The sequence below is a fragment of the uncultured Fibrobacter sp. genome (assembly GCF_947166265.1).
Classification (GTDB): Bacteria; Fibrobacterota; Fibrobacteria; order Fibrobacterales; family Fibrobacteraceae; genus Fibrobacter.
In genome coordinates this window covers 1-57,671 of record NZ_CAMVDO010000015.1, presented here as the reverse complement: position 1 = coordinate 57,671, position 57,671 = coordinate 1, and the positions used below count along the sequence as shown (strand labels likewise).

Sequence of the window (57,671 nt, the reverse complement as noted above, 5' to 3'; positions counted from 1 at the left end):
TCATAATCACGTCCGGGTCCTGACGCAAGAGGGCGCGGATGCCCGCCGCAAAGGTAAAGCCTGCGGCGTTGTTAATTTGTCCTTGGTTCACACCGTCAATGTTCAATTCCACAGGGTCTTCCATCGTAGAGATGTTGATCGTGGAGTCCAAAATTTCTCGAATAGAAGCGTAAAGCGTAGTAGACTTACCGGAACCGGTAGGACCGGTCACCAGCACAATTCCGTTAGGTGCGTTAATCGCATCGATAAACTGCTTAAGCACACGCGGGTCGAAACCCATATCCTTCAGCGGGAACTGACCGGAGTTCGGGTTCAAGATACGCATAACGATCTTTTCGCAAACGCCGCGCTTACGGAGTGAAATCGGGAACGAGCTCACACGAAGGTCAACTTCGGACCCCTTGTAACGCACGGTAAAACGGCCATCCAAGGGTTTACGCTTTTCAGCAATGTCCATCTTCGAAAGGAGCTTGATACGCGAAAGAATCTGCGGCATCAGACGTGCCGGAATCGGGGACATCACCTGCAGGTCACCGTCGATACGGTAACGGAGCTTGAGGAAGGTTTCCTGCGGTTCCAGGTGAATATCAGATGCCTTACGGGCAATGGCTTCGTGAATCAGCGTCGTCACGATTTTCACCACCTGGCGACCTTCTTCGTCGGACAGTTCCGGTTCGTCGCTATTGCCCTGACCGCGTTCCACGGTTTCCAGTTCATCGCCTTCCTTGGACTCGCTAATGAGGTCGGCCAAGGATTCTTCGACGGGGCCGTGCCCTGCATAGACGCGTTCGATACATTTCTGCACATCGGCATCGGAGGCCATGACGATTTCTACGTCCATCCTGACCTTGAACTTCACGATGCTGATCGTACGCATATTGGTCGGGTCGGTCATCGCAATCGTCAGCACGGAGCGCACCTGGCGACGGTCGTCTTCGGTCTTCTGAACGAACAGGGGAACCACCCTATACTGCTTACACATGTCTTCGGGCAGGTAGGTATAGGCGTTCGGATCGATATCGAAATTGTCTAGCTTAACGTACGGAACTTCGAACTGTCTCGAAAGAATTTCGATCAAGCGTTCTTCGGGCATGTAGCCCAGATCCACCAGCGTGCGGCCAAGGCGCTTACCCGAGGTCTTTTGCGTTTCGAGAGCCTTATCCAGCTGCTCCTGCGTAATATAGCCCTGCGCAAGGAGCATTTCACCGATACGCATCTTGGTCGACGACTGCATCTGCGAACCAAGGATGTTCGTAAGCGTTTCTTCGCTCACCATTCCTAGGCGCACCAAAATCTTACTCAGCATGAGTCCTGTGCGCTTGTGTTCGGCCATGGCATGAGCAAGCTGGTCTTCGTCAAGCACACCCTGGCGGAGCAACAGCTGCCCCAAGTTCATCTTATTCGAATTAATCATATATGCGACCACGCCCGCGGCGAAACGGGCAAAATCTCTCCATTTTCGCGGAGTATGCACACTTGGGGCGCCACGGAACTTTCCACGGCAAAACCAATTCTACACACCCGACCAATAAACTCGTTTTCTTCAAATATACTTTTTGAGCAAGAATTTGCAAATAGGAGTTCGTATTCTTCGCCCCCATTTAACGCAAATTCAAGTGGATCAAGGTGATAGCGGTCACACAGGCGAAGAACATCCGGGTCAATCGGAAGTTTAGATTCCTCGATTTGCAGGTTCACGCCCGAAGCGGTCGCCAAATGGTTCAGTTCCGACGAAAGTCCGTCGCTAATGTCCATCGCAGCGCCATTTGCCCCCAAGCGGACAAGTTCCGCCCCCGCCGACTCAGAGATTCGCGGATTCAAATGGTATTCGACCAGTGCAGCAAAATCGCCCACCGCTTCCGGATGGTTTATCAAAAGCCAGAGCCCCGCCCCAGACTTTCCGAGAGTCCCGTTTACATACAAGGTATCACCCGGTTTTACGGCAGAGCGCAAAAGCGGTTTTTCGCCGGCAAGTTCGCCCAGGAGCGTCGTCGAAAACATTCCCACATCGCCAGCCACCGTATCGCCACCGATCAGCGCAATGCCGCGTTTTGCAAAGCCTTCCGAAAGGGCCTGCTGCACACGGGTACGGGTTTCTTCGGACCAGTTCCTGTTCAAGCACAGGCCAAGCAGAGCGAGTTTCGGCTTTCCGCCCATCGCCGAAATGTCGGACACGTTCGACACAATATGCTTTTCGACCGCCTGTTCCGGAGTAGACCAGTCGAGCCTGAAATGCGTGTTCTCTACCGAGAGATCCTTTGTCACAAGCCAGCCGTCGAACAGGGCACAATCGTCACCCACGCCGAGCCAGTCGCGTTTTTGCGGAGGTTCGTGCTTGAAGTCGGCAGCACCTTTCAAGAGAGAATCAATAAAGCGGAATTCAGGAACGTCGGGAAACATAGCGAAAAATTAAAAATATGAGAGTCACCCTGGATTCTCCCCTTCGAGGACCATGCGCACTAAGGCAACAAAAGCATATAAGGCGAACGCCGCGACAGAATGTTTACATTCTGGCATGGTTGAGCCGAAATTGCGGACGCCAAAGGCGTCCACTTGCCAAGTGCTGTCCGCCCTCCCTTCGGTCGAGAATGACTTTATTACATACGTCATCCTGGAGGGAGTGCTACGACCGACGGGATCCACAGAAATGAACATGTTTGTCGTATGGGCGCGAGGGGACAACGTTGAGAAAATAAACAAAGTGGCGACAAGATGTTGATAAGTCGAAAACAATCTTTGGATAAAAAATATTTTTTGAAAAACTCGAAAAAATCTATCCACAAAACGAGATAATTACCTATCTTTTAGACCATGGGACACATCTTCTTCATCACCCCATCTTCCCCAGGCAGCCTTGATCGCCTGAGTCAATGGACTTTCCGTTGGCTATTGGAACATGGAGACTTAGCAGAAGATTCCACCATGTACACCTGCAATTCCATCGAAGATGCAACCAACCTTCTGGAATCGGCGCTCATCATCGGTCAGTCCCCCGCCCTCATCATTCTCGATCACGCCGACAGACCCTGCGAGCAGAATATCAAGTTCAGCAAGCTGTTGCACGACGGAATTCCCGAATCGTGGATTGTGGAACTCGTTCCCGACAACATGCCGCTCCCCCAATGCGACGAGAACTACTACTGGGTACGCAAGCCCGTGAGCGAAGAAGAATGGTACAGCACTCTCGAACAGGTGCTGCTCAAGAGCGGTTCGCCCCAGTGGGCTAATAATTAATTCAGATTTCTGAAGTCGGCCCTTCGACAGGCTCAGGGACCTTAATCAGGTTGGTGAGCTTGTCGAGCCAAAGTTCTAAATTCTACATTATTTTGCATGATTAAAGGCGTAAGTTATTTTGGCGTACGTTCGCCTAGGCATGTGCTTGCCGATATGCAAGACATCAAGGCAGCGGGTTTTAACGCGGTGCTCCACACCTGGAGCGAAGAAGACGAACAGTATTACTACGGTACCATGAAGGACATCGTGGACCAATCCGCAGACCTCGGTCTGACTGTCTACGTAAACCCGTGGGGTGTCGGCCGCGTATTCGGCGGCGAGGCTTATTCGGAACTTACCGCCCGGAACCACGACTTATGCCAGGTGGCGCTCGATGGCAAGCCCAAGGTGGCCGCCTGCCCAAATCACCCGGAATTCCGCGCCTACATGCACAAGTGGATTGAATCCGTCTGTGCGACCAAAGTAAGCACCATTTTCTGGGACGAGCCGCATTTCTACTTTGAAAAGGGCGGACTCAGCAACTGGAGCTGCCGCTGCGAAAAATGCCGTGGATTGTTCCGCGACAGGTTCGGCTACGAGATGCCCGCAGAACTCACCGAAGACGTGCTGAAATTCCGCGAAGATCGCCTCATCGATTTTTTAAAGGAAATGACCGAAGACGTTCACGCCCGCGGAAAAAGGAACTGCGTCTGCATGCTTCCACCGTGGTTCCCCGCAGGCCTCGATGACTGGGGCCGCGTGGCAAGCCTCGAAAGCGTCGACGAAGTCGCAAGCGACCCCTACTGGGAACGCGGCGCCACCGAGGAATGGGTCCGCGAAAAATACGCGGAAACCGCCAAGAAACTCGTGGATGTCGCCACCAGGTACGGCAAGGCCGTGCAGATGTGGATCAAGGCATATCAGATTGAAGCGGGACGCGAAAACGACCTCGCCATCGCCGTTTCAGAAAGTCGCGCCGCAGGAATCGACAACATTTTTGCATGGAGTTACCGAGGCACAGAAACACTCAGCTGGCTGAAAAGCGATGACCCGGACAAGGTCGCCGAAACATTCCGAAATTCGCTAAAATGACAAGGGCGGGCTCAGCCCTCCCCTAACCTCTACTTATTCATTCACGAATAAGCAATTCTTGCAGCGGCCGGTTTCACCCGCCGCTATCTTTTTGCGAACCGCCTCGATTTCGGATTCCAGCGTATGGACTCCATCGAAAATGTTTCCCGTATCAAAGCCATCTGCCGGGCAGCCCTTCAAGTGACCGTCGGGCCATAAGTAAAAAGTGTTGTTCGCGAAGCGACACGGTAAACCGCGACGCTTCGCCGTGAGCTTCATCAAAATATCCTTGAAGTAGTACAGCTTGTTCCGCCACAGTTTGCGGTTCATCCAGACGGACTTGAGCTTTTCCGAACTCACGGCCCTCGGATAATCTAGAAGCACGCCACTCCCCTTCAAGATTCCGCGAACTTCATCCAGAACCGACTGCACCTTCGCCGCGACCGCCGGGTCCGACAAGTCAAGCAGTTCATTGCGCAGGTAATCATGGTCCATGGAATTCAGCCACTGGATATTGTAAGCAGAAACCTTGAGCCTTTTCAGCCAGCGCGCAATTTCTGGCAAGCCGTCGAGGGTATCCTTCATCGCAATGGATGTCACAATCAGGTGCGGACGCTTTTTCTGCGCCAAGCGTTCTTGCGCAAAGGCTTCGATATGATCCACCACCTTCTGGAACTGTTCCGCCGAAACGCCGCACCACTTGGTGAAAATTTCGGGAGAAAGACTATCCATCGAAATAAACAGGCGGTCAATCGTCGAATTCAGAATCAGCTTACGATTTTTCTCGTTCAGGAGCAGGGCATTCGACACCATCGAAACATCCGGTGTATGAACCGTCTTCGACAGGAGTTCCATGACCTCGGAGAACTTGGGGTTCACCAGCGGCTCGCCCGCACAGCTCAAGAACAGCGACCAGCAGTTTTTCTCGGCACTCTTGAAAACCGCCTCGAACTGCTCCAGCGGAAACGAAATTTTCGTTGCCGGATCGAGACTTGCATTATCGCAATAATGGCAGCGGAAATTGCACCGTGTATCAAGGTCTAGTCGAAGGTCTTTCTTGCTCATGAACATACAAGTGAAGATAGAAAAAGGAACATCAAACAAAAGAAGCCCCGTCGCATAGACGAGGCTTTTAAAAGTCGCTTTTAAAAACGCCTGGTATTAGCCAGTCCGGTCTTATTCGTGAGCAACAAACGCCTCGTATTAACGAGGCGTGGTTGACGCCTACGGCGTCCGCGGCTTCACTCGGTCATAGAAAAATGCAAGCATTTTTCTGCGACTCTCGTTTTGCACGCTTTTGCGAGAGGACTGGCTCCAGAGTAAGAAACTCGCAGAGCTTAGACAGTCCGGTCTTATTTTGCGCGTTCGAGGTAAGAACCGTCGCGGGTATCCACGCGGATCTTGGTGTTGTTTTCGATGAAGAGCGGGATCATCACCTTGGCGCCGGTTTCGACGGTGCATTCACGCATCACGTTACCGCTGGTGTTGCCCTGGACTGCCGGAGGAGCGTCGATGATCATGAGGTCAACGAAGGTAGGCGGAATCACTTCGATCGGAAGCGTTGCCTGAGTCTTCGGGTCCTTCCACCAGGTGACTTCGACTGTAGCGCCGTCGAGGAGCCAAACTTCGCAACCATTGAGGGCTTCCTTGGAGATTTCTTCAGTTTCCTGAGTTTCGTTGTTCAGGAAGTACCAAGTAGAACCGTCATTGTAGAGGTAAGTCATTTCGGTGAAAGTCACGTCGGCTTCTTCAACCGTATCGCCACTCTTCCAGGTGCGTTCGAGGGTGCGGCCAGTCACCAGGTTCTTGATGCGAACGCGGTTAAAGGCCTGACCCTTACCCGGCTTCACAAACTGGTTTTCGATGATTTCGTACGGCTGACCATCAACCATGATTTTAAGTTTCTTGCGGAATTCGTTGGTGCTTACAGTACCCATATTATCCTCTTGTTGATTTTGATTCTAAATTTAGCAATATAATGGAAAGCCCCGTTACCGTTTTCACGCAAATCCCCGACTTTTTGGACTATTTGGGATCCGATTTGGCGACAACTATCGCCAAAACAAGCGCTCTTGCCGATCTAGACCTAAATCCGAAGTTTCCGTTTCTTTGTTCTAGGCATTATGCCGACCTGATCAAGAAGGCTAGCGATCCCGCCGCCCTGTTGCGCGAAATTTTGCCGACCAAGGACGAACTCAAGAAAGTCGAAGGTTTTGTAGACGACCCCGTGGGCGACTTGCCGGCCGGGAAATCCGACTGCATCATCCAGAAATACGACCAGCGCGCCCTGATTGTCTCGACCGCCACCTGCGGTGCCCGTTGCCGTTTCTGTTTCCGCAAGAACTACCCCTTCCAGAACACCCCCGACGTAGCACTTCAGGTGAGCCACTGGCTCGACACCCACACCGACGTTTGGGAAGTGATTCTTTCGGGCGGCGACCCGCTGACACTCGGTCCCGGAGCCTTCCGCGAACTGATTGAAGCGATTGCGATGCACCCCTCGGTCACCACGCTCCGCATCCACACGCGCCTCCCCGTGATGCGCCCGGACCTGGTGATGCAGCATTTTGAACTTTTGCGCGAACTGCCGGCAAGGTTTAGCTGCGTACTGGTGTCGCACGTGGACCACGCCGATGAACTCGACGAGGAATCGGCAACCGTGTTTGCACAACTGCGCTTTAGCGGTTGGACGCTCTTGAACCAGAGCGTACTGCTACGGGGAATTAGCGATGACGCCACCAAGCTCACCGCCCTGTGCCGCAAGCTTTTTGAACAGGGAGTCCTCCCCTACTACCTGCACCAGCTGGACCATGCGAACGGAGTCGCCCACTTTGAAGTAAATGACGAAGAAGCCCGCAAGCTGATTGCAGAAATCCGCACCAAGCTCCCCGGTTATCTGGTGCCGAAACTTGTACGAGAAATCGCCGGCGAGAAAAGCAAGACTCCGGTTTAGCAATGAGCTCGTGCCAGAGGCACTCTGTGGTATGAGGACGGCACAATGTGCCTTTGAGCTTATATAATCGCAGCTGCGCTGCCAAACTTTGACTCAAAGGGAGCCGGAGGCGACCGACCTCGCAGCTCATAGCTCACACCTAAAATAAAGTTTTTAATCCGAAGCCGATGATGCCGTCGAGGTAATTTTCACCGTTGCGGAGGGCGTAGTACAAATTAACGCTCCAGTTGCCACGGTACTGCGTAAAGGCGACGCCGTAATCCTGCTCCCGTTTCCAGCCACGGTCAGGGCGGCTAAAAGAGCGATAGAGTCCCGGTTGGTAGAACGCCTCGATGCTCAGGTCGTAACCGTCTTGCCAAAGAATCGCAAATTCAGAATACCCATAGGCACGGCTCCGCACAAAACGATAATCCATGCCCCTAAAGTCGTTCATGCCTCCCAACGCAAAATAATCGAAGCGATCTAGGTCTGCATCTGTCGGGAAAATTCCGCCGGCAGCCCCGCTAAAGCGCGTTATCCAATTGCCGAGCAGCGGAATGTAGCGCGAGAACTTGGCCGAGGCCTTTAGGTAATTATCCAAGGAATCGGGGCGGTCCATATTCCATACAAGCGCGCCCTTGAAACGCGTTCCCTTACGCGGCAAGACAAAGCGGTCCAGTGAAACATAATCCAGTTCCAGCGAAGAAGTCTTGCGGGAATTCCCGATGCCCAAGAAAACGCCCACGGTAAAGTCAAAGCCGATGTCGCGCGAAACACCGAGTTCCCCATAAGCGTCGCGCGCCGAGGAATCTTCATCAAAATAGCCGCGTGCAATCAAGTTCCAGTCCGTATCGAAAATCCACGGTTCCTTGTACGAACCCTCTAGGCGACGAGCATCTTCGGCGGTAAAGCCCTGCAAAATCAAGTCGCGGGCAGTTCCCCGAATGTTGTAAAGTGCCACATTCACGTTACCTTCCCACACGTCGGTTTCGCTGGAATAAGTGAGCAACGCATACGCTTCCGAAACCGCAGCCGCCTGCATGTGATACACGGGAACAATACGATTTCGCTTCGGATCACGGAACATTTGCACCGGAGCTGTTCGGTTATAGTAACCTAGGCGCGCAAGTTTCATATCGGAGCGTTCCAAATCAAATGGCGAGACAAGGTCACCAGCGACAATTCCCGTCTGTCTGCGGAATACCTCGGGCTTGCTCCCCGAAGAATCCAAATTTTCAGGCGGAGCCCACACCCACGCAGAGCCTCGATCCAATTGAACCGTCAAGACTCCAGCGGAATCGATTTTTCCTTCAAAAGCAACCGCCAAGAAACCGCTATTTTCGTAATACCTCAAAATACGTTCGCGAGTAAGCGACCATTCTTCGCAGGATTTTCCAACCAAGGCCTGCACCTGGGATTCTTCATAGGATTCATGTACGCTTGCCCACTGCACCGCCGTAACGCGACAATCCGCAGAAAAGGCGTGTACACAGAGCACAAGCAACGTAATAAATACCAGCAGAAGATCCTTCGACTCCGGGCTTTGCCCGGAGTTTACCCTGAGCTTGTCGAATGGGCTCAGGATGACACACTCTCGGCCCTTCGGCAGGCTCAGGGACCTTTGTGAACCACGCTCAGGATGACACAACACTAAAAATACGCCCTCGCTTCGGTGCTCAGCTTCTGAAAGATATTTTCTTCGGCATCGCCAAACCGCAAAATATAATTACACCCCATCGACAAAAAATCATTCAAATCCACCGAGAGCGAAAATTCAAAACGATACGTGCGACCTTCGCTGTAACCGTTCATCACCTGATACGGAATGACTTCTCCACGGCGCTCCACCTGCACCACCGAAAAATTAGCGAAAGAATTCACCTTTTTTTGGCGATTATAGCCTACACGCAAAGCGCCCTCCCAAAGGTCAGCATCAAAAGTGCCGCTTTCGTATTCCGTTCCATCGCTCCCTTCACCGACGCGATACCTCCCCAAAGGCTGCACATAGAACCCCTGCAAAAAATCAAAGCGGTAACGAAGCGAACCCTCGTAAATATCCCAGTTCCAATCCTGCAACGCCGAAAGTTCACATTCCTGCATCAGAAAGGTTCCTCCGACAAAATGATCCAGATTAATTCTATACCCCGCATCGAACTCGTGCGAATAGGTTGTCTCATAATACGAAATCGAAGAAAGTTTCTTGTCAAAGCTCGCGCCGGGCCTATACGCAAGGGACACCCCCGAAGGATGTTGCCAATCCACCAAGCCTTCCACTGCCATGCGTCCCGAAGTCATACGGTGCAGTTGCGATGTCGTTACCGGTGGAAAGTAAATCACCCTCCCCGTCGTATCGCTCCCTTCGCCCTCATAAGAGCCGCCAAAGGTCACATCACGCAAAAAACCTTCGCGTATACCAAATAAAAATCCCGGATTCAATCGGAAATCAATCGCAAAAGAAGCCTCCGAAGAAAGGACCGCTCCCACCGAGTCATTACGCCCCATACCCTCGTAAACAAAGTCACCATTGTCCACCCCCTCAATGTAGCTTCCCGTCAAGCTATCGTAGCGCACATCACCTGTTCCGGGTGCCACCGCCTTATACACGGCCGTATAAATCTGTTCTTCGGTAAGCCCTAGTTTATACAAAACATTCCCCTGAATGCCCAATTCTTCGGCCCCAAAACGGGAATCAAGATCTCCTAGCCAGCTGTGTTCGCTCTCCGAAGAATCCCTGCGCACTTGTTCGTACTGCAACAAATGAGACATCGTAAAATATCGGCTATTGTAATTCGCCTCCTGCACCCAGGTAGATGCCCACAAAGAATCCGCCCATTCATCGCCAAAACTGTCGCCACGGCGCCTAGCCATGCGTCCGCCAACGCTTTCACGAATCTCGCCACGGTCAAAGAAAATTCCAAGTCCGCTCGAAGACTTTCCATACACGACCTCGTCATGGATACTTTCGTGAAAAGGCGTTTCTCCCTCTATTTGCGTATAACGTAAATCGCCACTTCCAAAGGGTCGCAACATGCCCTGCAGGTATTCGGCATCCAACGTTCCCTGATAGCGTTCCATTTCCTGTTCCTGAACACTTGCAATCCGAATCAGGGCGAGGTTTCCCATGACATTACGATTCCGATGTTCCACCCCCAACTGAACACGCGAAGAATTCCAGTCTTCGTCTGCATTACGGCGGTAGCCCCACTGGGCAGATCCAAACCATTCCCTCGCAAAGCGCGTACGCATCGTGAATTCGTCATGCAACAAATCATCTTCTAAAAAAGTAGAATCCGCATACGCCAAATCCCAGCGGTCACGCAAGCCATACAGGTTCCAGTCCAAATCTGTTCCGGGGAAATTCAAGATGTCAAACCCTTCTTGCACCCGGTTTCCGTACACCGACATCGCAAGCGGAAAATGCAACAGGTCTCGGGTCGAATCCGTCGTCACATACCAGCGGAATGCTCGCCCTTCGGGACCATCGACATGCGAAGACACTATATTGGAATCGCGCCTGTTCATCGCCATTTCAAAATCCGCATAGAACTGGCGGTTTTCCTGAATCCGCATTCTTGCAGCAAAACGGTCCGTTCGGTCGGGGCGGTTCAAAGCCGGAAGCGTATCGTCACGAACAAACTCATCGCCACGGTCCGCCTTCAAAAGAGCGTAATCGACATCCGTCCACACGCCACGCTTTAAGCGGTCTACATCATTTTCAAGCCTAAAGCCGGAAACATCCAAGTACAGGTTCGGGTGTCTGTAGCTAGCCGAAGCGCCCTTAAGCATATAGATGTTATCGCTTTCGTAGGCATCGTATTCCACGCGAATTTCGTCATCAAAACCAGGAAGTACCGCCCCCTTAAAATCAAGCATGCCGCCCGCATAGTTCACCTGGTAATCCTTGCCGCGCAAAAGCTTTACGCCGTTCAACCAGACCGTTTCCGACTGCGGGACAATCGCAATAAAGTTTCCATAACCATCCAGGGAATAGCCCAGCTGTTGCCCGCTCACGCCATTAAATATGCGCGTAAAATGCTCGACCTCGTCGGTTCCGATAACGCCACGCACCTGCGCGTATCCACCGCCGAAATTACCGCGAATGCCCCCCATCGCCCCAAGAGAGGCTCGGTTGATTCCGGTAAAGCCCATCGACGAATCCACCCACGTCAGGTCGCCCAGATGCAAAAAGTAATGCGGGGATTCCACCCTAAAATAAATCTGGTCCACTTCGCGGAGTGTCGCTGTTGTCTGGTCCCCCGCACGCCGCCCCACATCGGAAAGGAGTGCGTCAATATAAACGCTATCGGTCAGGCGCCCCGTTATAGACAAGCAAAGTTCCTGGTCCACCTGGGTTCCCCCATCGCCCACGGTAATCTGTACCATTTTATAGCCATGAGTTTCCAGCGAATCCGTACGCTCCGGAGATTCTACATTTGGAACAAACGATTCCCCACGGGCCAACAGCGCGGGGTCCCACTTTGGCAAGGAATCGACATCCATGCCCCACGCAGACAGCGCCAGTAAAAAAAGTCCCAACCAGAAATGCCGGGACATAAACGCTACCTTTCGTTAGGTTCTACGACAAACTGACGGGTTGAAAGCAACTTCCGTCCGGCAACCAGGTCCACGCTCCACTCGCCCGGACTCAAAAGCTTTGGGACAATCGTTGTAAGGCAGACATCCTGCGTCATGTCGCAGGCAAGTTTTTGCACCGTATCGGAGCCGTTAAACCAGATGTGCATCAGGGTGTCGCCCCCAAGCTGCAGGGCCGAAGACACCGTGGAGTAGTAGTAAAGGCGCATTCCTTCTTCGAACACGCTATCGACTCCGAACGGGGAACCGTTTACGATATGGCTACAGACAACGCTCTGCGCAAGCGTCAGTTCCGCCTCGGCATAGTCGCGAACAGAGTAATCGCCCATGTAGGCAACGACTATTCGGTGTATGAGAAATCCCAAGAAAACGACAATCACGAAGATCGTCGTTTTCCGCAAATTTCGAAGCGGTGGGATTTTTGCCACGGGAAAGCCCCTAGATCAACGGTTTAACGGACCAGGCGGCTTGTATTCTGCGTAAAGGCAGGAACGGCATCGACCAGCTTTTCAACCAGCAAGCGATTGAAGTCTTCAATGCGGTTAGGAAGCTTGGATCCCGGAAAGATCTGGACAAGCAGAAGAGCCTGATCCACGGGAGAAATGTAGATCGAACGATTTTCACCCGTAAAAGAAACCGACTGGAAATTTTCGCCCCCAAGCATCAGCCCGACCTGGCGGGCCGAGTCGAAGGATGCCGTACTCAAGACGGCGAGCGGAGTCGCATCGATTCCCAAGGAACCCACTTCGGCAATGGTAGAGCCGTCACGGTGACAAAGTACGATATATTCAGCCTTGACGCTTGCCTGGTAGGCACTCATCAACCGCTGAACCTTTGCAGCATCATCAGAGAAAATGGTAAAATCACTCATAATGCAATCTCGTTATTTCTTCTTGGGAACGTATGGACGCAATTCAATTTCGTCATCGGCATCGGCTTGAGGTTTCGCGACCTCACGGCCAAAAGTCGGCATACGCGGAACCGTCGCTGCGGCACGCGGACGACCGAAGGGCGAAGACGTCGCACCTTTCTGGAACAGACCGGCACCTGCAGTCGGAGGTTGTGCGGGCGAACCAGCTGCGGGAGCCTGAGGCGGCTTTGCAGCAAAAGAAGGCATACGGAACGGAGATGCAGCAGCCGGAGCGGCTGCGGGGGCAGCAGGGGCTGCAGGCTGAGTCGCCTTGACCGAGACGCCTTCCTTGGTAAGGGAAACGTCGTGAACACCGGTATTGCCGACATTCGCGGCCGCCTGGCGTAAAAAGCCCTGCTTCACGTTGAACTTTTCGATCACCAGCATGGCGATGGTCTTAAGGGTCGTCACAACGCCCTTACCGTTATGGGCGGTCGCCGGGAAGAAAGGCACGTTGCGCGGGTTGAGCTCCGCATTCAGTTCGTCGAGCGTGAACACATTGTCCATATCACGCTTGTTGTACTGGAGCACAAACGGCATATCGTCGAGGTCCATGCCGTAATCCTGCAAGTTCTGACGCAGGTTCTGCAAGCTTTCCAGGTTTTCCGCCTGACGGGACCTCTGGGAATCCGCAACGAAAACGATTCCATCTACACCACGAAGCACCAACTTACGCGTACTGTTATAATAAACCTGACCAGGAACCGTATAAAGCTGGAACCTCGTCTTGAAACCCTTAATATCACCAAGGTTCAAGGGCAAAAAGTCAAAAAACAGCGTTCGGTCGCCTTCGGTCGCCAACGACACCATGTCGGTACGCTTGTCTTGCGGCATTTTCTGGTGAATCACCTGCAAATTGGTGGTCTTACCGCTAAGACCCGGGCCATAGTAAACAACCTTACAACTAATCTCTCTTGTAGCAAAATTTATCGAAGACATTATACATCCTTGATATATCTGTTCTAAATCTAACAAAAATGATTTTACAAATATGTCAAAATTGCTTTTTTTTACGTCAAAACGTGGTTTTTAGTCATTTACGACGTGAACGGTACGCTGCGGGAAGGGTATCGTGATGTTTTCTTCGGCAAAACGCTTGCGGATTTCGGCCGTATACTTCCAGCGCAGGTTGAAATAGTCCTGCGTACGCGCCCAGGCGCGGAAAGTCACGTTCACGGCGCTATCTTCGAGGCCGGCCACAAAGAACTGCGGTTCCGGCTTGCGTAAAAAGAGCGGCTCCCCCGCCACCACATCGCGCATAATGTCTAGCGCCTTTTCCGGGGAATCCCCGTAATCGATTCCCACCGTAATTTCGAGCCTACGGAGCGGATTCTTGCTGAAATTCACAATGGGCTGACCCCACAGGGCAGAATTCGGAGCCGAAACAAACAAGCCGTCAACGGTCTTGAAGGTGGTATTGAACAGTCCAATGCCTACGATATTCCCTTTGATGTTTCCACACTCGATATAGTCCCCCGCCTTGAACGGCCTAAGGAACAACAGCAAAAGGCCCGAGGCAATATTCGAGAGCGTATCCTTGAGAGCAAGTCCAATGGCCAAGCTCGCCGCACCGACCATGGCAACGAGCCCCGCCGTATTGACGCCCAGCACATGCAGAATTAGTAACAAACTAACGATATAGATGCAGTAGGCAAACAGCGAGTAGATCAACGGCTTAGCCGCCTTGTCAAAGCCCCTGCTTTCGGCATGATTGATTACCTGCTTCAAGACAATCAACAGAACTTTTGCAACCGCAAGGATCACCAGCGCAAGCAAAAAGCGCTGAAGAAAGGAATGATCCATCAAATGGTTCATCCAGTTTTCTAAAAAATCTTTAATCTTATCCATCGCTAAAAAAGATAGTAAATTAGGGAGGCTTCATTTTTTTGTATTTTGTAGACATGGAATTTGTCGACAAGCTTAGGGCAAAGCCCTCCGTTCAAAAATTAGAGAAGTTTTTTCCGGCAATAGCCTTTCTAGGCGGTTTCACCTGGGACTCCATCACCCTTGGACAAATGGTGTATGGCACAGACATTTTGATTCTACTCGCCTACTATACGGGAGCACTTATCTTGGTTCTGCTCCTTTCTGCACAACTGGAGCACCCCGAAGGTTGGACCAAGGAACGCCTGCAGGCTCTCGCCAAGAGCCAACAGAAACAGGCCCCGAAAGTAAGCGCCCCCGTGGCAGAGCCAGCCAAGAAAGCAGAATCGCTCCCAAAGGTGGAGCCTGTAGCCGCGAAAAAAAACGATGAAAAGCAGGCCTCCACCCCCGAGGAAACCCCTGAAACAAAGACAGCGGAATCTCGTTTCAGACGTGCAGCCAATTTTATAGCCCAAAAGACTCCCGTACGAGCAAAGGAAGCGGCAAACCGCGCCGCAACCGAAGCCATGGAAGCCGCCGCCAAGGCAAAGGCGATCGCCACGGCCAAAGCGAAGGAAACCGCGAACCGAGCTGCGACCGAAGCGAAAGATGCTGCCGTCAAGGCCAAGGGGGCCGCCTCAAAATTCGCAAAGAACGTCGGCTACGAATCGACCGCCATTCCCGAAAACGCCATTGTCGTAAACCACCGCTTTTTGGACCGCGAATGGAGCGAAGCCTGGAAACAACGCTTTACCTGGGCGGTACAGTTCTGTTTCGGAGGTCTGTTCAGCGCCCTTGTCGTCTGCTATTTCAAGAGCAGCGGTTCGCTCGCCTCGTTCCTTCTCGTTATTTTATTAGCAATTCTCCTGGTCGGCAACGAATTTCTGCAAAAGAAGTACGAAAGTTTCGGCGTAAGCCTCGCCTTTTTCTGCCTGCTCGGGACTATGTTCATGAACTTCGCGATTCCGCACCTGGTTCACCGCATCGGATTTATCTGGTTTTTCCTGAGTACGCTGATTTCATTTGGCATGTGCCTTTTTATCTGGAAGATGTCGCACCGTAAAAAGACAATCCTTATCGCGCCAGCTATCATCAGCGTCTTGCTCGTGGTCGCCTATATCATGAACTGGGTGCCCCCCGTGCCGCTGGTACTCAAGCAAAAAATCGCCTGCCAGAATTTTGACAAGGCAAGCTACAGCTGCGATGCAGACGCCCCCACATTCATGCAGTCTCTTGGACTCATGATACCTACCGTCCACCGCGTCGACAGTTCCGAAGTTTACTTTGTAACATCCGTTTACGCCCCTGCCGAACTCAAGGCGGAACTGGAATACCTATGGTACTACCAGAATCCGACAACAGGACGTTACTCGCTTACAGACCGCATTTCGTCAAGCCGCATGACAATCAACGGAGGCCGCGAATCCGGATTCAGGACATTCACCCGCAAAAAGAACACGCCCCCGGGCAAGTACCGTGTCGAAGTCGCCTACAAGAATGGAGCAGTTATCGGCTCGGGAACATTCGAGGTCTTAAGTGACGTTCCCGAAAATGGATTTGTGCGGGATACACTCCGCTAATTTCTATATTTAAAATATGAACGATTTAGAAAATGATCCGATTCTTAACGCGAGTTCTATCAATAGCGAAGATTATTGGTTTCTAAAACTGAACAACAAAGATTTGCAAAATGAACAAAATCAAGACAGCAACACTGCAGGGCAAGTGGACGGGCAACACCGAGACCAATAACCAATGGTACGTGGAGCAGGCGCTTGCGCTCAAGGGCAAGGGAATCGACCTGGTCGTACTCCCCGAGATGTTCCATACGCCGTATTTCCCGTTCGAAGAAAATGCCGACTTTTTTGACATGGCTATCGAAAAGGATAGTCCGCTCGTAAAGCAGTGGCAAGGCATCGCAAAAGAAATCAACGCGGTAATCGTTTTCCCGTTCTTCGAGAAACGCGCCCGCGGCATCTACCACAACAGTGCATTCGTCTTTGAACGCGACGGTTCTATTGCTGGCCTTTACCGCAAGAGCCACATCCCCGACGATCCGGCTTTTTACGAAAAGTACTACTTTATTCCGGGCGACACGGGCTTTGAACCCATCAAGACGAGCGCCGGTACGCTCGGCGTCCTGATTTGCTGGGACCAGTGGTTCCCCGAAGCGGCTCGCATTATGAGCCTCAAGGGAGCAGACCTTCTGATTTACCCCACCGCTATCGGCTGGATGAAATCGGAACCCGCAGAAATCTACCCGCGTCAGCAGGACAGCTGGGTCACGGTGATGCGCGGACACGCGATTGCAAACCGCACCTTCGTTCTTTCGGCAAACCGCATCGGTACCGAAGGCGAACTCACCTTCTGGGGAACCTCTTTCGTTGCCGCCCCCGACGGATACATTCTCCACAAGAACGACGTGGATTTTCTCGGAACAAGCATCGTCGAGATAGACCTGAAGGAAACCGAAGAGAATCGCCGCTGGTGGCCGCATTTCCGCGACCGCCGCGTAGACCTCTACGGGGACATCCTGAAAATCTGGTGCGATAAGTAGAACGGGCTTCGCCCTACAGACGAGAGACGAAAGACGAGAGATATTTTTATGACGAAAACAAATGTACGTTACCCCGCCGAATGGGAAGAACAAGCGGCCACATGGCTCGCCTTTCCGCATAACAAAAAGAACTGGTACGGAAAGCGCGGCGAAATGATCCGCAAGTTCTATATAGAACTTATCCGCACCATCAGCGAATTTCAACCGGTGAACGTCCTTGTTCCGAAAAAGAACTTTCTCACCACCGAAGAAAAATACGCCGTAGCCGACCGTCCCTTCCCCGCGAGTTTCTTCACCATTAAAACAGACGACATCTGGATTCGCGATTACGGTCCGTTTTTTCTGAAAAAGGGCAAAGAAACGATTGTTTCGGAAACCGTCTTTAACGCCTGGGGTGCAAAATTTCCGCCCTGGAAAAACGACAACCAGATTCCTGCACACATCGCTGAAATTTTTGAATACAAGAAAGGCGCTAGCGTTCCCTACATCTTTGAAGGCGGCGCAATCGAAGTCAACGGAGACGGTCTCGGCATTACTACGCTGGACTGCCTGATTGGCAAGAATCGTAACGCAGAAAAGGACTTGAAGAATGTAGTCAAGGCGCTTTGCAAGGCTTTCGGCCTGCGCGACATGCTGGTGCTCCCCCACGGGCTCCACGGCGACCACACCGACGGTCATATCGACAACGTGGCACGCTTTGTTGCAAAAGACCGCATCGTGATGTGCGAAGCGACCGACAAACGTTCCCCGAACAACGTCATTCTGACCGAAGCGAAGTACTTGATTGAAACTTGGCTCAAGAGCCACTACGGCAAGTCCGCGAAAGTCGACACGTTGCCGCTCCCGCCGCAACGTAAGCTCGATGACGGCCAAATTCTCCCGGCCAGTTACATGAACTACATCTATGCAAACGGGGCAATCATTTTCCCGAAGTACAAGTCGCCCAACGACGCCAAGGCCAAGGCCTACTTCGAAAGCGTATACCCCGACCGCAAGGTGATTGGCCTAGACTGCCGCACCGTAATCGAAGAAGGCGGTAGCCTACACTGCATGAGCAAACACGAAAGTTTGTAAGGCTAAAACATAACGCATCGCCCAAAACGCATCACCCTATATAATAAAACCCTGTGTATAAAAGCGCAGGGTTTTATTTTATGGAATGTTGAAGATTTAGTCCTTGAAACAACGAACAGAGAGTCTGTTGTTCTTTCTTAAATTATTGTAGACACGCGCTTCATCTGCCCCTATGTAACCGTAGGAGGCTTCACCACTACTATACTCAGATGCACTCCAGAAGTCGGCATTAGAGTAGAAACAGTTGAAACCACCCGAGCGACAGTAGCCGACTGGGAGCGCGGAGAAACCACTTTCATTCGTTGCATTCTTCCATTCTACATTGCCAAGTGCCTGTTGCGCAGTATAATCAACACTAGAGAGCAACTGGTACCATTCACTGACCGTCGGGATATGCCAGCCATCAGGACAGATTCCCTGATGCGGGGTTTTGATAGTCCCTGCCGGCACTGAGGCCTCCTGCCACTTGGAGTCTATATCCATCGCCGCAGTCCAGGTGTAGTAGCGTCCACCTTTCAGACAGTTTGTAGAATCATTATTGTAACACGAGTTATTTTCAATCAAGTAACTATGCGCCCCTTCATCGGCATAGTTCAAGTTTTCCGCCATCACGGTCATGCCGTTAATCGTCACGGTCCTGTAAATGCGACCGTCACGTTTATCTTTTAGCGTTCCGTATTCAACTTCAGGATTGAAATAATCCTTGACACCGACTTCAAAATCATAAACATAAGCATCCCTAAATCCACTATTTTCGCATATGCGGGTAGAATCTTCGTTAAAGACTCCGTTCATCGCTGCAGTACAGGCCATGCCCTCTTGTTCTTCATTTGTAGTCGCCTCACGCCAGATTCCCGCATCACAAACAAAGTATGTCTTGGTATCGACAATGCCCGTCACCATCTTACCTTCCTTGTCGCAGTCGTAATCGACAGTATTGTAGGCAACCTTGTCGACCATCTGCATCCAGGCGTGATCCGTGGCGCAACTATAGTATCTCTTATCTTTTTTGGAACGGCCCATTTCACCGGTACGGTTCGTAGTGCAGCCTTTCAGCCCTAGATTCACATCGTTGTAACTAGCATCACGCCACTGGTTCTCGGCAAGGTCAAACACATAGTAGGCATCGGTGCTATCACCTTTCTGGACATCGCCGTCACTGCCGGGCACCCAGCCCTGCGTATCCACGATGTAAGCTGTAGTGCGACCCCATTCGCGGTCTTCGCACTTGTACCAATAGCTGTTCACAAATCCCGTATTTTTGTTAATGTTTGCAGCGACACTTTCAATACAGCCGCCTAGAACCTGTTCAACCACAGAGGCGTCGCGCCATTCCTTGGCAACAGCATCGTACAAGTAGTACTTCGTTTCCGTTACGGAGCCGACCTTTACGGCACCGTCCTTACCCGCTTTCCACTGGTACGTATCCTTTTCAAAATCGTTTGCAATTACCCAGCGCATATCGCCAAGGCCATCGACATCCTTGCAAATATAACGCGTCTTGGATCCTTTGCGTTTGCCTGCTGTAGCCGCCTTCACGACACCGCTGTTCTTGGCGTTGCAGCTATCGAGGCCGTATTCCGTTGTCCAGAAATGGCGCACATACTGTTCGAAATTCGGAACCATAGCAGAAAGTCCCCAGGTAGCCACGTTGTGGCGTATCGTTGCGAGACGTCCCGAAGAATCGGCATCGGCGCTCCAGTCCGCAATGTCCATGCGAGTCTTGGCATCGTCCCACGTGCCGTCCTTTTCCATGTCCGTCGAAATCTTCGTCAAAAGTTCGGTAAGTTGAGCCACTGTGCGGTCACCCTGGAACATAATCGAAAACGCGAGAAGCGCACCATCTTCATCGGAACTACCCGCGATGCTCAACCGCTCGGAATTACTGAAGCCCGTCGCATCGATATCCAACAAGCCGAAGATTTCCTTCTGCGCCTGATCCTTCGCCTGTCTAACGGTCATCTTTTCGTGAACCACCAAGTAAATGACGCGCTCGTATTCCAGATGCGTGAGCAAGTTGATGTTCACAACATTGCCAAGCAGCACGTTCGTCACGCCAAACAAAGTTAACGGCGATTTCGATTCTTCGCCGGTCACTTCGTTGCGGTAGTACCCCGAGGCCTCCAGCATCATGTACTGGCTCACCATCATGCGCGAGGGAATCCTGAATTCGCCCTTATCATTCAAAATTTTTCCATCGAAATTGTTACCCGTCTGAGCCAAGGTGCGACCGCTTTCAAGTTCCTTCACCTGCACCTTGGAACCAGAAAGGAACGGTCCCTTCTGCGATACGCCCGAAACGGAATCGAGCGAAACAGAAACTTTTTCAGAGTCGAGTTCAACAGTATCCACAACCGAGCCACTCCCCGAGCCGATATCTATCGTCGTCGATTTTTCACCGCAGGTAATCGTAACCTTAGTCCCCTTCTGGGCTAGCGTGCAACCGGAACCATCTTTTCCATTCGAGCCATTCGTACCATTCTTTCCTGCAGCACCGGAATCACCTTTTTCACCCTGAGCTCCTTGTTCGCCTTTTTCACCTTGAATTCCCTGTTCGCCATCGGCACCATCTTTACCGGCAACACCAGGCTCACCCTGAAGCCCCTGTACGCCTTGCTCTCCCTGTTCGCCCTTTGCGCCGTTCAACACCACGCCAATGCTATCGCCGTTACAGATAATCTTGAGGCCGCTCTTGTCCTTGAGTTCCTTGGTCATGCTGCTAAAATCGGCAGAAGAAGTATCCTTCGCGACTGTCGCAAACCACTTGCCGTCTACGCAGACACGTACCGACGATTCGCCCTTCACAAGCGCCTGTTCGCCCTGATTGCTCTTGGTGCATTTGGGGAGGTCTTTCACCGAAGAAACAATTTCGGTGCCGCCGGTTGCCACTTCCACGATTTTTTCGGTGGTAGTAGATTCACCGCAAGCCGAGAAAAAGACGAGAGACGAAAGACTAGAGACGAGAGAAAATGTTGCAAAGGCGCGAAAATTTTTCATCATTAGAAAATCCTCGGATTATAAAAGCAAGACACCGACTCATCGAAGAGTTACATCAGATTATCTTCTAGCAGCTCCTGCACATGCTGCGCAAAGGCCTGCAAGCTCGGGTCGCGCGCGCCCATCAGCAGGATGGTGTCGCCGGGCTGGGCGTATTCCACCATTTTCTCGGCACATTCGTTGCGGTCTTCGATGTAGATGGCTTCGCAGCCCTTGAGGAGCAGGTCATCGGCGAGGTCACCGGCGCTAATGTCGCGGGTGACGGTGCCGCCGGCGTAGTAAATCTGGCTGAAGAACATCACATCGTTTTCACGATCGTCTGCAAAGTCCTTGGGGCGGAGCGTCTTCGCGATAAATTCCACAAGGTCTTTGCGCAGGAATCGCGTGGGGCCAAAACCGTGCGGCTGGAACCAGGCGATAACGCGGCCTTCGGTAAAGTCCTGCGCGCTCCTGATGCTCGCGGCAATCTTCGCCGGATTGTGGGCAAAGTCATCCACCAGCGTCACGCCATTGAACGTTCCTAAAATCTGATGACGGCGGAACACGCCGGGGAATGTGGCTAGGGCGTCGGCGCACGTATGGAGCGTTACTCCTGCGCGGAGTGCGGCTGCCGTTGCAGCCAGGGCGTTTTCCATATTGTGCTTGCCCGGGAGCGGCACCACGAACTTCACGAGTTCTGCCTGGTGACGCACGCGGAACTGAATCGAGGTTCCGACAGACTTGAAGTCCGTGCCCTGCACACCCACATAATTTTCAAAACCAAAATCGAATTCGCGACCGGCGCTGAACTTCTTGGCCAGCGGATGCGCGTCGTTAACAATCAGAATCTTGCCGTTATCGAGAATGTTGTGGCTGAACTTGAGGAAGATTTCCTGGAGTTCGCTCAATTCCTTATGGTCCTTGTCCACATTCAAAATCAGGCCTATTTCAGGTTCGTAGCGCACGAGCGTTCCGTCGCTTTCGTCTGCTTCGACCACAAGCCACTGCCCCTTGCCACTCACGGCGTTACCGATCTTGCCTTCTTTCTGCAAGTTCACAAGGCCCGCCCCCGTCATGACCGACGGCTGGAGACCAGCGTATTGCAGAATATGATAAATCATGGCGGTCACGGTGGACTTTCCGCTGGTGCCCGAAACGGCGATGGTCTTCGCCTCTTTTGAAATCTTCGCGAGCATTTCGCTACGGTGCATTACCGGGATTCCCAGTTCCTTGGCGCGTTTGAGGTCCGGGTTCGTATCTTCGATGGCGGTACTCACCACCACCGCATTCAGGCCTTCTACGACACCAGAACCATCCTGTGCAAAGCACTTGATTCCACATTCTTCGAGCTGAGTCATGACAAGAGGCTTTTCGCACTTGCCTGCCAAAAACTCACCGAACTGGCGGTCAGAACCGCTAATTGCAACACCCTTGCCAACAAGATACTGGGCGATGGCACTCATGCCTACGCCCGCTACACCGATAAAAAAGTAAGATTCCATATGCAGAAAAGTAGTAAATAGAAAGTCGTTACTCGTTAATAGACTATAGTTCCTAGAGTTATTTACATTAACTTTTTAAAAAAGGTGCAGACTACATTCCATATTTGCAGAAGCCTCGATGCTAAAGACATCCTCCTCACACAGCTCCTCAACCTTTGCAGTAATCTTTCCCCACTCTCCTTCGTACAATTTATCAGCAATCTTTATAAAAATATCCTGATCTTGTATATCAATTGGATTACAACTTACAGTTACATAAGTAGCATAAGCACATTTAACATTCTTTTTCGCAACAAAATTTTTCCCTGTAGGCACAAAAACAGAAACATCATTATCAGAAAATAATATCGTATCTGCAGGTGTTCCCACTCCAGCGGAACAATCCAACAATAAAGAGTCTTCAAAGGTTGCCCCTGGAACAGACAAATTACTTATAACGTGTACCGCAGGAGTCACCAGCTCATTATGCTTGAATTTTTTTATCGCCTTTGAACCTGAGATTTTCACATCAGCGCTATTTTCGCCAAATTTCCATGCATATTTTTCAATTTTAGAATTGTTTTCGTTACAGCCCGAAACTTTCCACGAAATAGAACTATCTTTTGGATTATACTTCGATGCCGTGCAAGAACAACCTGACACTGTTTTATAAGACCACTCAGAGATACAGCGAACATGCTTGGGGGCAGAATAATATGGTGTCACATAAGACCATTGACTACATTTTTCAGTAGACATTTTTTCAATATGCATTTTTACACCAATGGGTTGATCTTCAAAACCATAAAAGAAGAAATCCCCACTATTTTCAAAAAAGCTATCAAAGAGACATTTTCTAGCAACCGAATCATACTCATCGGACTTAGGCAAGCGCCATCCTTCGGGGCAAGCAACAACGGCTTCTTCAATCGAGAACTCTGTCGAACCATTATGGGACAAATCCTCAACCATCCATACCTTTGAATCAAAAACGGCAAGTCTTGGCATTGAATCAATTTTTATGACAGGGTCCTTGACACATCGCACCGAACTATAGGAATAGGTTACATCTTCATCATAAAATACGTCATTTTTATCAAAAGCAAATTTGAATCCACCATTTCCATAACATCCACGATCCTCCATAAGAATATACTTGACAACAAAACGGGCGTCATCCCCCACATGACAACCATTATCCCAGCAAACGCCCGCCGGAAGAGCGGCAAAGCCAAATCGATCCGTTCCTTTTTGGGCTCCGATTCTTAAGGAATCTAAACTTTCTACAAAACCATGATATCCATCTCCTTCAACAAGAACGGAATCCCCCTCCGCATACCAACCGTCCTTGGCCTTTAGGCTCACAGCAATACCTTCACCCTCGTTATGTTTAGACACATAATCAAATAATTCCATCCATTCCAATGAATCCGGAACATGCCAGCCTTCTGGGCAAACACTCCAAATATCCGATTTCTTTTCCGCACCATCAAAAGTGTATAAACGTCCATAAGCATCGCAATTTGCAGCGTCATGCATCGGGCAAATAGACTTCCGATCATCGTAATTTAGGTTTTCGGCAAACCATTCCTGATTGCCAATTTTGACAGTCTTATAAGTATGATTATCGCGCCAATCGGTCACAGAGCTCTTTTGTATTTGCCCCTTATTTTTCTTGCTAGAACTACTTTGTGCAGAATTTTTCTCTGAACTCGACGAACTGGACAATTCATCTATTCCAGAAGACTTACTATCACTTGAGGCTTTTTTATCTCCAGTTTTGCTGCTACTCGAAACATTTTTTTCACTTTCTTTACCTGAACTAGCTTTGGTATTCTTTTCGACTTCGCTAGAAGAGGATTTATTCTTTTTTTGCGAAATAGAACTGGACGAAATAGATTCATCAGAGGAACTTTCAATCTCTTCTTGGAGTTCCTTATCTGTTGAATTGTTACCCGAGTCATCGCCGCAAGCGACAAAACAGGCAAACAAAAACAGGAGACCAATTAAAAACATCGTATTTTTCTTTCCAAGCATAAACAAAACACCTCTGATGAAAGAATTGTGGAGAAATATAATTTTTTCTGAAACCAGTCGCCTGAACCTGATCCCTTTTGAGAAACCTGTTGCCTGAAACCCGACACCTTTTTATATTCATACCATGAACTTCTCGGATTCAAGATTCACGACGATTGCGCACCGCAACTTGTGGGGGCAGTGGACGTTCGTGTTTGAAAAATCCAAGCTGTGTAGCCTGCGCTATACGGGAGAAGGCGTTCCGAGTTCGGTTCAGGCCTGCGCCTATGCCGAGCCGGATATGGTTCAGACATTATCTTCGACGGTGGCTCGCGCCTACCGCAAGGCGGTGCAACAATTGAACCTGTACCTGGCCGGAAAGCTTCACGAATTTTCGCTCCCGCTCAAGGTGTACGGCACCGATTTCCAGCAAAAAGTCTGGGAGGCCATCGCCGAGATTCCTTACGGAGAAACTCGCACCTACCAGCAGGTGGCCGAAGCAGTTGGAGAGCCCCGCGCCACACGTGCCGTGGGCGCCGCCCTCCGCGCGAACCCGCTACAGATTATCCTTCCCTGCCATCGCGTGGTGGGCAAGGGCGGAAGCCTGGTCGGCTACGCCCTGGGGCTCGACCTCAAGCGGCGACTCCTCGTTATCGAAGGCGCTATCCCGCAGGAACTGCTGCTGGAATAGTTTTAATCCTTATCGTCAAAGGCTTGCGCGTCTTCGGGTTCTTCCACAATCCAGTCGCGAATGTGGTCGGCCAAAGCCTTCTGCCCGTCATGCTCAATCGAATCGGCAAGCCCCGTCAGTTCTTCGGCATCGAGAGTCGTCAAGTCCTTCTCAAAACGGGTCACGTAGCCCGATAGCTGTTCATAACGCTTCATCGAAGCGAGCAACTGCATAAATTCCAAGTCAGCGGTATTGCCGTTGCGGAACTGTTCATGTTCCTTGAGAACGCGGTCCGCATCCGCTTCGGGCAAGAACGCCGCCAAGCGTCCGAGGTTAATCACCTTCGGGAAGGTTTCGTACAAGGTACGCGCAATCTTGATGCAGTCAGACTTGCGGCCTTCCTTGTCGGCAATCGCCGCCTGCAAATCGAGGTACGCCTCTTCGTCTTCGGAGCCGGGGTTACGGACATCGCCGAGCCACTGCTTGGCGAGTTCGATATTCCCCGCCATGAACTGCGCATTGGCAATATCAATGAGTGTTGCGTTGCTCTTGTCCGGATCCTTGAGGAGTGCTGCCTTCGCAAAGTTCGCCGCATCCTTGATAGAGTCCGCCATGTCGCAAATGGCATCCAGAATGTCTTCACGGTTTCCCTGATCGACTTCGGTGACCTTGTTGATCAATTCTTCGAGCAAGGCCTGTGCACGTTCCCTGGGCAAAATTTCTTCGACACTCAGGAACACCACCGAACGGCCCTCGCCCCCCACATGGCGCATCGCCAAGTCGTGAACCAAGTCCGCCACATAGTCCTTATCGCTATACTGCGAGGCCAGTTCCACAAAGAACGTTCCCGCATCGTAAAAAAGATTGTCCCAGTATTCCTTTTCTTCGTCGCTGTCCGCCTTGAACGAAATAAAGTCCGCACGGAGCGTCCACGCCAAAAGTTCCAGCTGATCCTTCGGATTCTTGAAATTTTCGATTTCGTCGATGCCGTTCGCAATCGCCTCGTACAAATCATCGGGGCGGTGTAAAAGCCGGCTCTGTCCGCTCACAATCTGCGTAAGCGTTTCACGAAGTTTATCTTCCTTGCTGCGCATGGCCTGAGCCATCGCCGGCGACTTCCAAACTTTTTTCTTCTTTGCCATAAGCTATAAAATAGAAAAGATTTTCACCATAGAAAAAGCCCGCCTTCGCACAGCAAAGTCACGGGCACCATTCAGCATCTAACCTACGACACTGCAGGCATGCCGAGTTACTTTTCTTCGATTTTCACGACGGGTTCGTCCATCATCTTTTCAGCGATGACTTCCGGTGTCTCTTCGGCAATCGCGGCGTTCGATTCTTCAGGCATCCACGGCTTGTCGAGGTTTCTTTCCCAAGACACCGTCGGGGCCTGCTGCTTTTCGTGCGAGGTATCGACAATCGGAAGTCCGAGGAGTTCGCGGGCACGGTTGAGGGCCGCGTCGATGTTACCGAGGGCGTTTTCTTCGCCAAGCTGCTTGAGGACGCCTGCACGGGTAAGCGCCACCACCGGCTGGGCATGCACGCCCGACAGCAAGAGCTGCGTCCCTTCGCGGTTGCAACGGTTCAGCAGGTCCTCGATCATCTGGATACCGGCGGCATCGATGCTAGACACGCTACGCATACGCAGAATAAGGATCTTCGGCTTGTCCGAGATGCGGGCCATGGTGTCCTTGAACTTGTCCACCGCACCAAAGAAAAGGGAACCGGCGAGTTCGTACACCACCACACCCTTTGGCACCTGGCGGCTGAGATCGTTGTGGGCGGCTTCTTCGTCGTCTTCCTTGAGGGCTTCCGTCACCGTTTCCATTTCGGAAACGTCGCTCATGCGCTTAATAAAGAGCACCGCGGCAAGGAGAACGCCGACTTCAATCGCAACCGTAAGGTCGATAATCACCGTGAGGAAGAAGGCCACAAGCATCACGATAACGTCGCTCTTCGGAGCCTTGAACATCTTGATGAAGCTGCGGTAGCCGCACATATTGAAGGCCACCTGGAAAAGCACGGCGGCAAGGGCTGCCATCGGGATCATTTCGGCGTACTTGCCGAGCACGAGCATAATGAGGAGGAGCACCACCGCATGCACCAGGCCCGAAATCGGGCTCACGGCACCGTTACGGATGTTGGTCGCCGTACGGGCAATGGCACCCGTAGCCGGGATACCGCCAAACATCGGAGAAAGGATATTCGCGACACCCTGGCCAAAAAGTTCGGTATTGGAACGGTGCTTGGTCGAGGTCATACCGTCAGCCACCACGGCAGAAAGCAGCGATTCAATGGCACCGAGAATAGCGATCGTCAAAGCAGGCTGGAACACCTTCTGCATCATTTCGAGGCTGATATTCGGCAGGTGCGGCATCGGGAAACCGCTCGGGATGTGGTTTTTCATGCCGATAGTCACCACGCCGTGACCGTTGATCGGGTCATCCCAGCCAAGAACCTTCACCATGACCGTAGCGACAATAATTGCAATCAGGGAACCGGGAACCTTCGTCGTAATCTTCGGCCACAAGATGCAAACGGCGAGCGCCACAAGCCCCACAATTACCGCGTAAATGTTGATGGTATCGAGCGAAGAGGCGTAAAGCTTGATCTTACCCACGGCATCGGCCGGATCCTTCGCCAAAAAACGCAGGCCGAAGAAGTTTGGCACCTGGCCAAGCGCAATGATAATCGCAATACCCGCGGTAAAGCCCACGGTCACCGGGAACGGAATGAACTTGATAATGGCACCGAATTTCGCGAGGCCGAAAATAATCAGGAGGATACCGGCCAGGAGCGTTGCCGAGGCAAGGCCATCGTAACCGTACTGGCTCACGATGCCGTAGACGATCACGATGAAGGCGCCGGTGGGGCCGCCGATCTGGAAACGGGAACCGCCCAGGAAAGAAATGGCGAAACCAGCGATGATGGCCGTGTAGAGGCCCTGTTCCGGACCCACGCCCGAGGCGATAGCGAACGCAATCGCAAGCGGAAGCGCGAGAATGCCCACGATGAGGCCCGACATCAGGTCGCTGATGAAGCTTTTCTTGTTATAGCCTCTGCGTACCGTGCGGAAAAGTTCAGGGGTAATGGTCGTCTTGACGCCAGCGAGGAAACTCTGGAGGGATTCTTTGGCGTGAATATTGGGCATGGGCACTCCGTTCTTAAGACGGCGCCAAATTTAAAAAAATTTACACCCTTTGTGAAGGGTGTAAATGAAAAGAATTTCTTCGAAAAAAGGACTTTCCGAAAAACTACATCCAGCCACGTTCAGAAGTACCCGAAATACCGCGAATCTTAAGGTCGAAGTCATCGGGGTTCGTCGCCGCATTCATAGCCGTTTCAAGGGAAATCTTTTCTTCTTCGTAAAGTTTCAGGAGCGCCTGGTCGAAGGTCTGGCTACGGTACTGCATGTGGCCTTCGGCAATAGCCTGTTCAATCAGGTCGTTCTTGTCCTTGTCTTCGATGTATTCCTTGATGGCCGCCGTATTCACCAGGATTTCGGCAGCAGGCACTCGCCCGTTACCATCCTTGGTCGGCAATAAGCGGAGCGAAATAATGCCCGCAAGCACTTCGGAAAGCAGCAAGCGGATTTCGTCATGCTGGTGCGGCGGATACATCGAAAGCACACGGTGAATCGTTTCGGTCGCATTCGTGGTATGAATCGTCGCAAACACCATGTGGCCCGTATCGGCAGCAGTCATGGCAATCTGCATGGTTTCAAGGTCACGAATTTCGCCCACCAGAAGCACATCCGGGTCCTGACGGAGGGCGGCACGCAGGGCGTTTGCATACGAAAGCGTATCCACGCCAATTTCACGCTGAGAAATAATCGCCTTGTTGTCGCGGTAAAGGTATTCAATCGGGTCTTCGACCGTAATGATGTTCACCGCTTCTTGCTGGTTAATGTAGTCCAGCATGGCAGCAAGCGTTGTCGACTTACCCGAACCCGTCGTACCCGTCACAAGCACGAGTCCGCGCTTGGTTAAGGCCATGTCACGAATCACTTCGGGCAGCTGCAGGTCTTCGAATGCCGGAATCTTCGCCTTAATGTGACGGATCACAACAGCAATCGTTCCACGCTGACGGAAAACGTTCACACGGAAACGGCCCATATCGCGGGCACCCACGGCAAAGTCGCATTCCTTATTCGCTTCAAAGCGCTGTTTCTGGTCGCGGTTCATGATATCATCCAAGAAGGAATCCATCATCAAGGAATCGACACGAATATCGAACGGACGCTGCAAGGCACCGTTAATACGGTATACAGGCGGAACACCTACGCGCAAATGCATATCAGACGCATTGCGGTTCACCATTTCGCGAAGCAGCTTTTCAATACGCAGCTGCGGTTGCTGTTCAGCCATTAGGCATTGCCTCCGAACTTTTCGTTATACAGCTTTTCGACTTCAGCCATACGGGCAGCAATATCTTCGTTTTCAGGTTCTTTCTGTACCAGATCCTTGTAAATTTCAAGAGCCTTGCCATAAAGTCCCTGATCGAAATAAATTTCAGCAAGCGTCCGGGTATTCAGACTTTCATCCAAATCGTGAGCGCCACGGTCAAGGGGAGCATCGGGATTATTGATAAGACCGGCCGAAATTTCATCATCGGAATCTCCGGACATCAAGAAATCGACACCATTGTTCGACGGCTTTTCTTCGGGAAGAGCGTCGTCATCCATATCGAAAAGTCCCTTGAACGCACCGGAAACTTCGGATTCCAGGGAATCCAGATCCTTCGGCTGTTCCGTCGCCATTCCCGTTGCAGCAGGAGTTTCTGCGGCAGGCTTTTCTTCGGCGGGAACTGTAAGGTCTTCTTCCAGACTATCGTCCTTTCCGAACAAGCTATCGAACGAAGCATCCAGATCATCAGAGATTTCGTCTTCGCTAGCCTTTCCAAAAGATTCTTCAATCAAGGCACCGGTCGCTTCCTGACTATTTTCCGCCGGAGCTTCGGCTTCTCCCTTAGAAACAGGCAAATCCAGATCGTCGTCGTCGCCGAACATCGAAGCGAAAGCACCGCCCATTTCCTTTGCAATATCGGACTGTTCTTCCTTGACTTCGGGCATTTCGAGTTCGGATTCAGCCTGATTCACCTGTTCCGCAAGACTAGCCGATTCTTCTGCAGGGGCTTCTTCAACATTTTCAGTCTGCGGTTTTTCTTCGGGAATATCGTCTTCGGTTCCAAACAGCGAATCAAAAGCGCTATCTACACTAAAGCCATCGTCTGCAGGCTTCGTTTCCGCAGGAGCTTCAGTAGAAGCGGCAACTTCCTGTTCAGAAGCCGTTTCCACGGTTTCCGTTTCCGCTGGAATTTCGTCCAAAGTAACAGGAGTGGATTCTTCGGCAGCAGGAGCAACGTTATCCAGTTTAATGTCATCCAACGACAGGGATTCTTCCGCAGGCGTTTCATCAAGCGAAAGAGTTTCGTCCGCAGGAGCCTCCAGATCAAGGCTTTCATCGGCTGCAGCTACATCAAGAACTTCATCTGCCGGTGCAGGAGCGGTTTCGGCAACAGGAGCCTCATCCTCCGCCGGAACAGGACTCGGAGACCAATCGCCAGTCAAGTTCATGTCGGCATCCGCGGACTTTTCAAACAGACCGCCCTCTTCGGCGGCAGGTTCATCGAGCGTAAAGGCGGCATCGTCCTGTGACGATTCTTCCTGAGCAGCTTCCGGAGCCGCATCCTGCGGCTTTTCTTCGGGGAGTTCATCTTCACCGAAGATGGAATCAAAAGCATTGTCGATCGTCGTCGGTTCATCGGCTACGGCAGCCGGAGTTTCAACTGCCGGAGCTTCCTCTACAGAAGCTTCAGCTGCAGGAGTTTCTGCGGGCGTTTCATCCAGCGAGAGACTTTCTTCTGCAGGCGCATCGATATCAAGAACTTCATCGGAGCTTTCTTCGACTGCCGGTGCAGGACTCGGAGACCAATCGCCCGTCAAGTTCATGTCGGCATCGGCAGACTTTTCAAACAGACCGCCCTCTTCGGCAGCCGGCTCATCGAGCGTAAAGGCGGAATCGTCCTGTGCCGATTCTTCCTGAGCAACTTCTGGAGCCGTTTCCTGCGGTTTTTCTTCGGGGAGTTCGTCTTCACCGAAGATGGAATCAAACGCATTGTCGATCGTCGTCGGTTCATCGGCCGCAGCAGCCGGAGCTTCCGCTACAGGAGTTGCTGCTTCGGGTGCTTCTGCAGGAGCATCGATGTCCAGAACTTCATCGGAGCTATCTTCGACTGCCGGAGTCGGACTCGGAGACCATTCGCCCGTCAAGTTCATGTCGGCATCGGCAGACTTTTCAAACAGACCACCCTCTTCGGCTGCAGGCTCATCGAGCGTAAAGGCGGCTTCGTCTTGTGCCGATTCCTGTGCAGTTTCCGGAGCCGCGTCCTGCGGCTTTTCTTCGGGGAGTTCGTCTTCACCGAAGATGGAGTCAAACGCATTGTCGATTGTCGTCGGTTCGTCAGAATCGGTTGAGGCCGGAGCTTCAACAGGAGTCGAGCTGAATACGCTCGACACATTCGCCTCGGCACTGTCGTCAATACTTTCAGGAATATCCGTATCGGCGGATGCGGCCGGCTGAGACGTTTCCTCCGGTTCGAGGTCATCGTCCAGACCAAACATGTCGGACAGCGCCGAACCAACATCGCTAACAGAAATGTTCTCGTCCGCAGGGAATTCTTCCATTTCCTGTTCGGGAGGATTCACCGCGATAGAATCAAGGGCAGAATCAAGCGATGCGGACAAGTCCTCCATGGCAGAATCGTCGGCATCATCGCTACCGGGCATCATAGAGGCAAGGGCGGCAAACGGATCGTCGCTTTCAGCAGCTCCATCCACAGAGAAATCTTCACCCTGGGGAGCGCCTTCCGCCGCTTGCGGTTCATCCAGATTAAACTCATCCGACGGAGCGTCCATCTTGAATTCGTCGCTCATGTCCATCGAGCCGTTTTCACCCGGCATACTGAAGTCGGTATCGGAAATTTCCCCGGCCATAGCAGCCGCAGCGACACTTCCCACCACCACATCGTATTCGTCTTTCCAGAAGGTGTTCAGCGGATCCATGTCGTGCAGACGACGGTAGCAGACGTTTCGTTCACCGATGTTTTCGAGCTTGTCATAGGCGTCGCCCATAATCTGCTGCGCAGCCAGGTTGAACGGATCAACGATCAGGACCTTTTCGCATTCCTCTACGCAGGAGTCGTAGCTTTCCTTTTGGAACAGGATCTTTGCGCGGACAAGCATTGCCGCCACGTCGTTCGGATAAAGCGTAAGTCCGCCATCGACCCTCTGCAAAGCCTTATCCAGATCCCCCGCTTCGCGTTCAAGATCTGCAAGCCATGCAAAGGCCCTAGAATTGGCATTTTTCTTACCAATAGACTTTTTAAGGGAATCCAACGTTACCGCCATAATCACCTCTTAGAGCAAAATTGCTTCGTCCGCCAAAAGGACAGGAATCCCTTCGCGTACAGGATACACCCTAGAACCGTCTTCGGTCGTAAGAGCCTCGGTCATGGGGTCAGAAACGGTTTCTCCAGCAACGTTCTTGAGCGTACCGGCAGAAATAGCATTGTTCAACTTAGCGAGACATTCGTCAGACGCCAACTTAAGCTTACCCCTTGTTTCAGGGCAGCACAGAATATCCAAAAGAGTAGTATCGAACATAAAACCTTAATAATCAAATACTTACACAAAAAATAACATCTTTTTGTGCAATGAGTAAAGAAAAAATAGGGATTTAGTGTTTTAGTGCAAATATTTCAGGTTTACAAGGGCAAAATCGCCCTCTTTGGCGTTTCCGATTAGCAAAAACACACGTAAACCGAGACTATCCAGCCAATGAATGTCGAAAGGTTCACGATACCCCGACAAGTTGGACACCACCAAAAGTTCACGACAACCGGTACGGTTGCAAATGGATTCCATCGAAGAAACGTTTCCGAGCAGGTGCTGGCGGTTTTCTTCGGAGACCTTTTCCGGTTCGCCACTCACGCAACCGAGAATTTCAATTCCCGGAATGACATTGTAACGGTCAAACCAGGACTGCAGGGAATCTTCGGAGCCGCCGAGCAGAATGGAACGGTGACGTTTTTTTGCAAAAATACGATAGAAATAGTTTATCCAAAATGCAATGCGGCGCCAGGCAATCAAGAATACAACGGTCAAAAGCCCAAGCGCTAACAAACCATAGTGAGGAACCACCGCCTGGCTCTTGTCATAAAAGAAAGAGGCGACACTTGCCACAAGGTTAATCGAAACCAGGGTCTTAATGAACGAAAAGCCCCGCAAGCTTGCGCTGCTGTATTCCCCCTTGCAGGCCAGCAGAACGATGTTTATCACCGCAAAGACAGCAAGCCATTTCCAGTCGACAAAATCGGTTTTCCACAGGGACTCCCCTGCCGGAAGCCTGCAATACGAAAGCGTCAACAGGGAAGCAATGGCAACCGCACCCACGTCCAGGAAAATTTTCCAGAACCTAGGAATCAGCCTCGAGAACATCCCCACAAACGCAGCAAAGACAATACCAGTCGTCACCAGGAAAATCGGAATCCAGTACTGGTCCCTATGCTTTTTGACATAGAGAATCATCGCCTGGTAAAAGTCCACGTAAGACCCCAGTCGACGCGTACGGCAGCTTTGTCCCTTGAAATGCAGAATATTGGTCGAGGGCGTGTAGTAATTCTTGAAACCCGCCGCCTTGGTCCTAAAGCACAGGTCCAGGTCTTCGCCATACATGAAAAAGTCTTCGTCGAACCCACCCAGCTTTTCGTAGAGGTCCCGACGGATGCAGAAGAACGAACCGCTAATGGCATCGACCTCGGTCATTTCGTCAGGGTCGGCGTAGGTCATATTGTAGCTCGCCAAGAGCTTGCTCTTCGGGAAAAACGAGGCTAGACCGATCGTCTTGGATATTGCCGAAATCGGAGTCGGGAAAGAACGGCGACATGCCCACTGAATGGACCCGTCTTCGTTCAAGATACGGCAGCCGACCGTGCCCGATTCGGGGTGTTCTTCCATAAAGTCGAGCACCTTGGTAAACGAATCGCGGGAAACAACCGTATCCGGATTGATAAAGAAAAGGTAGGGCTTGGTCGCCTGCTTTTCGGCCAAATTGCAGCCCTTGCCGAACCCCAGATTCACCTTGGAATCAATCCACTGCACTTCCGGGAAAAACGCCTTGATCTCGGGGAGAATCGGCGATTCCGAACCATTGTCCAGCACAATCACCTGGGCATCCACATTTTCGCATGCATCACGGATAGACTTTAGACACGCAGGGATAAAGTCGCAGGAATTATAGGCAACGATAATGATGGAGCAGGAATACATAGAGGTTTCGGGGGTTGAGCTCGCATCCCTATGGGATGCTTTAAGGTATGAGTCCTAGTAGTTTGTTATTCAGATTAATGCTTTTTGCAAATGTACTCAGAGCCTTGCAAAGCAAGGCAAGCTCATCACTCAAAGCGAAGCGACCTCATAGCTAAGCAAGTCCTAGGCGGAGTTTAAGAACCAGGAAGAAAGCTTCGGAAATAATGCCGCCGCTCATCTTGGAAGTTCCACGGGTACGGTCCGTAAACACGATAGGAATTTCCTTGACGCAAAGTCCCTTCTTCCAAATCTTGAAAGTCGTCTCGATCTGGAAGCAGTATCCGTCGCTCTTCATCTTGTCGAGGTTCAGGGCCTGCAGGGCTTCGCGGCGGAAACACTTGAAACCGCCCGTCGCATCGCTAATCGGAAGTCCCGTCACAATGCGGGTATAGACGTTTGCCCCGTAGCTCAGAATCAGGCGACGCAGGTCCCAGTTCACCACGCTAATACGGTGATTCTGGTAACGGCTACCGAGTACAAGGTCCGCACTTTCGGCCGTTTCCAGGAAACGGTTCAAGTCGGTCGGGCAATGGCTAAAGTCAGCGTCCATTTCGAACACGCGTTCATAATCGCGTTCGAGCGCCCACTTGAAACCCGTCACGTAGGCCGAACCAAGGCCCATCTTGCCCTTGCGGCGGATCAGATGCACACGAGGATTCTTCTTCGATTCCTCTTCGACCATATCACCCGTGCCATCGGGACTGCCATCGTCCACCACGAGGATTTCAAGACATTCATTCTGCTTTAAAATTTCCGCCATAATGAGCAGGATGTTTTCCTTCTCGTTATAGGTCGGAACAATCACCAAACTTTTAGGATACGCCATAAACTATTTTCTCCTACCCTAAATCTACAATTTCTCGAATCGATTCGGCCACAGGATAGCTCTGTTTCTTGCTTCCGTTCATCATTTCGCCCAAAAGGCCAAGCGACATGAACTGCACCCCCATCACTAGCGAGAATCCACCCGCCAAAAGGAGCGGACGCACATGGAGCGCTCCCGTCTGCAGCCATTCGTAGCCAAAGTAGCCCGAAACGCCAAAACCGATGAGCATAAAAATGAGACCGAGGAGTCCAAAGAAATGGAGCGGCTTGGAAGCAAAGCTCCGCATAAACATGAGCGAAACCAAGTCAAGGAAACCGGACACCAGGCGAGAAACGCCGTACTTGGACACACCGTGGACACGCGCGCGGTGAGCGACCGGCATTTCGGTAATGCGGAATCCCTGCCACTTGGCCATCACCGGGATAAAGCGGTGGTAGTCGCCATACAGGTGAATAAAGCGCACCACGGAGCTACGGTAAGCCTTGATGCCGCAGTTAAAGTCATGCAGACGCTGGCCACAGACCATGGAAACCGTCAAGTTGAACAACTTAGAAGGCCAGGTCTTGTGCCACGGATCGAGGCGACGGATTTTCCAACCCGAAACCAGATCGTAACCGCTTTCAAGAATCTTGATCATCTTCGGAATTTCAAGAGGATCGTCCTGCAAGTCGCCGTCCAAAGTCGCCACGTACTTGCCGCGTGCCTTGGAGAAACCGAAAGCAAGTCCGGCAGCCTTTCCGCAGTTGAACTGGAAACGGAAGGCCCGGATAAAGGAATACTCCTTGGACATGTTTTCAATCACTTCCCAGGTATTGTCTCGGCTACCGTCATCGATGACAATGACTTCGAACGAAAATCCCGTCGGTTCGATTGCCGCAACAATCTCCTTGAAAAGCTCCGGAAGGTTTTCGCTTTCTTCTTTAACGGGAATGACAAGACTCAAATCCATGAAAAACCTCTTACCAAAACTCTAAACGTCAATCAAGTTGTTAGTTTGCCGCTGCAACAACCGCAGGTTCCTTTGCAGAATCCTTTTCTGCGGAATCGAGCTGTTCAGCGGGAGCACTTTCCTCAACTTTCAAAGGTTCGTCGGACATCTGTTCGATCTGACGGCCACTCATCAGGAGTCGTGCACGTCCGCCTTCTTCGTATGCCGGAACATTTTCAAGTCCGCGGTTCAGCACTTCCTGAGCCTTAGCCTTTTCACCCGCTGCTTCGTACACGAATGCGGCTGCCCAGTAATTGCGCCATTCCGAGGGGAACTGCTTCATACCCATTTCGAGATACTTTGCAGCAGAGGCTGCAAGGCTATCCACCTGAGCCTTCTTTTCAGCCGTAAACGGATGGCTGTTGCGAAGCGTCGAAATCTTGTCGCGGGCATCGAAAGAAATCTGCAGGTAAAGCGACACATAACCCGAAAGCAAACGAATCGTTTCGTCGTTGATATAGGCCGTACCGTCTCCAAGGCCACGGAACTTGAACACGGAATCAATGAGATCCGCCGTGTACTTTGCATCGAAGGCATTACGCTTCGGATTCAGGTCACCCTTCACAAAATTGTAGACCATGCCTTCCTGCACCATGTACTTTTCAAGTCCCATGAAGTTGGAAGTACCGACGGTCGTCGAAATTTCAATCGGCTTGTCCATGTTCTGGAGAGCAAGGTCAATCACCAGCTTATGCTGCGTAAGCATCATACCGCTGCGGGTACGAGCGGCCCATTCGGTAAAGGCATCCCACACCTGGTAATGCACCTTGAACTGCATGAGCTTCGCGGAATCGGCCGGAGAAAGCTGCTGACCTTCCATGGCATCGATACGGTTCTTGAGCTGCGGCATCAGGCGCTGCGCGTTCTTCACCCAAGTCGCAACCTGATGGTTCGGGTTAGAAGCAGAGCTGTTGTCAAGCACCATGTCACGGTCAATGGCAGCCTTGTCGTAGCTGAGCTTGAGAATCGGCTCGTTCGTGAGCATCTGCTTAATATACCAGTCGGTGTTACCCAGAGAAAGGTTCACCACGCGCACGTCCTTACGGATGCCGGCAACTTCCTGAGCGAACCACAGCGGGAAGGTATCGTTATCTCCGTTCGTGAAAAGAATCGCGTTCGGACGGCAGCTATTCAGCAAGTTATACGCATAGTCCCAAGGAACCCAAAGACCCGAGCGGTCATGTTCCTTGTAGTTCGAAATGCAAGGAATCAGGAAGGAAACCGCAACCAGAAGGGCGGCAACCGGATTTGCAAAGGCCGCAAACGAAGACGTTGCGCAGAGGAACACGAGGATACCGGCACCGATACCGTAAATCATGCTCATGAAAATGAAGGCCGGCGTATAGAAGTAGTCACGTTCGCGGACTTCCAGATGAACGGCATCCGGGAACGGGGCGCGGCTTCCCACCTGGGCAAAGCCACTTTCAATCTTCTGCCAGTTCTGCCACACAGCGGAATTCATGTAACCGTCGAGTTCGCGCTGGAGTTCGGCAAGGCGAGCGTCGTTTCCGCCACGAGCCTTGACGTTTTCCATACGGATCTTGGTGAACTCGATATTCTGACGCATATCGATCAGCTCGTTCGGATCCGGAAGTGCAGAAATGCCCATGCCGCGACTATTCAAGTCGGACACGTTCCTGCTCATGACAGACACCCAGTAGTCGTGTTCACGCTGTTCCATGCGGGTGCCGTCGGCAAAGTTGATGTAGAACAACAGGCCAAGCGAGCAAAGTGCATAAAGCACCGAGACAAACACGCCCATATTGCGGTTGCGTTTCCAAACGAACACGCAAACCATCACCAAGAGGCCATTCAGAATCAAGAACATGATAAACTGCGGAAGAGTCGCATCTCCCATGAAGCTCATCTGCGTCGGGAACTTGATACCGAAGCGTTCGATCGGCTGGTTGTCGGAAGCATCAAAGGTATAGACACCGTTCGCATAGTTCACGTCGCCCACCTTGTAAGGCAGGTACTGAGCCATCTGGTATCCACCGTAGCCCATGTGCGGGAACGAGAGGAACTGGTGGCTTACACGGGAACGACGGTAGAAAGCACGGCTAATCATGCTTTCGGAGCCGTACTGCTTACGTTCGATAAAGTTGTTGAACGCAACCCAGTTTTCGTCCTTGAAAAGGTTACCGAGCTGCAGGTTACCCTGCTCGTCGCGAATATTGATTTCAGGGTCGTTTTCGTCGATAATCGGGTTCAGTTCCGAACGGATCGGAATGTAGAGGTGCGTACTATAGCCGATCAAGGCAAAGAAAGCAAAGGCAAGCGAAAGACGCATGCTACGCTGAACACCCTTGTTCTTGATGGGTTTTGCAAGGCAAAGGATCGAAAGGGCGATCAAGCATACGAACGAAATTTCAATAAAGGCAGACACCATGTAGATGACGGAACAAAGGAGTGTACCCGTAATCCAGATAGGAATGCGTTCGACAATTTTCTTAGGTTCGGCAACAAGGAGAAGTGCGAATACGGCAGGCACCGTGAGCATCGTATAAAGATGCGCGCCCACGCCAAGGAAGGCGATGTAGCAAATGAAAATAAGGATGCGGTCGCTGTAGGCTTCGTTACGCTTATTGTACCAAACGAGGCCGAGGTAAGAGACGAGCATCAAGATGAACATAGCGATGCCGTAAACTTCGGCTTCGACCGCGTTGAACCAGAAGGTGTCCGAGAAAGTGAGGAGGAAACCCGCAACCAGGGCTGCGGTCGCAAGCACCACCGTACGCACCTTATCCGAAATCTTTTCGGCAAGGACGTCGCTCTTGAGGACGGTCGCCAACAGTTCCCAGGCAAACAGAGCCGTCACGTAAACCGTGGCCGCCGAGCTCACCACCGAAATGTAGTTCACGCGCTTAGCGATTTCTTCTACGAACGGGAGTAGAATAATTACCGCACGGGCAAGGAACACAAAGAACGGCGTTCCAGGAGGATGCGGAATGCCAAGCGTATTGGCGCAGGCGACAAATTCGCCGCAATCCCAGAAGCTCACCGTAGGGGCCATCGTAAGCACATACACGACAAGCGCCACCAAGCTAGCGATTCCGGCAAAGAGATGTTTCTTCCATTTTTCTTTGAGCATTTTAGTTTTCCTTGGATTCGGTGACAACCATGCCACGGTTACGCATAAAGCCCGTCAAAAGGCCGTTTACAAAATTCGAAGACTTGTCGGTGCTGTACTTCGCAGCAATCTGCACCGCTTCAGAAATGGCAACCTTCATCGGTGTTTCGGCAACGTAGGACAATTCCACCATCGCAATACGGAGGATAATACGGTCAAGCGTCGCCATTCGCTCGATATCCCAATGGGCTGCGGCAGCCTTGATATTTTCATCGAGTTCTTCACGATGGGCCTGCACCAGATCCACCAGTTTCATTCCGAACTTTTTCTGCTCGGCATGAAGGGGCTGGGCATCAAGGATTCCGGGGAGAGCCTCCCCCGCGGTCTGGCCCGTAATTTCCATGGCATACAACAATTGCATCGCAAATACGCGAGCGGGTCTGTAACTTACTTTCATAATCGAATCGCTAAATAATTAGATGGTCTTGTAAAGGTTTGCCATTTCAACAGCAGTGGAAGCCCAGCTGGAACCGAGGTTGCCGGCCTTGAGGCCCGCACGGTTCATAGCCTGGTCCACGGTATCGGTGGTGAGGATTCCAAGAATCACGGGAAGCTTGCCTTCGGCGGCGATATTTGCGATACCGCCGGTAGAAGCGTTCACCACCACGTCATAGTGGCTAGTCTCGCCACGAATCACGGCACCGAGCGCCATCACGGCACTGTACTTGCCGCTATCAGCGAGGCGACGGCACACGCCCGGGAGTTCGAATGCACCCGGCACATGCACGACGGTGATATCCTTGTCTGCCACACCGAGCAGTTCAAGCTGACGCACAGCCCCTTCCAGGAGCTTGTCCGTCACGACCTCGTTAAAACGGGCAACGGCGATAGCCACCTTGAGGCCCGTTCCGTTCAGGGAATTCTTGATTTCGTTCACCATTTACTTTTCCTCTTTCAAATTCGTTTCGGACGCAGCGCCAGCAGCTTCGTCTACATGCAGCTGGTGTCCCATCTTTTTCTGCTTCGTGAGCAGGTAAAACAAGTTTTCCTTGTTCGGCTTGATTTCGATCGGCACACGCTCCACGATCTTAAGGCCGTATGCCGTAATGCCCGAAATCTTGCTCGGGTTGTTCGTAAGGAGTCGCATTTCCTTCACGCCGAGGTCAGCCAAAATTTGGGCGCCCGTACCGTACTGACGCAGGTCCGACTTGAACCCAAGGTGCAGGTTCGCTTCGACCGTGTCCATGCCCTTTTCCTGCAGTTCGTAAGCGCGGAGCTTGTTGCAGAGACCGATTCCACGGCCTTCCTGACCGCGCATGTAAAGGAACACGCCGCCGTGCTCGCCAATGAACTTCATGGCGGCGGCCAGCTGTTCACCACAGTCGCAGCGAAGGCTACCAAAAATATCACCCGTAAGGCATTCGCTATGCACACGCACGTACACAGGCTTGCTGAAGTCAGGATTGCCTGCAACCCAAGCCACATGTTCTACGCCATCGGTCTTGCTACGGTAAGCGTAAGCGGTAAAGTCGCCGTACTTCGTCTGCACATGCGGAGCGGCTACGCGCTGCACGAGCTTCTCGTTTTTCAGGCGGTAGTCGATCAGGTCGCGAATCGAGATAATCTTGAGACCAAACTTCTTCGCGACTTCCTGAAGCTGCGGCATACGAGCCATCGTGCCGTCTTCATTCATGATTTCGATCAGGGCGGCCGCCGGGCGCAGGCCCGCAAGCTTTGCAAGGTCTACAGCCGCTTCGGTATGGCCTGCGCGACGGAGTACGCCCTCTTCCTGGGCGTACAAGGGCGAAATATGTCCCGGACGGCCGAAGTCGCTCGGTTTGGAGTTCGGATCCGAAAGAGCGAGAATCGTCGCCGCACGGTCGTGAGCGGATACACCCGTGGTGCAGCCTTCAATTTTATCGACCATGATGGTAAACGGAGTCCCCAGAATCGAGGTATTCTCGGCGGTCTGCCGCGTGAGGTTCAGTTCATGGCAGCGCTTGATCGGGAGCGGTGCGCAAAGCACGCCACGACCTTCGTGGAGCATGAAGTTCACCTTTTCGGGTGTAATCTTTTCGGCAGCGATGACAAAGTCACCTTCGTTTTCGCGGTCCTCGTCATCGACCACAATCAAAAACTTGCCGTTCTTAAAATCTTCGATGGCCTCTTCAATCGTATTAAGCAAGGTCACGTTCCTTCAGATAATTTTCAATATACTTGCCGAGCATGTCGACTTCCACATTCACAATCGTACCCGGAACCCAGTTACGCAGGTTCGTGCGGGCCAAGGTTTCAGGTATAATGCACACGCGAATGGAATCTTCGAACTTTTCGGCGACCGTCAGGCTGATTCCGTTGAGCGAAATCGAACCGCGACGAATCACGTAGCGACGCAAGTCAGCCGGAAGCTTCAAATCCACTTCGACACCCGTTTCGCGCGGAGTCACCTGGATAACTTCGGTAATGCAGTCCACATGGCCCATCACAAAGTGACCGCCCATAAAGCTGTCTGCACGGCACGGAAGTTCCAAATTCACCAACTTACCGACAGCGGCCTGCTTGAAGCCCGTATTTTCCACCGTCTGGTGCATCAGGCAGAAAGTTGCCTCATCATCAGTACAAGATTCAATGGAAAGGCACACGCCATCGTTAGCAACACTGTCGCCCAACTTACAATTTTTAAAGAAGCCCGGTGACTTAAGGCGCATAGAAAGCGCATCGCCCCTACTTTCAATAGAAACGATTTCACCGGTAGATTGAATAATTCCCGTAAACATACGGGGGCAAATGTAGAAATTTAGATGAGAGACGAGAGACGAGAGACGAGAGAAAGTAGGCTGTAGGAAGCACTAAAACTTGATCGGATACAGTAAGTACCAGTGGAATTCGGGATAAACTTGCACGGTGGGGGCCGGCAGCTTGAAGTAATTCAGGTACTTGACAATGGTGCGTGCCATGCGGCTCTGCGGACGGAAAGCTTCCAGGTCATAGTCCAACGCGATATAGACTTCGCGGTGTGGGGTCACGTTTTTGTCGTGCAGGAACACGCCTTCGTCGATACTGAGTCCCGCCGCAATCGCAAGCCAACTCGGATAATACGCACGTGCAGCCTTTGGCAGCATACGGTAAATCTTGAATGACGCCCAGAAAGTTTGGTTGCAATAGTCGTCCGTAAACACGCCTGTTTTACTTTGTCTATAATACGCTTTGGTATTGATCCAGTAGCTCCACTTGAGGTCTACATACTTGAACACGGGAATGTAACGTTCCGCCATCGGCAAGAAACCACCGAGCGTCCCCGAGAGCACATCAAAGATACTGAAGCCCCATTCCGGCGAATAACCGTCCTTCACGTCGATTGCGATATGGGTCGCCATTGCCGAAAGCCCCGCGAACAAGTAAGACTTGAACTCGGATATTCCCGCCCAGCGGTAGCCTTCGTAAAAGGTTTCGCCCATCATGACACCCGAGGCGAAATGGCCGAACTTATCCAGGTTCAAGGCGTAGTCAAAATCGTTTTCGAAATGGAAATCACTCCCCTGTTCATCCCACCAACCTTTCTGAAACACCAGCCAATAGGCAGCGCCATAGGCAATCAAGACCGTCGAGGCCACGCCCACGCCCTTGGCAACCGAAAGTTCCGTCGTGTCACTCGGGTCTTCGCTGCGGTAATCCCACGTAGAATCGCGCCAGGTCGGCGGATCGTAAGGGGCAGCCTGCAAGGAAACGCTTGCAAACAAAAACACCACCAGCGCAATCAATATGGAACGGAAAAATTTCACGGGCACAAAGATAGAAAAAAGTCAGGCTAATTAATTTGCGGACTAAATTGAGGGCTTTTTAATTACTTGTGTCATTCAACTCATCAAGGCATTCGTCATCGGTATATTGCGAAATACGATAATTTGAGAGACCGGGACATATTGAATCTAGTTCCGCATCAAACATCAATTCGCCCTCAATTTGTTCTTTATAATCAATGTGCGTGAAAACATCTTTGCGGTTACGAATTTTATAATCATAGGACTCAAGCCATCGGCCATTACAAGCAAATTGAAATTTCATTACAAGGGTATCAAAAATACCTATTTTTGAATGAGGACCGAATTTAACTCTTGGATGTAGAGTATCATAAAAACCAATAATAATTGAATGATCTGTAACGAGCAGACTTTTTTCATATAATAAAAACAAACTAACAGAGTCTACTTTTAAAGGATATTCAATTTTATAACGAAAAAAATCTATACAATCTGTTTCTGATGTAACAGTGTACGAATTTGCTTCTGGATCACACGAAAGCGCACAAAAAAAACACAAACAAATCAACAAAGGAAAATGCTTCAGCATTAGTATTTTCATAACAAAAATATAGTATTTCCTCTAACTTTCCACAAACATTAAATACCTCCGGTTATAGGATATAAAAAAGCCCCGGAGAATAATCTCCAGGAGCTTTATAAATGTGTGATGAATGAGCCTTAGTTGCGGCCGAGGAGCAGCACGCTGTTCTGGCCACCGAAGCCGAAGCTGTCGGACATGGCGTAGTTGAACGAGTGGCTGGTGTTCTTGTTGGCGCACACATCGAGATGGATGCGTTCGTCCTGGTTGAACACGTTCGTGGTCGCATGAATCATCTGATTCTGCAAGGACTTCACGGTGATGATGGCTTCAAGAGCACCGGCAGCGCCGAGAGCGTGGCCGATCATGCACTTGGAGGAGTTCACCTTGAGGCTGTCGGTGGCGCCGGCAAAGACCTTTTCGAGTGCAGAGCATTCAGCAACGTCGCCGAGCGGAGTCGAAGTACCATGGGTGTTCACGTAGCCCACATCCTTCGGGGAAATACCAGCTTCGCGGAGAGCCATTTCGATAGCGAGGCGGACGCCTTCGCCGTCTTCACGCGGGGCGGACATGTGGTGAGCGTCAGCACTCATGCCGATACCAGCCACGCGAGCGAGAATGTTTGCACCACGCTTCTTGGCGTGAGAAAGGCTTTCGAGCACGAGAATGCCAGAACCTTCACCGATTACGAAACCGTCGCGGTCCTTATCGAAGGGGCGAGAAGCGGTTGTCGGATCGTCGTTGCGCTTGCTCAAAGCCTTCATAGAGGTAAAGCCAGCGAGAGCCACATTGTTCACGGTTTCGTCGGTACCACCGGCGAGCATGATATCGGCGCGGCCGAGACGGATCTGGTCGTAGGCGGCGGCGATAGAGTGGTTAGAGGTTGCGCATGCGGAAACCACTGCGTAGCAGGGGCCCATCCAGCCGGTGCGGTTGGAAACTTCGCCTGCGGGCATATTCACGATAGACATCGGAATGAAGAACGGGGACACGCGGCTAGGACCACGGTTCGAAAGCGAAACGACGGAATCGCTATAGATCTGCATACCACCGATACCGGAACCGATAATCACACCAGAACGGGTCGGATCTTCGTTTTCGGGAGAAATACCGGCGTTCTTAAGAGCCTGGAAAGAAGCATACACAGCGTACTGGATGCACCTAGAGAGGCGGGACGAATCGCGCGGGGAAATAAATTCAGAACCATCGAATTCCTTGACGGCGGCAGCTATCTTGATCGGATAGTTGGTCACGTCGAAGCGATCGATCGTTGCGAGTCCGGATTTACCTTCCAGCAGGTTGTTCCAAAGGAGTTCCGGCGTATTGCCGAGGGCGGAAACACACCCCATACCAGTGATTACGACTTCTTCCATAATGGCGGCAAATATAGAAAAAATGTAAACTTACATGGAGCTATTTTATTCTTAAATTTTAGAAACTTGATATAAATTTCTTACAATTAAATTACAAAACGAAAGAAACGCACACTATTTCGCTTTGTTTGCGAGAATTCAGTGTGTTTTATTTAAATCTACTTTATTCCGGCGAGTTCTTTCGCCACCTTCTTTGCGGTGGTAAAGTCCGCCTTACCGGTACCAAGCTTCGGCACCTTTTCGACAGCGAAAGCAAGCGCCGGGAGCATAATCGGCGGGAATCCGCTTGCACGCAGTTCGGAAAGTACGTCCTTCGGATCCTTTTCACCCTGGTACAGGAGCACAATCTTTTCGCCCTTCGCGGAATCCGGAATGGTCGTCACCAGGTAATCGCAACCTTCGAGCACCGGCGTATCCTGAATCTTCTTTTCCACGGCACCGAGGCTCACCATTTCACCGCCGAGCTTTGCAAAGCGGCTGTAACGGTCCACGATCGTGAGGAATCCATCTTCGTCGAGGTAGCCCTTATCGCCCGTACGGTAGTAGCGGATGCCATCAATTTTCACGATAACGCTATCGGTTCGTTCCTGATCCTTGAGGTACCCCTGCATCACCTGACAACCGCCGATCAGAATCATGCCCGCCTCGCCTGTCGGGAGCGGCACATTCGTTTCGGGGTCCACAATCAGGAACTGCGTTCCAGGGAGAGCCGGACCAACGGTTCCGGGCTTATTGTTCACCTGGAGCGTCATATAGTCGTTGCGCAGCGTATTTTCGGTATTCACCGAGGCCACCGGAGCGGTTTCGGTACAGCCGTAACCTTCGTAGATTTCCTTACCGAACTTGAGGCGGAATGCTGTCGCCAGTTCCGGGCGCAGGGCTTCGGCACCGGCAATAATCATACGCACGTACTTGAACACCAGCGGATGCACGTAGCGGCTTACCGTAAAGGCTCGCAAGAAGGTCGGGGTAGCCACGAGGCAGGTCACGTGGAATTCGGAACAGACTCGCGCCATGGTCTTCACGTCGGTCGGGTCAGCCACAGCTACGATCGGGCAACCTTCCGTGAGGTTCAAGAGCGTCGTCACCGTAAGGCCAAAGCTATGGAACAGCGGAAGTTCCGAAAGCATCACGTCGCCACGGCTCACGTTAATGATACAGGCCAGCTGCTGGATATTACCCATCAGGTTACGGTGCGAAAGGAGAATTCCCTTCGGCGTACCTTCGGAACCGGAACTGAACACGATCACGGCAGTGTCGTCGAGGCTAGTACGCTTGCAGAACACAAAACGGATCAGCCACGACGGCATAATAATGCACATGAACAGCAAGGCTGCAATCTTTGCCTTCGGAATTTCCTTCATCAGGTCTTCAGCATAAAGGATACGCACCTTATCGGAAGCCACCTGCGAATAGTCATTTCCACGGCCCTTCAGTTTCTGGATAAATTGCCTACTCGAAATAACCGTCGAAACATCAGCCTTTTCGCAGCAATACTTTACGTTGTCTACAGAAGAGGTGTAGTTCAGGTTCACGTTCGTCTTGCCCATGACCCAGAGCACCAGGTTCACGATGACACCCGCCGGAGAGGGCGGGAGCATAATACCGATATTTTGTTCGTCCTTGCCGAGCTTTTTCTTCAAAAGTCCACGGAACGCCATCACGGCACCCATCAACTTGTAACCCGAGAAGTGTCCACCGTCGGTATTGTAGATAGCCGGTCCATGCTTCACGTAACGCTTGCAGGTACGAATCCAGGAAGCCGCAATCGGACGAACAAACTTGACGGCATACTTCCAGGCATCGATGGAAATCTTGCGGATAATAGCTCGGACCTCGTTAGGAGGTGTAGTCGCCGGAATCGCCTTACCAAAGGCAACGGTCACCGCACGGTCTGCAGAAGCACCATACATATCGGAGCCACTGTAACTAAAGTTAGAGCCCCAAAGTCCCTGAATGTAGAAAGGAACGATCGTCGCATCGGTATCGTCAATCGCAGAGGAATAATCGATCGTGAAAGGTTCCACATGCGGAGACTTGGACACTTCGCCCGTCGGGAAAATCACGACAGCCTTCCCCGCAAGGAGAGCCTCGTGAATCTTGTCCATTGCCTCTTTGGGATTATTGACGTCGATACGGATCATGCCCAGGCGCTTGAGCACCGCACGCAGATACCAACGTTCAAAGTGGTCCTTGTTGCTTGCAATGCAGAGCGGACGCGGAGAGGCCATCTGGAGCATCGCCCAGTCGATAAAGCTGTGATGGTTACCCACCAAGAGCACCGGACCTTCGTTCGGGATGTTCTGCACACCGAGCACGCGGATACGGTAGCGGTTGAACACGAGCTTGAGCATCGTACGCAAAAGAGCCTGCGGCAAGTTCGAAATCGTCCAGACAAAGACGAGCATCGAAACGATTGCAAGTCCCAAGAAATAAAGCTGCGGACGGATGTGGGTATAGTGCACCATCACCGAGAACAGGAACAGGAACGCAATCAGCACCAGCGCCTGAATCATGTTCGCAAGCGCAAGCACCGAGCCGGAGTTGTTCGGACGCGTGTTGTACTGCAACAGAGCGTTCACCGGAACCAGGAAAAGACCGCCAAACAAGCCTGTCAGGGAATACAGCACCACAAGTGCCACCGGATGCACAAAGAACGGCACCAGGAACATGCATACGGAAACCCCGATCATGCCCATCGGGATGAAGCCGGTTTCAATAAAGTCGCGAGACTTGGTCGCCGCAATGACCGACCCCACCATAAGCCCCGCAATGGCAAAGGCGAGGTAATTCTGAATCGTATCGATATCGTTTGCACCCGATACGTCCTGATACATCAGCACAAACACCTGAGCAAGAGCCCAGAACATCGAAAGGGCGATAATAGATGCACGCAGCGTCGGCACACGCCAGCCGAGGCTCAAATGCTTTTTCACATTCGAGATGTTCACGTTCGGGTTTTCGTACTTGACCTTCGGGACCAGGAAACTCGCCACCGTTCCAAGGACCGCCACACCGGACAAAATCCAGGGAATCACGATCGATTCCGAAGTAATGCGGTGGACCGCCGCGTAAGATTGGAGAGATTCCAGGTTAATGAGGTTCACGCCCACCACGGCAAGCCAGGATGCACAAATAATGCCGCCCAGACCAAAAATCTGCAAGAACGCATTCGCAAAGCTCAGATTGCGGACCCCGAACATTTCCTTAAGGATGCCATACTTTGCAGCACTGTGAATAGCAAAACCGCAGCTAAGTCCTATCGAAAGCCAGAACGCCACACGCGGGCAATTGCAGGTCACCAACACCGACTGCGCAATCACGAAGAGCGTCATGGTCAAAGCCGACCACGCAAGCACCTTGTTCTTCGAGAACTTGTTGGTGAAGAACCCCGCAAAAAACACCATCAATATATAAGGGGCCAAGAAGAATATCTGCAGCATGAAAGCCTGCCAGGTCTGCCCCGATTCCACGTGGGTGAACGACCCCGAAAGAATCTTCTGGGCATAGATGAACACGCCCATCTGCACGAACGTCATTGCAAGAATCGACAGGAAGTAGCGAACAGCGCCCTTAATTTTCCACATGACAAGTCCTTGTTCTATTCGATAAAACTTTTGACCCAAATCTAGAAATATCTCATTTCTGCAAACCGGCCATCCATTTCTCCAATTCCTGAATTTCCTTCGGAATACTTACGGAAATATTACGGAAGTTCTCTTTCGTAATAAGCAGGTCATCTTCAATACGGATCCCTATCTTTTCGCGGTATTGCCTTCCGTCGATAGTCGCCTTGAATTCCCCATAGAGTCCCGGTTCACAAGAAATCAGCATCCCCGGTCTAAGAACCGTATCCAGGGAACGCGTTCCCGGTTCGCCTTCGTGAATCTGCTCCCCGATAAAATGGCTTACACCATGCGGGCGTTTGTCATACAATAGTTTGTACGAACCCTTAGCCCCTTTAACCAGGCGGCGTTCCAGTTCCTGCATAATAAAATCCCAGGGAACATTCCCGATTTCCTTGAGCGAAACCCCCGGACGCACATGTTTCTGGTATTCAGCCCCCGCATCCAGCACAATCTGATAGAGCATTTTCTGCAGCGGATTAAACTTGCCATTCACCGGAATCGTGCGTGAAATATCGCTATGCAGACTCCCGATGCGAATGCCAAAGTCCAGGAGCACAAGCTCCCCCGCCTTTAACGGTTCGTCCTTCTTGACATAATGCAGACAACAGGCGTTCGCCCCACCGGCAACAATCGTCGGAAAAGCGAGGTCCCCGTCGCTTTGGCGCTGCATTTCGTAGTCCAGCCGAAGTCCTAGTTCTCGTTCGGTTTTAAAATCTTTCATTTCGGCAAGCACCGTACGGAAAGCGTTATCCGTCACCGACTGCGCGGCTTCGGCATCCAGAATGCGTTCGCCTTCCAACGGAAGCCTGAGTTTCCAGTGCAAGGCCGCGGCACTCTTGAGCCCGACCCCCGTAGGCCTTAGGGCCTTGAGCAGCTGACGCCTGAACCGGTCGTTGTGGTCTTCCTTGAATTTTTCGAAGAAATATGCATAGGCATACGAGCCCTTGGGAAGTTTCCTTGCGCGGGCCACCACCGTATCCATCAATTCATCTACGGAGCGCACATCCTTGATTCCCGTAATGCGGGCCACTTCGTTATTGTCTTCAAGATATCCGAGGCGCTTGCCGTTCCAGAATTCCTTGAACGGGTCTTTGGGTGGAACGAACAGGATTTCATCGCCGGTATTCGGATCGAGCAAGAGGTAACACCCCGGCTGGTTGATTCCCGTGAGATACAGGAAGGCGGGTTCCTGCACCATCTTGTTCCAGATTTGCACGTATGCCTCTTCAGTTCCCGGTTCAATGGGCATTCCTGCTATCACGAAAAAGGAGTCGAGTTCCTTGAGCATTGCCTTGCGGCGTTTTTTGTATAAATTCTTGGCGTTATAGAGCGGAGATTCGATAAAGACCTGAGAATAGGGCCTGGAGCATGCATTTACAACCATATTATCCTCAAAAAAGGTGTTTTTTCGCAATAAATTTACCATTTTTGTTCCCTTTTCGGCTCAAATTATTATAGATTTTAGGCATCACAGACTAGAATGGAGCCTGATTAAATGTCTCTTTTGAAAAATTGGAAATTTCTCCTTGCAGCTATGACTGTTGCCATGTTCACCGCTTGCGCCGGCTCTTCCGGTGGTTCTAGCGACGATTACGATAACGACGGCGGATCCGAAGAATCTGTCCAGAGATCTGCCCCTAAGGAAAAGATTGACGAAAACAAGCTGAAGAAGACCGAAGAAGAAGCGGTCGCCATTACCGAAGAAAACCACAAGCTCCGCAAGGAAATCTTCGAAGCCAAGAACAAGCTCGGTATTTCTACAGCTCCTGCTGCCGAAGAGTAATCATAGCCACGCGTTCTAGATGGACGAACAACGCTATTCCCTATCGGATGACCTGAAACGAACGATTTCAGGCGAGAACGAAACGGTTTTCCGCTTATTGGAGAGCCGTTTTTGTGTTGAGATACAGACGAGGCTTCCGGGACTTCGCATTATAGCGAAAGAAAACGGAGACTTGCCTGGTGTTTTGGCTGTTCTCGACCAATTAAAGATGGCCGCGAAAAATGGCAAGGTACTTTCGTCCAGCGCTCTTTCGAGACTGCTGGACCCTGCCGACACAGGAGAATTCAATTCTTCCAGCGAAATCCCGACGACCCCTATTTTCAGGAACCGTATGGGCGTTTCGGTGTTCGCCAAGACCAAGGCCCAGGCCGAACTGGTGCACGCAGTCGAGCATAATGACATCATCTTTGCGAAGGGCCCTGCCGGAACCGGCAAGACCTTCCTTGCCGTTACACTCGCCGTAGCAAGCCTGGAACGCCATGAGGCGGAACGCATCTGCCTCGTTCGCCCGGCAGTCGAAGCGGGAGAATCGCTCGGCTACCTGCCCGGCGACCTCAAGGAAAAAATCGCTCCGTACCTGCGCCCCATCCACGACAGCCTCGCCGAGCTCCTGCCCGCCGAAAAGCTCCGTCGCTATGAAGAAACGGGGTCGATCGAAGTCGCCCCGCTCGCCTACATGCGTGGACGCACGCTCAAGCGAGCCTTCATCATCCTGGACGAGGCGCAGAACACGACCCCCGAGCAGATGAAGATGTTCCTCACCCGACTCGGTCCCCATAGCAAAGCTATCATTACTGGGGACGCGACCCAGGTGGACTTGGCCAAGGGCCAGAAGTCGGGGCTCGTGCACGCCATGAACCTGCTCAAGGGAATCCGCGGAATCGCGCAGGTGGAATTCGAATCGACGGACGTGCTCCGCCACCCGCTCGTGAAAGATATTTTGAAAGCCTATGAAAAAGAAAAGTGACAGGTAACAGGCTACAGGTTTCAGAAGCAACATCTAAAAAATTGATTCCTGATGCCCACCCCTGAGGACTAGAGAAATTATGAAAAAGAAACAGATGAGAATTCACTTCGTTATCGGATGGGTACTGGTTGCCGCAGCAGCCATTTTCCTTTTTCCCGATAAGAACATTGCGCTCCAATCCGAACGCCCGCACCTTGGACAGGTGAGTACACGCACGATTGTCGCTCCCATCAACTTCGAAGTTCCTAAATCCGAACAGGAAATCGAAGCAGAAAAGACTCGTGCCGCCGACAAGGTAAACGCCATATTCGGCTACAACAGCGACGAAACAAACCGAGTCTCTGAAGACCTCAAGCTTTTCTTGCACAAGCTTGCTCAATACGGTTCGCTGCAAAGCCAAATCAACCAACTCACGGCCAGCAGCGAAAGCGATTCCACGCTGCAGTCCAAGGTGGTGCAGGCATCGCGCATTTACGAAGTCCTGAAGCAGCGCATCTCGACCTCGGCCATTAAGCCCTTGAGCCAAAACGCGAAGGCCAGGGATTCCCTGATGGCCGTTTTCAACCGAATGCTCCAGGCGGGCGTTTCGAACACATTCATTGCAAGTACCGAGACGGCGGCCCAGCTCTACCGCGACAACTACAATCTGCAAGATTTCAAGTACATTGTCTACACCAAGCCAAACATCACGCTTATCAAGGACAATGAAAAGACAACCGTCGAAGCCGCAAATATCCAGCCTCTCCGCCGTCGCATTGACGAAGCCTTCGCACAGTTACAAATGAGTTTCCCGAACGAACAGGGACTGTTGAGCGCATTCTATGAAACGTTGTTCGTATTCATGATGCCAAACGTTTTCTACCTCGAAAAAGAAACGATCGCAAGCCGCGAAGAAGCGCGCAACAAGGTGACACTCATCAAGGGCATGGTCCCCCGTGGAATGGAAATCGTTTCGCAGGGCGCCCCGATTACAAAGGAAATCCTTGAAAAAATCGACGCCCTACAACGTGCCCAGCAAAAGGAAGAAAACTCCAAGACGTTTACCGCTATCTACGGAAACGCCCTCATCTTTGCGTTAATCGTTACGTTCTTTTTCCTGTTCCTCTACAATTCCCCTTCGAGAGGCATGTTCAAGAGCGCACGCCAGCTGTGGAGCCTTATCGCCCTTGCCCTATTACAGCTAGCCGCATTCTGGGGAATCCGTCACCTCTCGGGAAGCTTTAACAGCATCGATATTTCGATTATTCCCGAAAACCTCGACTTTATGTGGATTTACCCCTTCGCCTTCGCCCCCATTACGGCAACCGTACTTTACGACCGCCGCATCGGAATCGCATTTTCCGTATTTTCCGCGATGATTTTTGGCATCTTAAACGGCTACGACCTCGCCGCCCTGATTTGCGCCATTGCAGTGACCATTGTCGCAACGACTCCTATCGCCCGTATGCGTTACCGCGTCCAGTTCGTATGGGGAATCATTGTCGGTATCATCGCAATGGCAGCCGCCATCAGCATCATGTTCCTTTTGCGCAACAGACTTTCACTGGAAGCCTTCTACCAGAACCTGATCGCCGCAAGCGCGAACATCGTACTCTGCTATGCCTTGACTTCGGTAGCCCTGATTCATTTGATGGAACGAATCTTTGGCATCACCACTGTACTTACGCTCATGGAAATGTCCGACTTCAACCGTCCGGCACTCAAGCGTATCTCTGAATACGCCCCCGGAACATTCCACCACAGCATTCAGGTTTCGAACCTCGCCGAACACGTTGCCGAAAGTATCGGCGCCAATTCGCTTCTGGTTCGCGTAATGGCACTCTACCACGATATCGGCAAGACCATGCGCCCCGAATACTTTACCGAAAACCAAAAGCAAGGAATCAACCCGCACAACAACATCGATCCTTCTCAATCCGTAAAGATCATTACCGGTCACGTTGAACAAGGGACAGAACTTGCCAAGGAATACAACATTCCGAACCTTGTGGCCGCCGGTATCCGCGAACACCACGGTTCGTCTGTAATCCAGTACTTCTACCACAAGGCCCTCGAAAAAGCAAAGGAAACAGGAGAAGATGTCAAGATAGAGGATTACAGCTACAAGGGCCCCAAGCCCCAAAGCAAGGAAACAGCCATTCTCATGCTCGCAGATATCATCGAAGCGACAAGCCGCTCCATGGCGGACACGAGCCCCGAGTCGCTTGCCGCAATGATTCACAAGACGATCGAGAGCCGTTTTACCGAAGGCCAGTTCAACGAATGTAACCTGTCGATCAAGGAACTTTTCAAGCTTGAACAGGCATTCCTGGACAGCCTCGATGGAACCTACCATACTCGAGTCAAGTATCCGGGGCAAAAGTAATCAAAGACCTTTTTTATATTTTTTCACCTAATTTTGACAAATTTAGTTGACAAGAACATAAAACTTTGTATATTTGGCTTCGTAATCTTGAGTTGAGGACTAACTGATGGATAAAAAGAATATCATTCTGATTGCTCTCGGTGTGTTGCTCCTCGTGATCGGTTTTATCTGCCTCGCCACTGGCCCTGCCGACAATCCGGTTTCTCTCACGGTTGCACCGCTTATTTTGGTCATCGCCTATCTGGTCGTTATTCCTGTGGGAATCCTCTGGAAGGGTAAGGGCCAGGACAAGTAAAATTTCGGGCGATTAGCTCAGTTGGTTCAGAGCGTCTGCCTTACAAGCAGAATGTCAGCGGTTCGAATCCGTTATCGCCCACTACCGAAAATCGGAAACGATTTGGGGTGGTAGCTCAATTTTGGTTAGAGCACCGGCCTGTCACGCCGGAGGTTGCGAGTTCAAGCCTCGTCTATCCCGCGAAAAACGCCTCTCAATAGAGAGGCGTTTTAGTTTACTGAACAAAGTGAAGTAAACTAAATACTCACCTTCATCTTGAAGGTCTTTTTCGTTTTTTATTTATCACCCCAGACCTGATCCGGGGTCTCCTTTTAATACAGGCGAATATTGCGCGGAGTCCTACGGGCCGGAGTAAACATTCTACCCATGGCATCGAACCGAGCCTTCTTAATCAAGGTCGGCGGTTCCACCTTACGGACCAACGGAATGCTCGTTTTAGAGGAATCCTTTATGTCCGAAGAATCTTTAGTTACCGAAGAATCCTTCGTGTCTTCTATCAGCTGCCAGATAAATTCGTCGCCGGAGCCCTTTGGATTCTGCACAACCGTCGTCCCGACCGCCTGCAGGTAATGTCCGCTTTTATAATTCTTTAGGAACAGCGCATTCGGAGTATTCACGTCCGCACCTTCAAACACGTACCTTTGATGCGCCCCGCCGTTGTATCCGTAGGTCGAGGCCTGCACACCCGCAGCAGTCGATTCATTCGGAATATCGACAACCCGTGACCCTAGCTGGATATAGTACGTAACCGGATTGTCGCCTACAGAAAATATCTTCACGAAGCTGGCCGAATCCGCACAATCCATCAATTCCAAAGCGTTGGACGAAGTAATACCCATACAATTCTTGGTATCGCCGAGTGACTTGATTCTCCCCTGCGCGTAGAACGCAACCTTGAACAGCTGCTGGTAAATGGTTTCCACAAGAATTACATGGTTGATCAGGTCCTGCTCGGACTTGGCTTCGCTTGCCTGGTTCAGGCCGTAGGGCCAGATATGCTGACGGTCGCAATGGAGTTCCTTGGTCGGGTCGTTATCCAGTTCACGGAGTTTTGCCTGAACCTTGTCGTTCCTGAAGACTCCGTCCACGCATGTTGCCGCGTATTCCGATGTGGTCCCGATTCCCATCGTATGGCCCATCTCGTGCATGGCGGTCGGCACCACCATGTAGCTGCGGTTTTCGCCAAAGCGCAAGTCACCATTACTACTCGCTTCGGCCGTAGGCACGCCAGGAGCATAATACACGTTAATGAATTTGGAAAGATTCGAGTAGGTGTTGTAGAGCTTGACCGCAGAATCCATCACCGTCGTAATGCGCCGGTAGGCATCCAGTTCGTCCTCTGTTGGATTTGCAGACTTGTGCAGCGTATACTCTATAGCTGCAAAAGCATTACCTGCAAAACAGGCCAGCACACAGCACCATAAAAATAACGGGTTTATTAGACCACAAAACTTCATTAAGCCTCCAATCCAAACGCCTGTATAAATTTATATACAAAGTTGTTGTAAATCAAGTAAAATTTTAGTTGACAGAAGATAGACGCTTCGCTTGCACTTCGGCAGGCTCAGTGTACCACTCAAGGACCTTAATAAGGTTAGCAAGCTTGCGAAGCGTGAGCTTAAGCCAGTGCTGAGCATTGTCGAAACAAACCACGCTCAGGATGACACATTCGTGACTGTTCTAAGCACTAAGCACAAAGCTTCAAGTTCTTTTTTTTTGTATATTAAATCCCGACTTTTAACCCCTAAAAGGAGATTTGAATGAAATCCAGAATTCTCGTTGCGGGTCTTGCCACACTGGCTCTCGCAGCTCTTTCCGGTTGCGCAGGCGGCGTAAACGCCAACAAGGCTATTGGGCAAGCAGACAATTCCAAGTCCCTCGCCGAAGAACTCAAGATTAATCCGACCCAGATCGAATCGGCTAACGCAAAGCTCGATTCCGCCAAGGCACTCCAGGCAGATGGCGAAGACGAACAGGCTATCGCACTTGCCGAACAGAGCGACCTCGAATACAAGCTCGCCATTGCAACGGCAGAACTTGACGCTGCTAAAAAGGAAAACGACAAAGTCGAGAAGGAACTTAAGGACGACATAGAACGTCAGAAGAGTTATCAGAAAGTTCTTGACAACGAGACCAAGAACGGAGGTGCAAACTAATGAAGACTAGAAATTTGTTGCTGACAACCGCATTTGCCGTGTCCATGTGCTTTGCCGCCGAAAATGAAGCCGAACAGGCTAGTCCCGTCGAAACCTGCAGCGCAGCTATAGACAACGCCGCAAAGAATATTTCGGCAAACGCTCTCTCTGCCAAAATGACTCTGGCTGAGGCCAAGAGCAACCTCGCCGAACTTGAAGCCGCCTACAAGGACGATCCGGAATCCGAGCAGATTGCCGGACTCGCAGCCAAGTGCGACACCTACGCCAAGCTGATCGCTACCCAGGCAGAAACGCAGAAAGTCCGCAACCAGACTGCCGATAATTGGCAGAAGCGCGCCGCCACGGCCCGTTCGGTGGAAGAAACCCAGAAAAAAATCAACCAGACCCGCAGCGGCATGATGATGGACCAGAATGCACGCCTGCAGGCAGAAATGCAGCAGAACCAGGAAAAGTTCCAGGCCGAAGCCGCCGAAAAGGAAGCCGCATTGATGGCCGCAAGCCAGCGTGAAGCCGACCTCGAAAAGAAACTGGCCGAAGAACGCGCCAAGGCCGAAGCTCGCCAGCAGGAAGCAATGAACAAGCTGAACGAGCTCCAGTCCAAGATGATCCAGGTGACCAAGGACGCCCGCGGCATTATCCTTTCCATGTCCGACATTCTGTTCGGCGTGAACAAGGCAAGCCTCAAGGCAGACCTCAAGACGAGCCTTGCCAAGGTGGCCGGTATTCTTTCCGTGTACCAGCAGTTCAACGTGTCCATCGAAGGTAACACCGACAACACCGGTTCCGAAGAACACAACATGAAGCTTTCTCAGCAGCGTGCCGACAACGTGAAGGCATTCCTTGTTGAACAAGGCATCGACGAAAACCGCCTAACCGCCAAGGGACTTGGAATGACCATGCCGATCGCAGACAACTCCACCAAGGAAGGTCGTCAGAAGAACCGTCGCGTGGATCTGGTGATCCAGGACAAGGCCCTGCAGCAGGAAGCAAAATAAGCCTAAAAACGCATATTTTAGCTTAAAGCACCATTAACAAGCGGGCGTAAAATTACTAGTTTTACGCCCGTAACTTTTAACCGGCGGCGGCAGTCGCCAAAGAATCAAGAGGTAAAACAAATGGCAGTTTCTTACAAGGAACTCGGCTTGGTTAACACCA

General features: G+C 51.4%; 45 protein-coding genes, 2 tRNA genes and 1 pseudogene (1 of these 48 running past the window's edge). 15 read left to right on the top strand and 33 right to left on the bottom strand.

The window, feature by feature from the left end:
• On the bottom strand, positions 1-1,414 hold the 5' portion of the coding sequence (locus tag Q0W37_RS09210) for an ATPase, T2SS/T4P/T4SS family (protein ID WP_297700801.1). Its footprint begins 521 nt before the window's first position; only the first 1,414 of its 1,935 coding nucleotides appear in the window; its start codon is at positions 1,412-1,414; its stop codon lies beyond the left edge, outside the window.
• Positions 1,411-2,400 carry a thiamine-phosphate kinase gene (thiL, locus tag Q0W37_RS09205; RefSeq protein WP_297700799.1) on the bottom strand — a complete coding sequence of 330 codons (990 nt, stop codon included), beginning with the start codon at positions 2,398-2,400 and terminating at the stop codon, positions 1,411-1,413. Before thiL ends, Q0W37_RS09210 begins: the two co-directional genes overlap by 4 nt.
• Positions 2,401-2,811: 411 nt before the next feature.
• Here thiL and Q0W37_RS09200 point away from each other — a divergent pair, with 411 nt between their 5' ends.
• Together Q0W37_RS09200 and Q0W37_RS09195 are read left to right on the top strand one after the other, a co-directional pair.
• Positions 2,812-3,234, top strand: a complete 423-nt coding sequence (locus Q0W37_RS09200; protein WP_297700798.1) for a hypothetical protein — start codon at positions 2,812-2,814, stop codon at positions 3,232-3,234.
• A 96-nt stretch (positions 3,235-3,330) separates the two neighbouring features.
• The gene (locus Q0W37_RS09195) at positions 3,331-4,305 is read left to right on the top strand and encodes a hypothetical protein (protein ID WP_297700796.1); all 975 of its coding nucleotides are present in this window, start codon (positions 3,331-3,333) and stop codon (positions 4,303-4,305) included.
• Between the two features lie 33 nt (positions 4,306-4,338).
• Here the strand turns inward: Q0W37_RS09195 and Q0W37_RS09190 are convergent, their stop codons facing one another.
• Positions 4,339-5,349 (bottom strand): radical SAM protein, encoded by a 1,011-nt coding sequence (locus Q0W37_RS09190; RefSeq protein WP_297700794.1) that lies wholly within the window; start codon positions 5,347-5,349, stop codon positions 4,339-4,341.
• Positions 5,350-5,636: 287 nt separating this feature from the next.
• A complete protein-coding gene (gene efp / locus Q0W37_RS09185; RefSeq protein WP_072978494.1) occupies positions 5,637-6,221 on the bottom strand; it encodes an elongation factor P in 585 nt (194 codons plus the stop codon).
• A 41-nt stretch (positions 6,222-6,262) separates the two neighbouring features.
• Between efp and Q0W37_RS09180 the strand changes: the two genes are divergently transcribed.
• Positions 6,263-7,237: a KamA family radical SAM protein gene (locus Q0W37_RS09180; RefSeq protein WP_297700791.1), complete on the top strand. Its 975-nt coding sequence runs from the start codon at positions 6,263-6,265 to the stop codon at positions 7,235-7,237.
• Positions 7,238-7,376: 139 nt separating this feature from the next.
• Here Q0W37_RS09180 and Q0W37_RS09175 read toward each other — a convergent pair whose 3' ends face one another.
• The 6 genes and pseudogenes from Q0W37_RS09175 to Q0W37_RS09150 all read right to left on the bottom strand — a co-directional run bounded on the left by Q0W37_RS09175 (position 7,377) and on the right by Q0W37_RS09150 (position 14,567).
• Positions 7,377-8,867 (bottom strand): BamA/TamA family outer membrane protein, encoded by a 1,491-nt coding sequence (locus Q0W37_RS09175; RefSeq protein WP_297700789.1) that lies wholly within the window; start codon positions 8,865-8,867, stop codon positions 7,377-7,379.
• The gene (locus Q0W37_RS09170) at positions 8,867-11,770 is read right to left on the bottom strand and encodes a hypothetical protein (RefSeq protein WP_297700787.1); all 2,904 of its coding nucleotides are present in this window, start codon (positions 11,768-11,770) and stop codon (positions 8,867-8,869) included. The genes Q0W37_RS09175 and Q0W37_RS09170 overlap by 1 nt, the downstream gene beginning before the upstream one ends.
• 5 nt (positions 11,771-11,775) lie before the next feature.
• Complete coding sequence (locus tag Q0W37_RS09165; RefSeq protein WP_297700785.1) at positions 11,776-12,237, bottom strand: hypothetical protein; 462 nt, start codon at positions 12,235-12,237, stop codon at positions 11,776-11,778.
• A gap of 23 nt (positions 12,238-12,260) precedes the next feature.
• Complete coding sequence (locus tag Q0W37_RS09160; RefSeq protein WP_297700783.1) at positions 12,261-12,680, bottom strand: roadblock/LC7 domain-containing protein; 420 nt, start codon at positions 12,678-12,680, stop codon at positions 12,261-12,263.
• A gap of 390 nt (positions 12,681-13,070) precedes the next feature.
• Positions 13,071-13,658, bottom strand: a pseudogene (locus tag Q0W37_RS15410) (ATP/GTP-binding protein); the annotation flags it as partial.
• Between the two features lie 90 nt (positions 13,659-13,748).
• Positions 13,749-14,567 carry a mechanosensitive ion channel family protein gene (locus Q0W37_RS09150; protein WP_297700779.1) on the bottom strand — a complete coding sequence of 273 codons (819 nt, stop codon included), beginning with the start codon at positions 14,565-14,567 and terminating at the stop codon, positions 13,749-13,751.
• A 53-nt stretch (positions 14,568-14,620) separates the two neighbouring features.
• Between Q0W37_RS09150 and Q0W37_RS09145 the strand changes: the two genes are divergently transcribed.
• The 3 genes from Q0W37_RS09145 (at position 14,621) to Q0W37_RS09135 (ending at position 18,213) form a co-directional block, all read left to right on the top strand.
• Positions 14,621-16,162 (top strand): DUF2914 domain-containing protein, encoded by a 1,542-nt coding sequence (locus Q0W37_RS09145; protein WP_297700777.1) that lies wholly within the window; start codon positions 14,621-14,623, stop codon positions 16,160-16,162.
• 110 nt (positions 16,163-16,272) lie between these two features.
• Positions 16,273-17,139 carry a carbon-nitrogen hydrolase gene (locus Q0W37_RS09140; protein ID WP_297700775.1) on the top strand — a complete coding sequence of 289 codons (867 nt, stop codon included), beginning with the start codon at positions 16,273-16,275 and terminating at the stop codon, positions 17,137-17,139.
• A gap of 48 nt (positions 17,140-17,187) precedes the next feature.
• Positions 17,188-18,213, top strand: coding sequence for an agmatine deiminase family protein (locus tag Q0W37_RS09135; protein WP_297700773.1), 1,026 nt, complete (start codon positions 17,188-17,190; stop codon positions 18,211-18,213).
• Between the two features lie 96 nt (positions 18,214-18,309).
• Here Q0W37_RS09135 and Q0W37_RS09130 read toward each other — a convergent pair whose 3' ends face one another.
• From Q0W37_RS09130 to Q0W37_RS09120, 3 genes are all read right to left on the bottom strand, one after another.
• Complete coding sequence (locus tag Q0W37_RS09130) at positions 18,310-21,213, bottom strand: FISUMP domain-containing protein (protein WP_297700771.1); 2,904 nt, start codon at positions 21,211-21,213, stop codon at positions 18,310-18,312.
• A gap of 47 nt (positions 21,214-21,260) precedes the next feature.
• Positions 21,261-22,691: a Mur ligase family protein gene (gene murC / locus Q0W37_RS09125; RefSeq protein ID WP_297700769.1), complete on the bottom strand. Its 1,431-nt coding sequence runs from the start codon at positions 22,689-22,691 to the stop codon at positions 21,261-21,263.
• A gap of 75 nt (positions 22,692-22,766) precedes the next feature.
• Entirely contained in the window at positions 22,767-24,707 is a 1,941-nt protein-coding gene (locus tag Q0W37_RS09120) for an FISUMP domain-containing protein (protein WP_297700766.1), read from the bottom strand.
• Between the two features lie 124 nt (positions 24,708-24,831).
• Here Q0W37_RS09120 and Q0W37_RS09115 point away from each other — a divergent pair, with 124 nt between their 5' ends.
• Positions 24,832-25,377 carry a methylated-DNA--[protein]-cysteine S-methyltransferase gene (locus tag Q0W37_RS09115; RefSeq protein WP_297700764.1) on the top strand — a complete coding sequence of 182 codons (546 nt, stop codon included), beginning with the start codon at positions 24,832-24,834 and terminating at the stop codon, positions 25,375-25,377.
• A 2-nt stretch (positions 25,378-25,379) separates the two neighbouring features.
• On the opposite strand, the gene Q0W37_RS09110 is transcribed toward Q0W37_RS09115, so the two are convergent.
• The 18 genes from Q0W37_RS09110 to Q0W37_RS09025 form a co-directional block, all read right to left on the bottom strand.
• Positions 25,380-26,498: a hypothetical protein gene (locus Q0W37_RS09110; protein WP_297700762.1), complete on the bottom strand. Its 1,119-nt coding sequence runs from the start codon at positions 26,496-26,498 to the stop codon at positions 25,380-25,382.
• Between the two features lie 107 nt (positions 26,499-26,605).
• Positions 26,606-28,507: a SulP family inorganic anion transporter gene (locus Q0W37_RS09105; protein ID WP_297700760.1), complete on the bottom strand. Its 1,902-nt coding sequence runs from the start codon at positions 28,505-28,507 to the stop codon at positions 26,606-26,608.
• Between the two features lie 103 nt (positions 28,508-28,610).
• Positions 28,611-29,723, bottom strand: coding sequence for a type IV pilus twitching motility protein PilT (locus tag Q0W37_RS09100; RefSeq protein ID WP_297700758.1), 1,113 nt, complete (start codon positions 29,721-29,723; stop codon positions 28,611-28,613).
• Positions 29,723-32,764, bottom strand: a complete 3,042-nt coding sequence (locus tag Q0W37_RS09095) for a hypothetical protein (protein WP_297700756.1) — start codon at positions 32,762-32,764, stop codon at positions 29,723-29,725. The genes Q0W37_RS09100 and Q0W37_RS09095 overlap by 1 nt, the downstream gene beginning before the upstream one ends.
• Before the next feature lie 9 nt (positions 32,765-32,773).
• A complete protein-coding gene (locus Q0W37_RS09090) occupies positions 32,774-33,019 on the bottom strand; it encodes a Trm112 family protein (protein ID WP_297700754.1) in 246 nt (81 codons plus the stop codon).
• A gap of 81 nt (positions 33,020-33,100) precedes the next feature.
• Positions 33,101-34,684 (bottom strand): glycosyltransferase family 2 protein, encoded by a 1,584-nt coding sequence (locus Q0W37_RS09085; protein ID WP_297700752.1) that lies wholly within the window; start codon positions 34,682-34,684, stop codon positions 33,101-33,103.
• Positions 34,685-34,835: 151 nt separating this feature from the next.
• Positions 34,836-35,549 (bottom strand): polyprenol monophosphomannose synthase, encoded by a 714-nt coding sequence (locus tag Q0W37_RS09080; RefSeq protein WP_297700750.1) that lies wholly within the window; start codon positions 35,547-35,549, stop codon positions 34,836-34,838.
• Between the two features lie 13 nt (positions 35,550-35,562).
• On the bottom strand, positions 35,563-36,498 hold the full coding sequence (locus tag Q0W37_RS09075) for a glycosyltransferase family 2 protein (RefSeq protein ID WP_297700748.1): 936 nt from the start codon (positions 36,496-36,498) through the stop codon (positions 35,563-35,565).
• 40 nt (positions 36,499-36,538) lie between these two features.
• The gene (locus Q0W37_RS09070) at positions 36,539-39,628 is read right to left on the bottom strand and encodes a DUF2723 domain-containing protein (RefSeq protein ID WP_297700746.1); all 3,090 of its coding nucleotides are present in this window, start codon (positions 39,626-39,628) and stop codon (positions 36,539-36,541) included.
• A gap of 1 nt (position 39,629) precedes the next feature.
• Positions 39,630-40,064, bottom strand: a complete 435-nt coding sequence (gene nusB, locus Q0W37_RS09065) for a transcription antitermination factor NusB (RefSeq protein ID WP_297700744.1) — start codon at positions 40,062-40,064, stop codon at positions 39,630-39,632.
• 18 nt (positions 40,065-40,082) lie between these two features.
• A complete protein-coding gene (gene ribH / locus Q0W37_RS09060) occupies positions 40,083-40,544 on the bottom strand; it encodes a 6,7-dimethyl-8-ribityllumazine synthase (RefSeq protein WP_367186266.1) in 462 nt (153 codons plus the stop codon).
• Between the two features lie 3 nt (positions 40,545-40,547).
• Entirely contained in the window at positions 40,548-41,798 is a 1,251-nt protein-coding gene (locus Q0W37_RS09055) for a bifunctional 3,4-dihydroxy-2-butanone-4-phosphate synthase/GTP cyclohydrolase II (RefSeq protein ID WP_297700740.1), read from the bottom strand.
• On the bottom strand, positions 41,785-42,384 hold the full coding sequence (locus Q0W37_RS09050) for a riboflavin synthase (RefSeq protein WP_297700738.1): 600 nt from the start codon (positions 42,382-42,384) through the stop codon (positions 41,785-41,787). Before Q0W37_RS09050 ends, Q0W37_RS09055 begins: the two co-directional genes overlap by 14 nt.
• Before the next feature lie 72 nt (positions 42,385-42,456).
• Entirely contained in the window at positions 42,457-43,389 is a 933-nt protein-coding gene (locus tag Q0W37_RS09045) for a hypothetical protein (RefSeq protein WP_297700736.1), read from the bottom strand.
• 58 nt (positions 43,390-43,447) lie between these two features.
• Positions 43,448-43,957, bottom strand: coding sequence for a hypothetical protein (locus Q0W37_RS09040; protein ID WP_297700734.1), 510 nt, complete (start codon positions 43,955-43,957; stop codon positions 43,448-43,450).
• Between the two features lie 131 nt (positions 43,958-44,088).
• Positions 44,089-45,321 carry a beta-ketoacyl-ACP synthase II gene (gene fabF, locus Q0W37_RS09035; RefSeq protein ID WP_297700732.1) on the bottom strand — a complete coding sequence of 411 codons (1,233 nt, stop codon included), beginning with the start codon at positions 45,319-45,321 and terminating at the stop codon, positions 44,089-44,091.
• A 158-nt stretch (positions 45,322-45,479) separates the two neighbouring features.
• Complete coding sequence (locus tag Q0W37_RS09030) at positions 45,480-48,908, bottom strand: MFS transporter (protein ID WP_297700730.1); 3,429 nt, start codon at positions 48,906-48,908, stop codon at positions 45,480-45,482.
• A 52-nt stretch (positions 48,909-48,960) separates the two neighbouring features.
• Entirely contained in the window at positions 48,961-50,334 is a 1,374-nt protein-coding gene (locus Q0W37_RS09025; RefSeq protein WP_297700728.1) for an aminopeptidase P family protein, read from the bottom strand.
• 111 nt (positions 50,335-50,445) lie between these two features.
• Here Q0W37_RS09025 and Q0W37_RS09020 point away from each other — a divergent pair, with 111 nt between their 5' ends.
• From Q0W37_RS09020 to Q0W37_RS08995, 6 genes are all read left to right on the top strand, one after another.
• Complete coding sequence (locus Q0W37_RS09020; RefSeq protein ID WP_297700726.1) at positions 50,446-50,733, top strand: hypothetical protein; 288 nt, start codon at positions 50,446-50,448, stop codon at positions 50,731-50,733.
• 19 nt (positions 50,734-50,752) lie between these two features.
• Positions 50,753-51,700 carry a PhoH family protein gene (locus tag Q0W37_RS09015; protein ID WP_297700725.1) on the top strand — a complete coding sequence of 316 codons (948 nt, stop codon included), beginning with the start codon at positions 50,753-50,755 and terminating at the stop codon, positions 51,698-51,700.
• A 79-nt stretch (positions 51,701-51,779) separates the two neighbouring features.
• Complete coding sequence (locus Q0W37_RS09010) at positions 51,780-54,065, top strand: HDIG domain-containing metalloprotein (protein ID WP_297700723.1); 2,286 nt, start codon at positions 51,780-51,782, stop codon at positions 54,063-54,065.
• Between the two features lie 106 nt (positions 54,066-54,171).
• Positions 54,172-54,360 (top strand): hypothetical protein, encoded by a 189-nt coding sequence (locus Q0W37_RS09005; protein WP_297700722.1) that lies wholly within the window; start codon positions 54,172-54,174, stop codon positions 54,358-54,360.
• A gap of 6 nt (positions 54,361-54,366) precedes the next feature.
• Positions 54,367-54,441: transfer RNA gene (locus Q0W37_RS09000), tRNA-Val, on the top strand.
• Positions 54,442-54,464: 23 nt separating this feature from the next.
• Positions 54,465-54,540 (top strand) — tRNA-Asp (locus Q0W37_RS08995).
• Positions 54,541-54,671: 131 nt separating this feature from the next.
• Here the strand turns inward: Q0W37_RS08995 and Q0W37_RS08990 are convergent.
• Together Q0W37_RS08990 and Q0W37_RS08985 are read right to left on the bottom strand one after the other, a co-directional pair.
• Positions 54,672-55,817 (bottom strand): hypothetical protein, encoded by a 1,146-nt coding sequence (locus Q0W37_RS08990; RefSeq protein WP_297700720.1) that lies wholly within the window; start codon positions 55,815-55,817, stop codon positions 54,672-54,674.
• Positions 55,818-55,881: 64 nt separating this feature from the next.
• Positions 55,882-56,013 carry a hypothetical protein gene (locus Q0W37_RS08985; RefSeq protein WP_297700718.1) on the bottom strand — a complete coding sequence of 44 codons (132 nt, stop codon included), beginning with the start codon at positions 56,011-56,013 and terminating at the stop codon, positions 55,882-55,884.
• 107 nt (positions 56,014-56,120) lie between these two features.
• Here Q0W37_RS08985 and Q0W37_RS08980 point away from each other — a divergent pair, with 107 nt between their 5' ends.
• Both Q0W37_RS08980 and Q0W37_RS08975 read left to right on the top strand, forming a co-directional pair.
• Positions 56,121-56,516, top strand: a complete 396-nt coding sequence (locus Q0W37_RS08980; RefSeq protein ID WP_297700716.1) for a hypothetical protein — start codon at positions 56,121-56,123, stop codon at positions 56,514-56,516.
• A complete protein-coding gene (locus Q0W37_RS08975; RefSeq protein ID WP_297700714.1) occupies positions 56,516-57,511 on the top strand; it encodes an OmpA family protein in 996 nt (331 codons plus the stop codon). The genes Q0W37_RS08980 and Q0W37_RS08975 overlap by 1 nt, the downstream gene beginning before the upstream one ends.
• Positions 57,512-57,671: the final 160 nt, after the last annotated feature.

Excerpts from the sequence above, each read along its gene's own strand:
- Q0W37_RS09140 (WP_297700775.1), top strand. The coding sequence starts at position 16,273 with ATGAACAAAATCAAGACAGCAACACTGCAGGGCAAGTGGACGGGCAAC.
- nusB (WP_297700744.1), bottom strand. The coding sequence starts at position 40,064 with ATGAAAGTAAGTTACAGACCCGCTCGCGTATTTGCGATGCAATTGTTG.
- Q0W37_RS09095 (WP_297700756.1), bottom strand. The coding sequence starts at position 32,764 with ATGGCGGTAACGTTGGATTCCCTTAAAAAGTCTATTGGTAAGAAAAAT.
- Q0W37_RS09015 (WP_297700725.1), top strand. The coding sequence starts at position 50,753 with ATGGACGAACAACGCTATTCCCTATCGGATGACCTGAAACGAACGATT.
- Q0W37_RS09135 (WP_297700773.1), top strand. The coding sequence starts at position 17,188 with ATGACGAAAACAAATGTACGTTACCCCGCCGAATGGGAAGAACAAGCG.
- Q0W37_RS09090 (WP_297700754.1), bottom strand. The coding sequence starts at position 33,019 with ATGTTCGATACTACTCTTTTGGATATTCTGTGCTGCCCTGAAACAAGG.
- Q0W37_RS09005 (WP_297700722.1), top strand. The coding sequence starts at position 54,172 with ATGGATAAAAAGAATATCATTCTGATTGCTCTCGGTGTGTTGCTCCTC.
- Q0W37_RS09010 (WP_297700723.1), top strand. The coding sequence starts at position 51,780 with ATGAAAAAGAAACAGATGAGAATTCACTTCGTTATCGGATGGGTACTG.
- fabF (WP_297700732.1), bottom strand. The coding sequence starts at position 45,321 with ATGGAAGAAGTCGTAATCACTGGTATGGGGTGTGTTTCCGCCCTCGGC.
- efp (WP_072978494.1), bottom strand. The coding sequence starts at position 6,221 with ATGGGTACTGTAAGCACCAACGAATTCCGCAAGAAACTTAAAATCATG.
- Q0W37_RS09110 (WP_297700762.1), bottom strand. The coding sequence starts at position 26,498 with ATGGCAAAGAAGAAAAAAGTTTGGAAGTCGCCGGCGATGGCTCAGGCC.
- Q0W37_RS09115 (WP_297700764.1), top strand. The coding sequence starts at position 24,832 with ATGAACTTCTCGGATTCAAGATTCACGACGATTGCGCACCGCAACTTG.
- Q0W37_RS09025 (WP_297700728.1), bottom strand. The coding sequence starts at position 50,334 with ATGGTTGTAAATGCATGCTCCAGGCCCTATTCTCAGGTCTTTATCGAA.
- Q0W37_RS09150 (WP_297700779.1), bottom strand. The coding sequence starts at position 14,567 with ATGGATAAGATTAAAGATTTTTTAGAAAACTGGATGAACCATTTGATG.
- Q0W37_RS09030 (WP_297700730.1), bottom strand. The coding sequence starts at position 48,908 with ATGTGGAAAATTAAGGGCGCTGTTCGCTACTTCCTGTCGATTCTTGCA.
- Q0W37_RS09080 (WP_297700750.1), bottom strand. The coding sequence starts at position 35,549 with ATGGCGTATCCTAAAAGTTTGGTGATTGTTCCGACCTATAACGAGAAG.
- Q0W37_RS08990 (WP_297700720.1), bottom strand. The coding sequence starts at position 55,817 with ATGAAGTTTTGTGGTCTAATAAACCCGTTATTTTTATGGTGCTGTGTG.
- Q0W37_RS09050 (WP_297700738.1), bottom strand. The coding sequence starts at position 42,384 with ATGTTTACGGGAATTATTCAATCTACCGGTGAAATCGTTTCTATTGAA.
- Q0W37_RS09145 (WP_297700777.1), top strand. The coding sequence starts at position 14,621 with ATGGAATTTGTCGACAAGCTTAGGGCAAAGCCCTCCGTTCAAAAATTA.
- thiL (WP_297700799.1), bottom strand. The coding sequence starts at position 2,400 with ATGTTTCCCGACGTTCCTGAATTCCGCTTTATTGATTCTCTCTTGAAA.
- Q0W37_RS09120 (WP_297700766.1), bottom strand. The coding sequence starts at position 24,707 with ATGCTTGGAAAGAAAAATACGATGTTTTTAATTGGTCTCCTGTTTTTG.
- Q0W37_RS09160 (WP_297700783.1), bottom strand. The coding sequence starts at position 12,680 with ATGAGTGATTTTACCATTTTCTCTGATGATGCTGCAAAGGTTCAGCGG.
- Q0W37_RS09180 (WP_297700791.1), top strand. The coding sequence starts at position 6,263 with ATGGAAAGCCCCGTTACCGTTTTCACGCAAATCCCCGACTTTTTGGAC.
- Q0W37_RS09200 (WP_297700798.1), top strand. The coding sequence starts at position 2,812 with ATGGGACACATCTTCTTCATCACCCCATCTTCCCCAGGCAGCCTTGAT.
- Q0W37_RS09085 (WP_297700752.1), bottom strand. The coding sequence starts at position 34,684 with ATGTATTCCTGCTCCATCATTATCGTTGCCTATAATTCCTGCGACTTT.
- Q0W37_RS09100 (WP_297700758.1), bottom strand. The coding sequence starts at position 29,723 with ATGGCTGAACAGCAACCGCAGCTGCGTATTGAAAAGCTGCTTCGCGAA.
- murC (WP_297700769.1), bottom strand. The coding sequence starts at position 22,691 with ATGGAATCTTACTTTTTTATCGGTGTAGCGGGCGTAGGCATGAGTGCC.
- Q0W37_RS09070 (WP_297700746.1), bottom strand. The coding sequence starts at position 39,628 with ATGCTCAAAGAAAAATGGAAGAAACATCTCTTTGCCGGAATCGCTAGC.
- Q0W37_RS09170 (WP_297700787.1), bottom strand. The coding sequence starts at position 11,770 with ATGTCCCGGCATTTCTGGTTGGGACTTTTTTTACTGGCGCTGTCTGCG.
- Q0W37_RS09130 (WP_297700771.1), bottom strand. The coding sequence starts at position 21,213 with ATGATGAAAAATTTTCGCGCCTTTGCAACATTTTCTCTCGTCTCTAGT.
- Q0W37_RS08980 (WP_297700716.1), top strand. The coding sequence starts at position 56,121 with ATGAAATCCAGAATTCTCGTTGCGGGTCTTGCCACACTGGCTCTCGCA.
- Q0W37_RS08975 (WP_297700714.1), top strand. The coding sequence starts at position 56,516 with ATGAAGACTAGAAATTTGTTGCTGACAACCGCATTTGCCGTGTCCATG.
- Q0W37_RS09020 (WP_297700726.1), top strand. The coding sequence starts at position 50,446 with ATGTCTCTTTTGAAAAATTGGAAATTTCTCCTTGCAGCTATGACTGTT.
- Q0W37_RS09075 (WP_297700748.1), bottom strand. The coding sequence starts at position 36,498 with ATGGATTTGAGTCTTGTCATTCCCGTTAAAGAAGAAAGCGAAAACCTT.
- Q0W37_RS09040 (WP_297700734.1), bottom strand. The coding sequence starts at position 43,957 with ATGCTGAAGCATTTTCCTTTGTTGATTTGTTTGTGTTTTTTTTGTGCG.
- Q0W37_RS09105 (WP_297700760.1), bottom strand. The coding sequence starts at position 28,507 with ATGCCCAATATTCACGCCAAAGAATCCCTCCAGAGTTTCCTCGCTGGC.
- Q0W37_RS09190 (WP_297700794.1), bottom strand. The coding sequence starts at position 5,349 with ATGAGCAAGAAAGACCTTCGACTAGACCTTGATACACGGTGCAATTTC.
- Q0W37_RS09195 (WP_297700796.1), top strand. The coding sequence starts at position 3,331 with ATGATTAAAGGCGTAAGTTATTTTGGCGTACGTTCGCCTAGGCATGTG.